56 protein-coding genes (2 of these 56 only partly in view) are annotated in these 55852 nt (G+C 70.1%); 18 read left to right on the plus strand and 38 right to left on the minus strand.

Annotated elements, in window-relative coordinates; genetic code table 11:
- From ACFO6S_RS14875 to ACFO6S_RS14930, 12 genes are all read right to left on the minus strand, one after another.
- Positions 1-162, minus strand: the 5' portion of a protein-coding gene (locus ACFO6S_RS14875; RefSeq protein ID WP_378418231.1) for an alpha/beta fold hydrolase. Its footprint begins 696 nt before the window's first position; only the first 162 of its 858 coding nucleotides appear in the window; its start codon is at positions 160-162; its stop codon lies off the left edge, out of view.
- 61 nt (positions 163-223) lie between these two features.
- Positions 224-1048: an ethanolamine ammonia-lyase subunit EutC gene (eutC, locus tag ACFO6S_RS14880; RefSeq protein ID WP_378418233.1), complete on the minus strand. Its 825-nt coding sequence runs from the start codon at positions 1046-1048 to the stop codon at positions 224-226.
- The gene (locus ACFO6S_RS14885; RefSeq protein WP_378418235.1) at positions 1049-2458 is read right to left on the minus strand and encodes an ethanolamine ammonia-lyase subunit EutB; all 1410 of its coding nucleotides are present in this window, start codon (positions 2456-2458) and stop codon (positions 1049-1051) included. It lies immediately after the preceding gene.
- Entirely contained in the window at positions 2455-3888 is a 1434-nt protein-coding gene (eat, locus tag ACFO6S_RS14890; protein ID WP_378418237.1) for an ethanolamine permease, read from the minus strand. The genes ACFO6S_RS14885 and eat overlap by 4 nt, the downstream gene beginning before the upstream one ends.
- Before the next feature lie 169 nt (positions 3889-4057).
- Positions 4058-4633 (minus strand): DUF779 domain-containing protein, encoded by a 576-nt coding sequence (locus ACFO6S_RS14895; protein ID WP_378418239.1) that lies wholly within the window; start codon positions 4631-4633, stop codon positions 4058-4060.
- Positions 4630-5655 carry an alcohol dehydrogenase AdhP gene (gene adhP, locus ACFO6S_RS14900; protein ID WP_378418241.1) on the minus strand — a complete coding sequence of 342 codons (1026 nt, stop codon included), beginning with the start codon at positions 5653-5655 and terminating at the stop codon, positions 4630-4632. Before adhP ends, ACFO6S_RS14895 begins: the two co-directional genes overlap by 4 nt.
- Before the next feature lie 91 nt (positions 5656-5746).
- Positions 5747-7270, minus strand: coding sequence for an aldehyde dehydrogenase (gene adh, locus ACFO6S_RS14905; protein WP_378418243.1), 1524 nt, complete (start codon positions 7268-7270; stop codon positions 5747-5749).
- Between the two features lie 143 nt (positions 7271-7413).
- Positions 7414-8745 carry a sigma-54-dependent transcriptional regulator family protein gene (locus tag ACFO6S_RS14910; RefSeq protein WP_378418245.1) on the minus strand — a complete coding sequence of 444 codons (1332 nt, stop codon included), beginning with the start codon at positions 8743-8745 and terminating at the stop codon, positions 7414-7416.
- A gap of 87 nt (positions 8746-8832) precedes the next feature.
- Entirely contained in the window at positions 8833-10299 is a 1467-nt protein-coding gene (mftG, locus tag ACFO6S_RS14915) for a mycofactocin dehydrogenase MftG (protein ID WP_378418247.1), read from the minus strand.
- 5 nt (positions 10300-10304) lie between these two features.
- Positions 10305-11702: a mycofactocin biosynthesis glycosyltransferase MftF gene (gene mftF, locus ACFO6S_RS14920; protein ID WP_378418249.1), complete on the minus strand. Its 1398-nt coding sequence runs from the start codon at positions 11700-11702 to the stop codon at positions 10305-10307.
- Between the two features lie 25 nt (positions 11703-11727).
- Positions 11728-12414 carry a mycofactocin biosynthesis peptidyl-dipeptidase MftE gene (gene mftE, locus ACFO6S_RS14925; protein ID WP_378418251.1) on the minus strand — a complete coding sequence of 229 codons (687 nt, stop codon included), beginning with the start codon at positions 12412-12414 and terminating at the stop codon, positions 11728-11730.
- 86 nt (positions 12415-12500) lie between these two features.
- The gene (locus tag ACFO6S_RS14930) at positions 12501-13682 is read right to left on the minus strand and encodes a thiolase family protein (protein ID WP_378418253.1); all 1182 of its coding nucleotides are present in this window, start codon (positions 13680-13682) and stop codon (positions 12501-12503) included.
- Between the two features lie 225 nt (positions 13683-13907).
- Here ACFO6S_RS14930 and ACFO6S_RS14935 point away from each other — a divergent pair, with 225 nt between their 5' ends.
- Both ACFO6S_RS14935 and ACFO6S_RS14940 read left to right on the plus strand, forming a co-directional pair.
- Positions 13908-14477, plus strand: coding sequence for a hypothetical protein (locus ACFO6S_RS14935; protein ID WP_378418255.1), 570 nt, complete (start codon positions 13908-13910; stop codon positions 14475-14477).
- An 85-nt stretch (positions 14478-14562) separates the two neighbouring features.
- Complete coding sequence (locus ACFO6S_RS14940; RefSeq protein ID WP_378418257.1) at positions 14563-15159, plus strand: hypothetical protein; 597 nt, start codon at positions 14563-14565, stop codon at positions 15157-15159.
- A gap of 24 nt (positions 15160-15183) precedes the next feature.
- Here the strand turns inward: ACFO6S_RS14940 and ACFO6S_RS14945 are convergent, their stop codons facing one another.
- The 6 genes from ACFO6S_RS14945 to mftA form a co-directional block, all read right to left on the minus strand.
- A complete protein-coding gene (locus ACFO6S_RS14945; protein WP_378418259.1) occupies positions 15184-17136 on the minus strand; it encodes a mycofactocin system FadH/OYE family oxidoreductase 2 in 1953 nt (650 codons plus the stop codon).
- The gene (locus ACFO6S_RS14950) at positions 17133-19049 is read right to left on the minus strand and encodes a mycofactocin system FadH/OYE family oxidoreductase 1 (RefSeq protein ID WP_378418260.1); all 1917 of its coding nucleotides are present in this window, start codon (positions 19047-19049) and stop codon (positions 17133-17135) included. The genes ACFO6S_RS14945 and ACFO6S_RS14950 overlap by 4 nt, the downstream gene beginning before the upstream one ends.
- 13 nt (positions 19050-19062) lie before the next feature.
- Positions 19063-20238, minus strand: coding sequence for a pre-mycofactocin synthase MftD (gene mftD, locus ACFO6S_RS14955; RefSeq protein WP_378418262.1), 1176 nt, complete (start codon positions 20236-20238; stop codon positions 19063-19065).
- 12 nt (positions 20239-20250) lie between these two features.
- The gene (gene mftC, locus ACFO6S_RS14960) at positions 20251-21474 is read right to left on the minus strand and encodes a mycofactocin radical SAM maturase (RefSeq protein ID WP_378418263.1); all 1224 of its coding nucleotides are present in this window, start codon (positions 21472-21474) and stop codon (positions 20251-20253) included.
- A 67-nt stretch (positions 21475-21541) separates the two neighbouring features.
- Positions 21542-21844, minus strand: coding sequence for a mycofactocin biosynthesis chaperone MftB (gene mftB, locus ACFO6S_RS14965; protein ID WP_378418265.1), 303 nt, complete (start codon positions 21842-21844; stop codon positions 21542-21544).
- Positions 21829-21927 (minus strand): mycofactocin precursor MftA, encoded by a 99-nt coding sequence (gene mftA, locus ACFO6S_RS14970; RefSeq protein WP_072842752.1) that lies wholly within the window; start codon positions 21925-21927, stop codon positions 21829-21831. The genes mftB and mftA overlap by 16 nt, the downstream gene beginning before the upstream one ends.
- 125 nt (positions 21928-22052) lie before the next feature.
- Here mftA and mftR point away from each other — a divergent pair, with 125 nt between their 5' ends.
- From mftR to ACFO6S_RS14985, 3 genes are all read left to right on the plus strand, one after another.
- Complete coding sequence (gene mftR, locus ACFO6S_RS14975; RefSeq protein WP_378418702.1) at positions 22053-22682, plus strand: mycofactocin system transcriptional regulator; 630 nt, start codon at positions 22053-22055, stop codon at positions 22680-22682.
- A 230-nt stretch (positions 22683-22912) separates the two neighbouring features.
- On the plus strand, positions 22913-23620 hold the full coding sequence (gene mftR2 / locus ACFO6S_RS14980; protein WP_378418267.1) for a mycofactocin system transcriptional regulator MftR2: 708 nt from the start codon (positions 22913-22915) through the stop codon (positions 23618-23620).
- A gap of 139 nt (positions 23621-23759) precedes the next feature.
- Complete coding sequence (locus ACFO6S_RS14985) at positions 23760-24815, plus strand: 2Fe-2S iron-sulfur cluster-binding protein (RefSeq protein WP_378418268.1); 1056 nt, start codon at positions 23760-23762, stop codon at positions 24813-24815.
- Positions 24816-24824: 9 nt separating this feature from the next.
- On the opposite strand, the gene ACFO6S_RS14990 is transcribed toward ACFO6S_RS14985, so the two are convergent.
- On the minus strand, positions 24825-25589 hold the full coding sequence (locus tag ACFO6S_RS14990; RefSeq protein WP_378418270.1) for a DNA alkylation repair protein: 765 nt from the start codon (positions 25587-25589) through the stop codon (positions 24825-24827).
- A 109-nt stretch (positions 25590-25698) separates the two neighbouring features.
- Here ACFO6S_RS14990 and ACFO6S_RS14995 point away from each other — a divergent pair, with 109 nt between their 5' ends.
- Both ACFO6S_RS14995 and ACFO6S_RS15000 read left to right on the plus strand, forming a co-directional pair.
- The gene (locus ACFO6S_RS14995) at positions 25699-26070 is read left to right on the plus strand and encodes an SPW repeat protein (RefSeq protein ID WP_378418272.1); all 372 of its coding nucleotides are present in this window, start codon (positions 25699-25701) and stop codon (positions 26068-26070) included.
- An 85-nt stretch (positions 26071-26155) separates the two neighbouring features.
- A complete protein-coding gene (locus ACFO6S_RS15000) occupies positions 26156-26806 on the plus strand; it encodes a TetR/AcrR family transcriptional regulator (RefSeq protein ID WP_378418274.1) in 651 nt (216 codons plus the stop codon).
- A gap of 36 nt (positions 26807-26842) precedes the next feature.
- Here the strand turns inward: ACFO6S_RS15000 and ACFO6S_RS15005 are convergent, their stop codons facing one another.
- The 5 genes from ACFO6S_RS15005 to ACFO6S_RS15025 all read right to left on the minus strand — a co-directional run bounded on the left by ACFO6S_RS15005 (position 26843) and on the right by ACFO6S_RS15025 (position 30647).
- Positions 26843-27610, minus strand: coding sequence for a glutamate racemase (locus ACFO6S_RS15005; protein WP_378418276.1), 768 nt, complete (start codon positions 27608-27610; stop codon positions 26843-26845).
- A complete protein-coding gene (locus ACFO6S_RS15010; protein ID WP_378418278.1) occupies positions 27607-28164 on the minus strand; it encodes a MarR family winged helix-turn-helix transcriptional regulator in 558 nt (185 codons plus the stop codon). Before ACFO6S_RS15010 ends, ACFO6S_RS15005 begins: the two co-directional genes overlap by 4 nt.
- Positions 28165-28256: 92 nt before the next feature.
- Positions 28257-29480: an NAD(P)/FAD-dependent oxidoreductase gene (locus tag ACFO6S_RS15015; protein WP_378418280.1), complete on the minus strand. Its 1224-nt coding sequence runs from the start codon at positions 29478-29480 to the stop codon at positions 28257-28259.
- A gap of 103 nt (positions 29481-29583) precedes the next feature.
- Positions 29584-30108, minus strand: coding sequence for a twin-arginine translocation pathway signal (locus ACFO6S_RS15020; protein ID WP_378418282.1), 525 nt, complete (start codon positions 30106-30108; stop codon positions 29584-29586).
- The gene (locus ACFO6S_RS15025; RefSeq protein WP_378418284.1) at positions 30105-30647 is read right to left on the minus strand and encodes a mammalian cell entry protein; all 543 of its coding nucleotides are present in this window, start codon (positions 30645-30647) and stop codon (positions 30105-30107) included. The genes ACFO6S_RS15020 and ACFO6S_RS15025 overlap by 4 nt, the downstream gene beginning before the upstream one ends.
- Positions 30648-30850: 203 nt before the next feature.
- Between ACFO6S_RS15025 and ACFO6S_RS15030 the strand changes: the two genes are divergently transcribed.
- The 5 genes from ACFO6S_RS15030 to ACFO6S_RS15050 are packed head-to-tail and all read left to right on the plus strand — an operon-like array spanning position 30851 to position 33356.
- Complete coding sequence (locus ACFO6S_RS15030) at positions 30851-31252, plus strand: Asp23/Gls24 family envelope stress response protein (RefSeq protein ID WP_378418704.1); 402 nt, start codon at positions 30851-30853, stop codon at positions 31250-31252.
- Complete coding sequence (locus ACFO6S_RS15035) at positions 31249-31566, plus strand: Asp23/Gls24 family envelope stress response protein (protein WP_378418285.1); 318 nt, start codon at positions 31249-31251, stop codon at positions 31564-31566. The genes ACFO6S_RS15030 and ACFO6S_RS15035 overlap by 4 nt, the downstream gene beginning before the upstream one ends.
- Positions 31563-31742 (plus strand): DUF2273 domain-containing protein, encoded by a 180-nt coding sequence (locus ACFO6S_RS15040; RefSeq protein ID WP_378418287.1) that lies wholly within the window; start codon positions 31563-31565, stop codon positions 31740-31742. The genes ACFO6S_RS15035 and ACFO6S_RS15040 overlap by 4 nt, the downstream gene beginning before the upstream one ends.
- Positions 31735-32790, plus strand: coding sequence for a DUF6286 domain-containing Asp23/Gls24 family envelope stress response protein (locus ACFO6S_RS15045; RefSeq protein WP_378418288.1), 1056 nt, complete (start codon positions 31735-31737; stop codon positions 32788-32790). The genes ACFO6S_RS15040 and ACFO6S_RS15045 overlap by 8 nt, the downstream gene beginning before the upstream one ends.
- Positions 32787-33356 carry a hypothetical protein gene (locus tag ACFO6S_RS15050; protein WP_378418290.1) on the plus strand — a complete coding sequence of 190 codons (570 nt, stop codon included), beginning with the start codon at positions 32787-32789 and terminating at the stop codon, positions 33354-33356. Before ACFO6S_RS15045 ends, ACFO6S_RS15050 begins: the two co-directional genes overlap by 4 nt.
- 127 nt (positions 33357-33483) lie before the next feature.
- On the opposite strand, the gene tuf is transcribed toward ACFO6S_RS15050, so the two are convergent.
- The 5 genes from tuf to ACFO6S_RS15075 all read right to left on the minus strand — a co-directional run bounded on the left by tuf (position 33484) and on the right by ACFO6S_RS15075 (position 39709).
- Positions 33484-34674, minus strand: a complete 1191-nt coding sequence (tuf, locus tag ACFO6S_RS15055) for an elongation factor Tu (protein ID WP_378418292.1) — start codon at positions 34672-34674, stop codon at positions 33484-33486.
- 111 nt (positions 34675-34785) lie between these two features.
- Positions 34786-36888 (minus strand): elongation factor G, encoded by a 2103-nt coding sequence (gene fusA, locus ACFO6S_RS15060; RefSeq protein ID WP_378418294.1) that lies wholly within the window; start codon positions 36886-36888, stop codon positions 34786-34788.
- Between the two features lie 134 nt (positions 36889-37022).
- Positions 37023-37493, minus strand: a complete 471-nt coding sequence (gene rpsG, locus ACFO6S_RS15065; protein WP_378418296.1) for a 30S ribosomal protein S7 — start codon at positions 37491-37493, stop codon at positions 37023-37025.
- A complete protein-coding gene (gene rpsL, locus ACFO6S_RS15070) occupies positions 37493-37867 on the minus strand; it encodes a 30S ribosomal protein S12 (protein ID WP_378418298.1) in 375 nt (124 codons plus the stop codon). The genes rpsG and rpsL overlap by 1 nt, the downstream gene beginning before the upstream one ends.
- A gap of 243 nt (positions 37868-38110) precedes the next feature.
- Positions 38111-39709 carry a sulfatase family protein gene (locus ACFO6S_RS15075; protein ID WP_378418300.1) on the minus strand — a complete coding sequence of 533 codons (1599 nt, stop codon included), beginning with the start codon at positions 39707-39709 and terminating at the stop codon, positions 38111-38113.
- 1438 nt (positions 39710-41147) lie between these two features.
- On the opposite strand from ACFO6S_RS15075, the gene ACFO6S_RS15080 reads away from it, so the two are divergent.
- Together ACFO6S_RS15080 and ACFO6S_RS15085 are read left to right on the plus strand one after the other, a co-directional pair.
- Positions 41148-41405, plus strand: a complete 258-nt coding sequence (locus tag ACFO6S_RS15080; protein ID WP_378418302.1) for a hypothetical protein — start codon at positions 41148-41150, stop codon at positions 41403-41405.
- Positions 41406-41517: 112 nt separating this feature from the next.
- Positions 41518-43146, plus strand: coding sequence for a DUF5615 family PIN-like protein (locus ACFO6S_RS15085; protein WP_378418303.1), 1629 nt, complete (start codon positions 41518-41520; stop codon positions 43144-43146).
- An 80-nt stretch (positions 43147-43226) separates the two neighbouring features.
- Here ACFO6S_RS15085 and ACFO6S_RS15090 read toward each other — a convergent pair whose 3' ends face one another.
- A complete protein-coding gene (locus ACFO6S_RS15090) occupies positions 43227-43838 on the minus strand; it encodes a TetR/AcrR family transcriptional regulator (RefSeq protein ID WP_378418304.1) in 612 nt (203 codons plus the stop codon).
- Between the two features lie 197 nt (positions 43839-44035).
- Between ACFO6S_RS15090 and ACFO6S_RS15095 the strand changes: the two genes are divergently transcribed.
- Entirely contained in the window at positions 44036-44164 is a 129-nt protein-coding gene (locus tag ACFO6S_RS15095; RefSeq protein ID WP_378418306.1) for a hypothetical protein, read from the plus strand.
- A 97-nt stretch (positions 44165-44261) separates the two neighbouring features.
- On the opposite strand, the gene ACFO6S_RS15100 is transcribed toward ACFO6S_RS15095, so the two are convergent.
- From ACFO6S_RS15100 to ACFO6S_RS15130, 7 genes are read right to left on the minus strand one after another with little or no spacing between them, the layout of a single operon-like run.
- Positions 44262-45062 (minus strand): enoyl-CoA hydratase family protein, encoded by an 801-nt coding sequence (locus ACFO6S_RS15100; RefSeq protein ID WP_378418308.1) that lies wholly within the window; start codon positions 45060-45062, stop codon positions 44262-44264.
- Positions 45063-45064: 2 nt separating this feature from the next.
- Complete coding sequence (locus tag ACFO6S_RS15105) at positions 45065-46240, minus strand: acyl-CoA dehydrogenase family protein (RefSeq protein ID WP_378418310.1); 1176 nt, start codon at positions 46238-46240, stop codon at positions 45065-45067.
- Complete coding sequence (locus ACFO6S_RS15110; protein WP_378418312.1) at positions 46241-48238, minus strand: acetyl/propionyl/methylcrotonyl-CoA carboxylase subunit alpha; 1998 nt, start codon at positions 48236-48238, stop codon at positions 46241-46243.
- Positions 48239-48247: 9 nt separating this feature from the next.
- The gene (locus ACFO6S_RS15115; protein WP_378418314.1) at positions 48248-49846 is read right to left on the minus strand and encodes an acyl-CoA carboxylase subunit beta; all 1599 of its coding nucleotides are present in this window, start codon (positions 49844-49846) and stop codon (positions 48248-48250) included.
- Between the two features lie 60 nt (positions 49847-49906).
- Entirely contained in the window at positions 49907-51055 is a 1149-nt protein-coding gene (locus ACFO6S_RS15120) for an acyl-CoA dehydrogenase family protein (RefSeq protein WP_378418316.1), read from the minus strand.
- Positions 51052-52776 (minus strand): acyclic terpene utilization AtuA family protein, encoded by a 1725-nt coding sequence (locus ACFO6S_RS15125; RefSeq protein ID WP_378418318.1) that lies wholly within the window; start codon positions 52774-52776, stop codon positions 51052-51054. The genes ACFO6S_RS15120 and ACFO6S_RS15125 overlap by 4 nt, the downstream gene beginning before the upstream one ends.
- Entirely contained in the window at positions 52773-53579 is an 807-nt protein-coding gene (locus ACFO6S_RS15130; protein WP_378418319.1) for a TIGR03084 family metal-binding protein, read from the minus strand. The genes ACFO6S_RS15125 and ACFO6S_RS15130 overlap by 4 nt, the downstream gene beginning before the upstream one ends.
- 712 nt (positions 53580-54291) lie before the next feature.
- On the opposite strand from ACFO6S_RS15130, the gene ACFO6S_RS15135 reads away from it, so the two are divergent.
- Both ACFO6S_RS15135 and ACFO6S_RS15140 read left to right on the plus strand, forming a co-directional pair.
- Entirely contained in the window at positions 54292-54429 is a 138-nt protein-coding gene (locus ACFO6S_RS15135) for a hypothetical protein (protein ID WP_378418321.1), read from the plus strand.
- 224 nt (positions 54430-54653) lie between these two features.
- Entirely contained in the window at positions 54654-54797 is a 144-nt protein-coding gene (locus ACFO6S_RS15140) for a hypothetical protein (protein ID WP_378418322.1), read from the plus strand.
- Between the two features lie 83 nt (positions 54798-54880).
- On the opposite strand, the gene ACFO6S_RS15145 is transcribed toward ACFO6S_RS15140, so the two are convergent.
- Complete coding sequence (locus tag ACFO6S_RS15145) at positions 54881-55354, minus strand: DUF309 domain-containing protein (RefSeq protein WP_378418324.1); 474 nt, start codon at positions 55352-55354, stop codon at positions 54881-54883.
- A 114-nt stretch (positions 55355-55468) separates the two neighbouring features.
- On the opposite strand from ACFO6S_RS15145, the gene ACFO6S_RS15150 reads away from it, so the two are divergent.
- Positions 55469-55852 carry the 5' portion of an SRPBCC family protein gene (locus tag ACFO6S_RS15150; protein WP_378418326.1) on the plus strand. It continues 75 nt past the right edge of the window, so the window shows 384 of its 459 coding nt (coding positions 1-384); its start codon is at positions 55469-55471; its stop codon lies off the right edge, out of view.

Below are 55852 nucleotides of genomic sequence, written 5' to 3' on the forward strand. Positions count from 1 at the left end.
CAGGTCCGCCGCGGCGCGATTCCAGGAGTGCCTGGTCTGGCCGCCGCCGTGCAGCATCAGCACGATGCCCCGGTCCGCGACACCGGCAGCCGGCAGCCACCGGTCGGCCGCGATTGACCCTGCGCCGCCGCGGAACTCGACGGCCTCTCGATTCACGCTCATGACGTACACCATATGAAGCGAGTGGGACGCCGCCCCCGCTGGCGGGTCCGCCGTACCTGGCTCACTCGATGGCGGGCCCCTCCCCCGAGGTCAACGCGCCGGAGCGGGAAGTGTCCTTCAGGTCGACGCCGGAACGGCCGAGACGCCGCGCCCCGGACACCAGGCCCGCAACCACCCGCGCAGCCTCGGCGTACCCGAGCCCCTCCGGCGGGTGGATGTTGGAGATGCAGTTGCGGTCGGCGTCGGCGCGGCCCGGTCGCGGCCGGTGGGTCAGGTAGACGCCGAGGCTGTCCGCCACCGACAGCCCGGGGCGCTCGCCGATCAGCACGATCACCGTCTGTACGCCCATCGCCTCGGCGATGTGGTCGCCGAGCGCCACCCGGGCCTGCGTCGCGATCACCGGCGGCGCGATCGAGTAACGCTCGGACAGCTCCGCGACCAGCGCGGCCAGCAGCGGCGCACCGTGCTCGCTCAACGCCAGTGGCGAAAGCCCGTCGCCCAGAACGAAACCCAGGTCCGCACCGCTGTGCGGTACGGCCGCGAGGTCGGCCGGGAGCCGCCCGAGGTCGGGCCGGCGCAGGTACTCCGCCCGGCTCGATGCCCGGCTGGTCACCCGCGCCGCGTCACCCAGGCCGATCGCCTCGATCCGTTCGGCCAGTCCGTCGACCTCCAGCGGCAGGTGCACCGCGTCGCGGGCGGCCGCATGCGCCGAACGCAGCTCGAGCACGCGGTTCGTCGGCAGCGAGTCACCGGTCCGGCCGAGACCGATCCGGGACTGGGTGCTGCGCCGCAACTGTTCCCAGAAATCGCCCGTCGGGTCGCCGGGCTGGACCCGGTCGCCCCGTTCGTGGTCCTGCGGTTCGTGGCCCCGCGCTTCGCTGTTCACCTATCCCCCCGTCAGTGCGCGCAGCGGCGAGGCGGCCGCTGCCACCGGCAGCACCCGCCCCGACTCGTCGGTCATGCCGAGGTGGGCGAGCCAGGCCTCGAACTCCGGGGCGGGGCGCAACCCGAGCACCCGGCGCACGTAGAGCGCATCGTGGAAGCTCAGCGACTGGTAGCCGAGCATCACGTCGTCCGCGCCCGGAACCGCGATCACGAAGGCCGCGCCCGCCACCCCCAGCAGGGTCAGCAGGTTGTCCATGTCGTCCTGGTCCGCCTCCGCATGGTTGGTGTAGCAGACGTCGACGCCCATCGGCAGGCCGAGCAGCTTGCCACAGAAGTGGTCCTCGAGGCCGGCCCGGACGATCTGCTTGCCGTCGTAGAGGTACTCCGGCCCGATGAAGCCGACGACCGTGTTCACCAGCAGCGGCTGCAGGTCGCGGGCCACCGCGTAGGCCCGGGTCTCGAGGGTCTGCTGGTCCACCGGCCGGCCCCCGGCGCCCAGGTGCGCGCCCGCGCTCAGCGCCGAACCCTGGCCCGTCTCGAGGTACATCACGTTGTCGCCGACGGTGCCGCGGCCGAGGGAACGGCCCGCGGCGTTCGCCTCCCGCAGCAGCGAGATGTTCACGCCGAAACCGGAATTGGCGCCCTCGGTACCCGCGATCGACTGGAAGACGAGGTCGACGGGGGCGCCCTCGGCGATCAGGTCCATCGTCGTGGTCACGTGCGAGAGCACGCAGGACTGGGTGGGGATGTCGAAGCGGGTGCGGATGTCGTCGAGCAGGTGCAGCAGGTCCGCGGTGGCGTGCGGCGAGTCGGTCGCCGGGTTGATCCCGATCACCGCGTCGCCGCAGCCGAGGAGCAGCCCGTCGAGGGTGGCGGCCGCGATGCCGCGCGGGTTGTCGGTGGGGTGGTTCGGCTGCAGCCGGGTGCTGAGCCGGCCGGGCAGTCCGACGGTGGTGCGGAACGCCGCGGTGACCTCCACCGCCCGCGCCACCGCGATCAGGTCCTGGTTCCGCATGATCTTGCTGACCGCGGCGACCATCTCCGGCGTCAGCCCCGGCGCGACGGCACGCAGGGTCGACGCGGCCCCGTCGGTGGCAGCCACCGACAGCAGCCAGTCCCGCAGGCCACCGACGGTCAGGTGTGAGATCGACTGATACGCAACACGATCGTGAGAGTCGATGATCAGCCGGGTGACCTCGTCGGTCTCGTACGGCACCAGCAGTTCCTGCAGGAACCGCTCGAGCGGGACCTCCGCGAGGGCCCACTGCGCCGCCGCCCGCTCCGCGTCCGAGGATGCCGCACACCCGGCGAGTTCGTCCCCGCTGCGCAGCGGCGTCGCCTTCGCCATCAGCTCGACGAGCCCGTCGAAGGCGTGGGTCACGCCCCGGATCTGCTGACGGTAGGTCGTCATTCGAGTTCCTCCTCGGCCTTCGCGAGCACCGCGAACTCCTCGTCCGGGGAGTTCGCCACCAGGTGGTGTCGACTGTAGAGGCCGAAGTAGGCCATGAAGGCCGCGAACGCCGCGACCGTCCACATCGCCGCGGTCACGTCGACCAGGAATGTCGCGATCACCGCGCCGACCGCGATCACCAGCGCGAAGGAGGTGGTGACGATGCCGCCGGGGGTGCGGTAGGGGCGCGGCATGTCGGGCTCACGCCGGCGCAACACGATGTGGCTGACCATCATCAGCACGTAGCTGACGGCCGCGCCGAGCACCGCCATGTTCAGCAACATGGCCCCCTCGCCGGTGAGTGAGAGCACGAAGCCGACGATTCCCGGCACGATCAACGCCAGGACCGGCGCCTTGCGCGAGTTGGTCACCGAGAGCCCGGTCGGCAGGTAGCCGGCACGCGAGAGCGCGAAGGTCTGCCGGGAGTACGCGTACATGATGGAGAAGAAGCTGGCGACCAGGCCGGCGAGGCCGATGTAGTTGACGGCCTTGGCAGCTCCCGCGTCGCCGAGAGCCTGGACCAGCGGGTTGCCCGAGGTGGACAGCGCCTCCGCCCCGAGCGCGCCGGTGGCCAGGAACAGCACGCCGGCACCGGTCACGATCAGCAGCAGCATGCTGATCCGGATGCCACGGGGCACGTTCTTCTCGGGCTCGCGGGCCTCTTCGGCGGCGAGCGGGACCCCCTCGACGGCCAGGAAGAACCAGATCGCGAACGGCACCGCGGCCCAGATACCGAAAACCCCGAACGGCAGGAAGGACGACGCGCCGACCGCCGAGGTGTCGACGGGGATGTCGGTGAGGTTGTCCGCGTCGAACAGGCCCCACGCGGACACCGCGAAGACCACCAGGCCGACCAGCGCGATCGCGGTGATCACGAACATCGCCTTGAGCGCCTCGCCGGCACCGGTGAGGTGGATGCCGATGAAGATCGCGTACACCGCCAGGTACACCCACCAGCCGTCGGTGATCCCGAACAGGCCCAGGGACTCCACGTAGCCGCCGATGAAGGTGGCGATTGCCGCGGGCGCGATCGAGTACTCGATGAGAATCGCTGTGCCGGTGGCGAATCCGCCCCAGGGCCCGAGGGCGCGCCGGGCGAAGGTGTAGCCGCCGCCCGCCGCCGGCAGCGCCGAGGACATCTCGGCCATGCCGAGCACCATGGCCAGGTACATCCCGGCGATCACGATGCCGGCGATGAGCAGTCCGCCGAAGCCACCGTGCGCCAGTCCGTTGTTCCAGCCGGCGTAGTCACCGGAGATCACATAGCTGACGCCGAGTCCGGCAAGCAGCAGCCAGCCCGCGGAACCGGACTTCAGCGTGCGTTTCGCGAGGTACTCGCTGTCCTCGTTGTGAAAGTCCTCGTGTGAGGGCTTGCTGACGGTGATCGCCATCGCGACCTCCTCCTTCGGGTAAATGGTCACACGACACGGGGAGGCACCACCAGTGGCAGCGGGGCTGCGGCACCGGCGGGGGTACGCGTCGAGGGAGAATGAGCGGGCTGGGACAAGGGGTTGGGACAAGGGGTGACCGGCGAGGTCGCGGGCGGTTCGACGCCTCGTCCTACGGCAGGCCGCCGGTGACGTGGGTCGACTCCGCGGCGCCGCCGCGGGTTCGCGCCGCAGGCACCGGGCAGGCTTCGACCGCCTCCGTCACCACCTGCGGCCCGGCGGGCAGGCCGGGGCGAGCGCCCCGCTCCCACTGCTCGCCGGTCAGCGGCGCGTCCGCCGCGAGCGCCGCGACCTCGTCCGGGGCGAAGGCCCGGGCCCGGCTGAGGAACCGCAGGCCCTCCGGCGCCTCCAGGCTGAACCCGGAGCCGCGGCCCGGGACCACGTCGAGCACCAGTTGGGTGTGCTGCCACACCTCGAACTGGGAACCCGAGATCCACACCGGCACGGCGTCGACGCCGTCGGGCAGCGAGTTCGCGTTCTCCCCCGCGCCGAGCCGGAGGTCGAGGAGCCCGACCAGTACGTCACGGTCACCGACGATGAATTCCCCTGCGGGGTAACACATCGGCGCCGAGCCGTCGCAGCATCCGCCGGACTGGTGCATCATCAACGGGCCGTGCGCATCGCGCAGCCGTCGGAGCAACTCGACCGCCCCGGCCGTGGCCACGATGCGGCCCGGCACCTCGCTCATGCAAAGTCCAGGACGATGCGGCCGTCGACCTTGCCCGCGCGCAACTCGTCGAAGACGTCGTTGATCTCCTCGAGTCGACGGACATGCACGGTCGGCTTGATCGCGCCGCGGGCGTAGAAGTCGAACGCCTCGGCCATGTCCTGCCGGGTGCCGACGATCGATCCGCGGAGGGTCAGTCCCTTGAGCACCGTGTCGAAGATCGGTGCCGGGAAGTCGCCGGGCGGCAGCCCGTTGAAGGTGATCGTCCCGCCGCGTCGGGCCATGCCGATGGCCTGCCCGAACGCCTCGGGATGCACCGCGGTCACCAGCACCGCGTCGGTGCCGCCGGTCGCCGCCTGGATCACCTCGACCGGATCCTCCTCGGCCGCGTTGACCAGCACCTCGGCGCCGAACTGGCGGGCGAGTTCGAGTTTGTCGGCCGACACGTCGACGGCCGCCACCCGCATTCCCATCGCCACCGCGTACTGGACCGCAACGTGGCCGAGGCCGCCGATACCCGAGATGGTCACCCACTGACCGGGTTCGAGGTCGCTGACCTTGAGTCCCTTGTAGACCGTGACGCCCGCGCACAGCACCGGCGCGGCCTCGACCAGGTCTGCCCCGTCCGGAATACGGGCGGCGAAGCGGGAGTCGACCAGCATGTACTCCGCGAACGAACCGTTGACCGAATAACCTCCGTTGACCTGCTTCTCGCAGAGGGTTTCCCAGCCGGTGCGGCAAAACCTGCATTCCAGGCACGCCGACCAGAGCCAGGCGTTGCCGACTCGCTGTCCGACCTCCAGTTCGGTGACTCCGTCGCCCAGCGCCACGACGGTGCCGGCCCCCTCGTGACCGGGCACGAACGGCGGACTCGGTCTGACCGGCCAGTCGCCGTTCGCGGCGTGCAGGTCGGTGTGGCAGACACCGCTGGTCGCGACCTTCACCAGCGCCTCGTTGCGGCCCGGTACCGGGATCGGCAGGTCCTCGATCACGAGGGGCTTGCCGAACTCGTGGACCACCGCAGCCTTCATCGTCTCGGTCATCGGATCCTCCGTCACCACTGGTAGGGAACCGGGGCGCCCGCCGCGGGGGCAGGGACGGCGGGCGCCCCGGTCGTTCACTGCGCCGCAGGGCTCAGAAGAAGCCCTGCGCCTTGGGCGCGTAGCTCACCAGCAGGTTCTTGGTCTGCTGGTAGTGGTCGAGCATCATGTGGTGGTTCTCGCGACCGATGCCGGACTGCTTGTAGCCGCCGAAGGCCGCGTGCGCGGGATACTGGTGGTACGTGTTGGTCCACACCCGGCCGGCCTGGATGTCGCGTCCCGCCCGGTAGGCAACGCCGCCGTCGCGCGACCACACTCCTGCGCCGAGACCGTAGAGCGTGTCGTTGGCGATCTCGATGGCCTCGTCGTAGTCCTTGAACGAGGTCACCGAGACGACGGGTCCGAAGATCTCCTCCTGGAAGATGCGCATCTTGTTGTTACCGGTGAACACGGTCGGCTGCACGTAGTAACCGCCTGCCAGGTCGCCGCCGAGGTCGGCCCGCTCGCCGCCGGTGATCAGCTGCGCGCCCTCCGCCTTGCCGATCTCGATGTACGAGAGAATCTTCTCGAGCTGGTCGTTGCTGGCCTGCGCGCCGATCATGGTGTCGGTGTCGAGCGGGTTGCCCTGGCGCACCGCCTTGGTCCGGATCGCGGCCATCGCGAGGAACTCGTCGAAGATGTCGGCCTGGATGATCGCGCGCGACGGGCAGGTGCAGACCTCGCCCTGGTTGAGCGCAAACATCGTGAAGCCCTCGAGCGCCTTGTCCTGGTAGTCGTCGTTGGCGGCGAGGACGTCGGAGAAGAAGATGTTGGGGCTCTTGCCGCCGAGTTCGAGGGTGACCGGGATCAGGTTCTGCGAGGCGTACTGCATGATCAGCCGGCCGGTGGTGGTCTCGCCGGTGAACGCGATCTTCTTGATCCGCGGGCTCGACGCCAGCGGCTTGCCCGCCTCGGTGCCGAAGCCGTTGACGATGTTGAGCACGCCGGCGGGCAGCAGGTCGCCGATGATGCCGATCAGGTGCAGGATCGACGCCGGGGTCTGTTCCGCGGGCTTGAGGACGATCGCGTTGCCTGCGGCCAGCGCGGGGGCCAGCTTCCACACGGCCATCAGGATCGGGAAGTTCCAGGGGATGATCTGGCCGACCACGCCGAGCGGCTCGTGGAAGTGGTACGCGACGGTGTCGCTGTTGATCTCCGACAGCGTGCCCTCCTGGGCGCGGATGGCGCCGGCGAAGTACCGGAAGTGGTCGATGGCCAGCGGGATGTCGGCGTTGAGGGTCTCGCGGATCGGCTTGCCGTTGTCCCAGGACTCGGCGAGTGCGATCGACTCGAGGTTCTGCTCCATCCGGTCGGCGATCTTGTTGAGGATGACCGCGCGCTCGGCGACCGAGGTCTTGCCCCAGGCGGGCGCCGCGGCGTGGGCGGCATCGAGGGCGAGCTCGATGTCCTCGGCGGTGCCGCGGGCGATCTCGCAGAAGTTCTCGCCGGTGACCGGCGTCGGGTTCTCGAAGTACTGGCCCTTCACGGGCGCTACCCACTGTCCGCCGATCCAGTTGTCGTAGCGGGACTGGAAGGACATCGCGGCATCCGGCGTGCCGGGGCGGGCGTACACAGTCATCGATGACTCCTCGTGTGTGTGCGGGGGCGCAGGCCCGGGCAGGTGCGCCGGGCCACGACCCTGGTGCTTGTGAAGCAAGAACAGGGGCTGTGATCCAGGACACTACGAGTCGGATGGTTGCAACTACGTTGCGTTCGTCGACGTCATCCGCCCAGTTTGCGGTCGAGCACCTCGACCCGGGCCCTGACCTGCGCGTACATCGGCGAGTCCGGCGCGATCGAGGACAGGTAGGCGGTCCACGAGGCGGCGTCCTCGCGGCCCTCGGGGGTCGACGTCCAGCGGGCCAGCTGCGCGGCGTCCCCGTCGCGCAGCAGTGCCGCCTGCATGCCGCTGCGCAGCTGCTCGCGGATGTCCTCGACGCCGGGCGCGACCGAACCCGGCAGCACCGGCCCACGGTAGGCGGCCAGGGCTGCCGCCGCGTCGCCCCGGTCGAGCGCGCGCCGCACCTCCCCGACGTCCGAGACCAGGTCCGCGAGCAGTCGGTACGGCCTCGACCCGAGGCCCTGCGCGCCGAACACCTTGCGCAGCCGGGACATCTCGGCCCGCACGGTCACCGAGTCCAGGTCCGACTCGTCGAGCAGCATCGCCAACTGGTCGGTGCTCAGGCCCTCCGGCCGGTCGGCGAGCAGCAGCAGGATCTCGGCGTGCCGCTGCGAGAGGGTCACCCGGTCGCCGTCTCGGACGAGGGTGGGCCGCTGCGACCCGAGAACCTGCAGACGAGGCGGTCCCGCGCCGAGCAGTCGGGGCGAGTTGAGCAGGTGCAGCCGCAACTCGGACTCCGCCGCTGCGACGGTGGCGCGGACCAGGGCCAGCACCTCCGGCACCGCGACCCGGGGGCCGCCGGTGATGTCGATCGCGCCGATGATCTGCCCGGTCATCGGGTCGTGCACCGGAGCCGCCGAACAACTCCAGTCGTGCACGGTGCGGCTGAAGTGCTCGGCCCCGAAGATCTGCACGGAGTGGTCGAGCGCGATCGCGGTGCCGGGCGCATTGGTCCCGACCCGCTCCTCGCTCCAGTCGGCGCCCTCCGCGAAGTTCATTGCCAGGGCGCGGTCCTTCGCCGCGGAGTCGCCCTCCACCCACAGCAGCCTGCCGCGGGCGTCGCTGATCGCCACCAGCAGTCCGGTGTCCGCGATGTCCTCGACCAGCAGCTTGCGCACCACCGGCCGGATCAAGGCCATCGGATGTGCGGACCGGTACCGCTCGAGTTCGTCGGCGCCGAGGTCGACGACGGCCTCGCGGCCGTCCGGGTCGACGCCCTTGCTCCGACTCCGCAGCCAGGAGTCGAGCACGACCGCGCGAACTCCGGGGCGGTCCGGGTCGCCGCCGCACGCTGTCCCGTCCACGATGGCCCCGTTCGCGAACGCGCCGTCCACGAACGAGCTGTGCGCATCCGAGTTCGTGCGGGCCAACTGCACGACATCGTCACCCGGTCGAACGGCCACCCAGGGGTTGCCGTGCGGCTGTCTGGTCACTCGGTCTCCTTCATGACGTCAGCCTTCACTGTAATCCCAATCACACGGCGATCGGCAAGGGAACACCTGGTCAGGCGTCCAGACTCGTCACATCTCGATAAAGCCGGCCACCCGCTCCGCGATCATCACGGCCGTGGCATGCGGCCCCCGGGAGGTGAGCTCCGGCATCACCGAGGTGTCGGCCAGCCAGAGCCCCTGCACCCCCAGCACCCGGCAGCGCTCGTCGACCACGTCACCGGGGTGCGCCCCACTGCCCATCCGGCAACTGCCCGACAGGTGCATCGACGTCCCGACTCCGGCGCGCATCGCCGCGGCGGCGGCGCCCGGTTCCGGCGGATCGAGCAACCCGGCGAACTCGTCCGATCGCAGCAGTCGCTCGGCGAGGTCGAGCCCGGCACGCAGCCCCGCGCGGTCCGCGGCCGTCCGCAGGTACCGGTACCGGACCAGCGGCGCGGCGGACGGGTCGGCCGAGCGCAGGACCACCTCGCCCCGACTGTCCGGGCGCATCAACGCCACCCCGAGCCGGCCGAGCGGATCCGACACACCGGGGATCGCCTCGCCGAAGGTGGCGGTGTACGGCCGCAACTCCACCGGCCCGGTGTCGAGTTCCGCCTCGAGCACCGCCTCCAGCAACGGTGTGGTGCTCCGATGCGGCAGCGGGCGGCGGCGATATCCGACGGTGACCTCCGGGTGGTCGGTGAATCCCCGGCCGACTCCCTGACGGTCCACCAGCACGTCGAGGCCGAGCTCCGAAAGCTCTTGCGCCGGACCGATACCCGAATGCATCAGCAGGTGCGGGGTGGCAACCGCGCCGCAGCACACCACCACCCGGTCCGCGTGCAGCGCCCACCCCCGCCCCTGCTCCTCCACCTCGACCCCCACCACCCGGGTACCGGCGAACAGCAGCCTGCGCGCGGTCGTTCCGGTGTGCACCCGCAGATTCGGCCGGGCCGGTCCGGCGCCGAGGTAGGCGTCGGCGGTGCTGACCCGCAGTCCCGACGCGGCATTGCGCGGCACCGGACCCACCCCGACGGCGTCGGGCTCGTTGAGGTCCGCCTGGTACCCGAACCCGGCCGAGGTGGCGGCCGCGACGAACGCGCGGCTGACCGGGTGCAGGTCCGCGGCGGGTGTTCGGGTGACGGGCATCGGTCCGTCGTCGCCGTGCCAGCGCCGCTCGCCCACCGGATCGGTCTCGAGTCGCCGGAAGTACGGCAGCACCGCCCGGTACGACCAGCTGGCGGGCCAGCGCTCGAAGTCGGCGGCCGTGCCCCGCACGAAGTACCCGCCGTTGACCGCGCCGGACCCCCCGAGCACCCGCCCCCGCGCCAGGGTCGCCGGGATACCCGGTTCGAGTTCCGCGGAGTAGGACCAGACAAGTTCGCTGCCGGGGCCCACCGGCAGCGTCCCGACCGGGCCCGGTGCCGGGGCGGGCGGACCGGCCTCCACCAGAACGACTGTGCAGTACGGGTTCTCGCTAAGCCTGGCCGCGACCACGCACCCTGCGGACCCGCCACCGACGACGATCACGTCGGCCACCGTCGCCGGGGCCGGCACGGGGGTCAGCCCTTCAGTCGCGGCGTCAGCGCGGCGAGGCTGCGGTCGCTGACCGCACCGCGCCAGAGCCCGGTTCCGTAGGCGACGTCGTCGAGTCGCTTGAACAGCACGTGCCGCACCGGTCCGAGGCCACCGGGCGCGCGATGCGTCCACCAGTCGGCCGCGCCCTCGGCGACGGCCACCGCGATCACCGCACGCCGAACCCGGGGCGACACCGCGGCGGCGAGCAGCGTCACCGGCCAGTAGTGCCTGCACATTGCCGACGCCAGCTGCCAGGCACCACCGACCAGACCCTGTGCCGCCATCACCGTCGCGACGCGGGTGGGCCGGTCCAGCTCACGGAAGGTGCGCCGGAGCCTGATCACGGTCACCGTCTGGGTGGCGACGGCGCCGAGCAGTCCCAGCCGGGTGCCGGTCGCCAGCAGGATCCAGGATCCCAGCGTCCACCAGGACATCGCGACCGGCGGCACCATCCCGGCATGCCGGGAGGCCAGCGGGGCGGCACTGGTTCCGTAGAACATCTTGCGGCCGAACCAATTTCGGAAAGAGACCCGGTGGTCGTGCGCGACCCGGGCGATCGGCTCGTAGCGCAGTCGCCAGCCGGCGTCGTGCAGGCGCCAGCACAGGTCCACGTCCTCGCCGACGTGCATCGCGGTGTCGAAACCACCGCAGTCGTCGAGTGCGACGCGCCGCACCACCATCGCGGCACTGGGCACGTAGGACACCGCGCCGCCGGCCCGCACCGGAGCCTCCTTGCCGCCCAGGTCCAGTGAGGACCGCGTGTGCTCGTACCGCGCGATGGCGCCGCCCTCCGGCGCCAGTGCGACGATCCGCGGGGCGACCATGGCCACCCCCGGGTCACTGAAGTGGCCGAGCATCGCGTCCAGCCACCCGGTCCGGGGCACCACGTCCGAGTCCAGCAGCGCGACGAACTCGGTCGTCACGGCGGCGATTCCGGTGTTGCGCGCCGCGGCCGGGCCGAGGGAGGTCTCGTGCCGGAGCACCTGGACACTGCCGCAGCCGTCGGTGACCGGCGGCGGCGTCACCGGGTGGTCGGAGCCGTCGTCGACGACGATGACCTCGAGGCCACGCAGCGCAGGCAGCAGCCGGTGGAGTCCCGCCGCGTTGTTCCGGAGCGGGATGACCACGGTGACGTCACGACTGGACGGCGAGCTCATCGGCCGGGGGTTGGCCACCCCGGAGTCGAGGAGGTGCCGCGCGACCGCCGCGGACTGCGGATCCACGACCTCGAGGTAACCGTCGCCGATCATCGCAGCGGCGTTGGGCGCAAGCTTGAGCATGCGGGTGGGCGTACCACCAATGAGGATCTTGCCCCCGGAGTAGGTGCGCACTCTCGGGTCGATCCGCACCCCGAATCCGTCGGGTAGTCGGGCTTGACGCATCAGGTGATCGTATTCGGATCTGCCCTCATCGCAACATCCCCTTGGCATCGGGTTCCCACCGGGCGACGGCGGCGCGGCACCGACCCACCAGCTCATCGAACAGACGTTCGCCTTCCGCCGCGCTGGACGCGGTCGGGTCACCGAGCACCCCGTTGGGGCTGACCGCGGCGACGCCACCGGCACGCAGCGCAGGCAGGATCTCCGCAATCGGCCGCAGGTCCCCCGGCTCGGCCCGGTCCAGGCGCACCTCGGAAGGCGAAAGATGCAGCAGTAGCGAGGTTTCGGTGCGCCCGGCGTGCGCGTCCGCCCCCGGTACCGCGCACGGCACCCAGGCCACGTCCCGGCCCTCGTAACGCAGCAGCGCGACGGCCTCGGCCAGCGCGGGCGCATTGCCGCCGTGCCCGTTGACGAGCAACACGCGCGGCGCCCAGCGACACGCCGACCGGCCGTACTCGGTCACCACCGCCCGCAACGCCTCGGCGCCGAGCGAGACCGTCCCGGCGAACGCCTCGTGCTCGCCACTGGCGCCGTACGCGATGGCCGGGGCGAGGGCGAACCCCGGCAGCGCCGCGGCGACGGCGGACGCGATCCGGGTGTCGGTGTCGAGCGGCAGGTGCGGGCCGTGCTGTTCGAGCGCGCCGACCGGCACCGCGAGCGCGGGCCGGCGCTCGCCGACCTCCGGCCAGGTGGCGTCGGCGAGGTGGTGGGGCATCAGCTGATGCTAGCGCCGATGCCCCACCTCCCTGTCGGGCCGTATGGCACCCGACGGGCATCCGTCCGTCGGGCGGGTCGGCTGTGTCAGACCCGCCGGAAGAGGGCCGCCAGGGCCTGACCGCCGCCGATGCACATCGTGACGACACCGAGTTCCAGGTCGCGGCGCACCATGTCCTTTGCCACCCGCAGGGTGAGGATCGCACCGGTGGCGCCGACCGCGTGGCCGAGCGCGATCGCACCGCCGTAGGGGTTGGTCTTCTCCGGGTCCAGGCCCGCGTCGCGGATGGTCGCGATCGCCTGCGAGGCGAAGGCCTCGTTGAGCTCCACCACTCCGATGTCGGCCGGGGTGGTTCCGGTCTGCTCGAACAGGTTCCGCAGCGCCAGCACCGGGGCGTAGCCCATCAGTTCCGGCTCCAGCGCGCCCGTCGCGACGGCCTCGATGGTCACCAGTCCGGACAGGCCCTTCGCCTCGGCCGCGGACGCGGTGGCCAGCACCAGCGCGCCTGCGCCGTCGTTGATGCCCGACGCGTTGCCTGCGGTGACGGTGCCACCGGAGACGAAGGCCGCGCGCAGCTTGCCGAGGGTCTCGACGGTGGTGCCCGGCTTGGGGTGCTCGTCGACCTCGACCGTGACCGGCTTGCGCCCGCCGATCTCGACCGGGGTGATCTCCTCGGCGAAGGCGGCCTTGGCGGCGGCGGTGGCGGCCCGGCGCTGCGACTCGGCGGCGAACTCGTCCTGCTCGAGGCGGCTGACGCCGTACTTGGTGGCAACGTTCTCGGCGGTCACGCCCATGTGCACGTTGTGGAACGGGTCGGTGAGCATGCCGACGGTGCCGTCCACCAGGGTGCGGTCACCCAGCTTGTAACCGCTGCGTGCGGCGAAGTCGTAGAACGGCATCCGGGACATGTTCTCGTCGCCGCCCGCGAGGGCGAAATCGACTCCGCCCCAGCGCATCTGCATCGCTGCCGACCACACGGCCTGCAGGCCCGAGCCGCACAGCCGGTTGACGGTATAGGCAGGCGCGGAGACCGGGAGTCCGGCGGCCAGCGCCACCCGCCGCGCGTTGTAGGCGTCGGGTCCGACCTGACCGATGCAGCCCATGACCACCTCGTCGATGTCCTCCGGAGCCACACCGGCGCGCGCGAGCGCGGCCCGCGCCGCCGTTGCGCCCAGCTCGTGCGCGGGTACGTCCTTGAACGCGCCGCCGAAGCTGCCGACCGGGGTACGGGCCCCGTCCACGATGACAATGGGCTCGGGAGAACTCATCACACACTCCATCCGTCGTCGGTGACCGGCGTCACCTTCAATCGCTGCGGACCCGGCGGCCGTCCGTCGGATCCCGGCCTGCTGGCCGGGCATAGCTTTACCCGGCGGCCCGGTGGCCCGCAAATGACCGTCCGCCTCTCCGCCCCGGCCGGACCGGACGCGACATTCGGTCGGCCCGAGGCGTGGCCCGGGCCGAACCCGTGGCCAGGGGTGAACAATGGGGCCGTGGCCAAGGACCAGAGCGATCCGACGACGATCATGCTCGTTCGGCATGCCGAACGCCCCGACGAGGACGGCGGTTCCGATCCCGGGGTCGACGCCGACGGCACCCGGTGCACCGAGTCCCTCACCGCGACCGGTTGGCGACGGGCCGCCGCGCTGGCCGACCTGTTGGCACCCGCCGACGGCGAACCGGACCCGCCGCTCGTGCGGCCGCGGGCGCTGTTCGCCTCGACACCCAGCCGGAAGAACGGCAGCAAGCGGTCCCTGCAGACGGTCACGCCGCTGGCGACCAGGCTCGCCGTCGAGGTGAACACGCTGTTCGGGCGCGCCGACGTGAAGGACCTCGCCAAGGAGGTTCGCCGAGCCCAGGGGCCCGTGCTGATCTCGTGGCAGCGCGAGTACCTGCCCGACATCGTCGCGGCGCTCGGTCTCGCGGACCGAGCAGTACCAGATCCGTGGCCCGAGCACCGGTACGACGTGGTGTGGGTGCTGACACCCACACCGGACGGCGAGTGGAACTTCGGCCAGGCGCCGCAGCGACTCCTGCCCGGGGACGCGGGCACCGGAATCTGACGCGACCCGTCGCATCCCACGACACCGCACCCTCGGCGCTTCACGGATTGCGTTGCTCCCGAATGTCACAGGAGGACAGATGGTCATGGCACGGATGCCCCTCGCGGGTTTCGGTCTGGTCAACTTCGAGCTGATGCTGCTGCGACGGATGGACGACCACCAGCCGACTCTCGTCTCGGGTGCGTTGAAGAACCTCGGCAAGAGCGGTACCGACGCCCGCGCCGCTCATGCGCAGTGGCAACGGGGACTGCGCAGCGGCTTCCCGGACGGCGCCGCCAGGTACCGAATGGCCCTCGGCCGCCCCGACTTCACCGGGACCCGGTCCACCGCCCTCGGCGGCGACCTGGCGGTGGAGGGCTGGACCATGCCGCTGTGGCCGGGCCTGCAGTTCCAGATCACCTTCGGCCCCGGCGGCGAGGTGATCGACGAACGACTGGTCCGCGCCGAAGACTCCCGCTCACTGACCGGCACCGCACCGACGATCACCGAACCCGCGGACCTGCGGCCGTGGCTGGTGACCATCGACGACCTCGAGCGCACCTGCGGCCCCGTCCGCTTCCGGATGTCGGCAGGCACGGTGCCCAGCCACGCCACCGCCGAGTTCACCGTCCCGGACGGCACCGCCTGCGAGGCCCAGTTCAGTTGGGGCCTGCTCCAGAAGGCCGCGGCCAAGGCCGAGTGAGAGTCCGAGGCCACGGGATCGGTCCTACAGGGCGACTGCGACCCGGTGGCCCTCGACCACCGCGGCATCGGCCCGCCGCGGCGCCAGCGCGTCACCGATCCGGTGGACCTCGATGTCGCCGCCTGCCAGTTCCCGCCACAGCTCGGTCACCGGATCCTGGTGCACCGAGCACACCACCGCGTCCACCACGACCTCTCGGGTGACTCCGGTCGGATGGTGCAGCAGGCTCACCCGCACGCCCCCGGCGTCGGCCGTCGCGGACATCGGGACCACGTCGGTCCACGAGTCGATGCCGAGCCGGTGGGCGCGTGCCCGCCAGCCCTCCAGGTCCAGGGTCAGGCCCAGGTCCTGCCCCACCACCATGGCGTTGGTCGCGACGGTGACCCGGCAGCCGCGCTCCGCCAGCAGTTCCGCCGTCGAGGTGCCCTGATGGAAACCGAGTTCGTCGACCAGCAGAATCCTGCCGGTGGGCGCGAACCGGCCCTCGAGCACGTCCCGGACGTCCACCACCGCGGTCAGGTCGCCCGCCCACGGGGGGCGTCGGGGCCGGGCACCGGTGGCAAGCAGCACCGCGTCGGGACGCTCCGCGCGCAGCATCTCCGCCGTCGCGGTGGTCCCGGTCCGGACGTCGACACCGGCCCGCGCGCCCTGCGCGGTCAGTACCCGCACCATCTCCAGCAGTTCCGCGCGGCCGGCCCCGACCGCGGCCGTGCGGACCTGACCGCCGAGCAGTTCGCCGCTCTCGAACAGCGTCACCCGGTGGCCGCGCTCGGCCGCGGTCGCCGCCGCCGCCAGCCCGGCCGGTCCGCCGCCGACCACGCACACCCGCAGGCCCCGCCGAGGCGGCATCGGCAGCGGCACCGATTCCCTTCCGGCCCGGGGGTTCTCGACGCAGCCGAGCCACCGGTTCAGCCCCACCCGTCCGACGCACTCCTGGTTGCAGGACAGGCAGGTCCGGATCTCCGCCGCCGCACCGGCCGCCGCCTTCGCCGCGAAGTCCGGGTCGGCGATCTGCCCGCGGACCACCCCGACCAGGTCGCAGTGCCCCTCGACGAGCGCCCGCTCCGCCTGCTCGGGGCCGGTGAACCTGCCGACGCCGACCACCGGGAGCCGCACTCGCCGCCGGATCGCGCTGGGGATGAACAACGAATAGCCCCGCGGTACCGCCATCGACGCCTCGATCAGGTGCAGGCTCTCGGTTGCCATGCCGATCGAGGTGTTGAGGTAGTCGACCAGCCCGGTGGCCTCGACCATCGCGGCGACCTCCACCGCCTCGTCGAGGTGGATCCCGCCGGCGATCCCCTCCTCGCCGGTCAGCCGGACGCCGAGCACCAGTTCCGGTCCGAGCGCGGCGCGCACCGCCGCCACCACCGCGAGCAGCATCCGCGCCCGGTTGGCCAGCGATCCGCCGTACCGGTCGGCTCGCCGGTTCGCATCCGGCGAGAGGAAGGCCCGCAGGATCGAGGACTGCGAGCACTGGATCTCGACGCCGTCGAAGCCGCCGAGCCTGCAGTGCTCGGCGACCCGCGCGTAGCCCGCGACCAGTTCGGCGATCTCGGCCTCGTCGACGGCCTTGGGCACCTCCCGGAACAGCGGGTCCGGGATCGGGCTGGGCGCCCAGACCGGCAGTCCGGTGTACATGCCGGTGCCCTGGCCGCCGTTGTGGTTGAGCTGGGCGAGCACGACCGCGCCGTGTTGGTGCACGGCCTCGGTGATCCGACGGTAGCCGTCCACGACCTCGGGCCGGTACCCGGCGATCAGCTTCTCGTAGGGCCGGTCGGTCGGGTGGACGCAGTGTTCCTCGGTGATGACGAGTCCGGCGCCGCCCCGGGCACGGGCCGCGTAGTAGGCGGCGTGCTGGGCGGTGGGCAGGCCGTCGACCGCGCTGTTGGTCAGGTGCGCGGCAAACACCACCCGGTTGCGCAGGGTCACCGGCCCCAACCGCAGCGGGCTCAGCAGCAGCGGATACCCGCTCATCGGGCGCCCAGCTCCACGGCCAGCGCCCGACCCTCGCGAACCGCCTCGGCGACCGTGCGCGGGGCGACGGCGTCGCCTGCCCGCAGGGTGACCTCCGGCCGGTGCAGTGCGTCGGCGGGCAGACCCGGCGAGCAGTCCACGACGACCGCGGCCGACACCGAGCGGCGGGCCCCCGTGTGCACGTCCTCGATCTCGGCGGCCGCCGCGCCGACGGAGCGGATCCGCGAGTACAGGTGCCGGGTCACGTCGGCGCGTTGCAGCCGGACATTGGCCGCGGCCAGGTCGCCGGTGCGACCGAGCCGGGTGCCCACCACCGGGTCTCCGGTGAGCAGCGAGACGCTGCGCCCCTGTGCGGCAAGCCATTCCGCCACCGCCACCGCCACCGGTCCGCCGATCGGGTCGAACACCAGCACCGGGCCGTCGGGTAGACGGCACCCGCCGAGCACCGCCGACGCCGGGACGATCGCCGCCTCGGCGTCGCAGTCGCCGTCCCAGGGTCGCGTGCTGCTGCCCGTCGCGAGCACCACCGCCTCGCCCGCGCGAACGGCCGCGTCCAGGTCCGCGGCCGACGCCTCCCTGCCGGTGGAGATTCCGACCCCGAGCCGTCGGCAGCGCGCCTCGAGCCAGTCGGTCAGCTCGGTGAACCGTTCCCGGCCTGCCCCGACCGCGGTTGCCGCGATCATGCCGCCGAGCCGTTCGGAGCGCTCGACCAGCCGCACCCGGTGGCCCCGCTCGGCCAGCGTCCGGGCCGCCTCCAGCCCCGCCGGGCCGCCGCCGACCACCAGCACCGATCTCGGGTCAGGTTGCGGCACAGCAGTTTCGATAACCTCGCGACCCGCCTCGGGATTGCCGATACAGCCCACCGGTGGATTCATCGGGTCCCGGACCAGACAGGCCTGGTTGCAGAGCACGCAGGGCCGCGGCCGGTCCCCCGCCCGGACCGTTGCCACCAGGTCCGGGTCGGCGATCTGGGCGCGGGTCATCTCGACGACGTCGGCCACGCCGTCGTCGAGTGCGAGCTGAGCGGCGTCCGGGTCGACGAGGCTGCCCTGCAGGACCACCGGAACCGCGCCACCGACCGCGGCCCGAATCCCGCCGCACAGCCCCGCATTGAACGCCTGCGCGGTGTGCGAGTCCGGTCGGTACTGTCCGGTCGACATCGGGCCGCCCCGCACCACCACCAGCAGATCCAGCGAATCCGCAAGAGCGCGTGCGTGCCCGGCGGCGACCTCTGGCGTCACGCCGGCCCACGGGGCCGCCTCGTCACAGCTCAGGCGCAGCGAGAGGACTCGGTCCGGACCGAGTTCGGCGCGGACCGCGGCGAGCACCTCCCGGGTCAGCAGCAGCCGATCGGCGCCGTACTCGTCGGACCGGGTGTTCGTCAGGCCGGAGTGGAACTGTCGCAGGAGCGCCCGCGGGCCCGCGTCGATCTCGACGCCGTCCACCCCCGCGGCGCGGGCGATGCGGGCGGCGGCAGCGAATCCCGCTACCACCGAATCGATCTCGGACCGCTCCATCTCCATCGGCATTTCCCGGGTCACCACGTCCGCGACGGGCGAGGGCGCCCACAGCGCCGACTGCGAGTAGGCGCTCGAGCCCTGTGCGCCGGTGTGGCCGAGCCCGGCGAGCACCAGCGTTCCGTGCGGGCGGCAGGCGTCGACGACGGCCCGCCAGCCCGGCCCGCAGTCGGCCGCCAGCGGGGCCCGCTCGTACGGCCAGTCGCCGCGATGCACGGACGCCGTCTCGGTGACCACGACGCCGGCACCGCCCCGGGCCCGACTGGCGTAGTACGCGACGTGTGCGGCGGACAGCGTGCGTCCGACAGCGAGGTTCGTCTCGTGCGGACCGAAGATCACCCTGGCCGGTGCGGTACGCCCAGCCAGGGTGATCGGTTCGGTGAGCCGTATCGTCACGGCCCGCGGCGTTCTAGACGCCGAGGTCGCGGCGGAAGTCGGCCGGGATCACCAGGTCGGACGGGGACAGGTCCGCGATCGACGAGTGCCCGAGACCCAGCACCGCGGAGTCGATGCCGCTGCGCAGGATGTCCAGGACGTTCTCGACGCCTGCCTGGCCGTTGGCCGCCAGGCCCCAGAGGTAGCCGCGACCGATCATCACGGCCTTGGCGCCGAGTGCGACGGCCTTGACGACGTCGCTGCCCCGGCGGATGCCGCCGTCGAGCAGCACCTCGAGGTCGTCGCCGACCGCCTCGGCGATCGCGGGCAGCGCCCGGATCGGCGCCGGGGTGCCGTCGAGGTTGTTGCCGCCGTGGTTGGAGACGGAGATCGCCGAGCAGCCGGCGTCGACGGCGCGCTTGGCGTCGTCGACCCGCATGACGCCCTTGAGCATGAACGGCCCGCCCCACTGCTCGCGCAGCCAGGCGACGTCCTCCCAGGTCGGCAGCGGGGTGCCCATCCACTCGCCGTACGCGCCGAAGAAGGTGGGCGCGGCCTGGCCGGGCTTGATCAGGTTCGGCGTGGTCAGGTCCGGGACCTTGCCGGTCTTGGCGAACTCCCACAGCCAGCTCGGCTTGGTGATGGCGCTGGGCGCGTTGTCGATCATCGCCTTGAGGCTCATCTTCTCGGGGATGGCGGGGCTGCCCCAGTCGCGGCCCATCGAGAAGGACCAGTCCAGGGTCATGATCAGCCCCGTGGCGCCGGCCGCGCGGGCCCGCTCCATCCGCTGAACCAGGGTGTCGCGGTCGCCCACCCAGTACATCTGGAAGAACGTCTGCGGGTTGGCCGCGGCGACCTCCTCGATGGACTTGCTGGCGAACGAGCTCAGCCCCATCGCAACCCCGCGGGCGGCGGCCGCACGCGCGACGGCCACCTCGCCGTCGGGGTGCACGGCCTGCACGCCGGTGGGCGAGATCAGCACGGGCATCGAGATGGGCTGCCCCATGACCTCGGTGGCCATCTCCCGCTTGTCGTGCAGCCCCGCCACGTGCGGCGCGAAGCCGAGCTCGCTGAAGGCCGCGATGTTGTCGTCGACCGTCAGCCCCTTCTCGGACCCGGCGACCAGCGCCATGTAGACGGGCTTCGGCAGCCGCTTCTTGGCGCGTCGCTGCGCCTCTGCCACCGTTTCGAACCAGGCGTTCTTAGCCATGAAGAGAATCCTCTATTCCATTCCCGCGAGCGGGTTTTCGTCACAGATCTTGGCCGGGGGACGCATCATCAGCGTCAGCGGGACCGAGGCCCGAGGGGTCTTTCGCTGTCCGGTACGCGAGTGGTCCACGTGCGACTTCGGCAGCTCGCCGCGGTCGGCGGCCAGCGCGGCCTCCCCGTTCCCGATGACGCACTCCGGGTCGGGGCCGTCCATCGGCAGGCCGGTGAAGAACTTCGCGGCCATGCAGCCGCCACGGCAGGCGTCGTAGTGGTTGCACTTGGTGCACGCGCCGCCGGTCTGCGGCGAGCGCAGGTCGGCGAACAGCTCCGAGTTCTGCCAGACGTGCTGGAAGCCGCCGTCGGACACGATGTTCCCGGCGAGGAACTGCTCGTGGATCGCGAACGGGCAGGCGTACACGTCACCGACGGGGTCGATCAGGCACACCACGCGGCCGGCGCCACACAGGTTGAGCCCGGGCAGTGCGTCGCCGTAGGCGGACAGGTGGAAGAACGAGTCGCCGGTCAGGACGCCCTCACCGTTGGCAACCAGCCAGTCGTAGAGCTCGCGCTGCTGACCGGCGGTCGGGTGCAGTTCGTCCCACACGTCGGCGCCGCGACCGGACGGCCGCAGCCGGGTGATCCGCAGCGTGGCGTCGTACCGGTCGGCGAGTGCCTTGAAGTCGTCGAGCTGGGAGACGTTGTGACGGGTGACGACGACCGAGATCTTCGCGTCCTTGAACCCGGCCTCCTTCAGGTTCTCCAGGGCACGCACGGCCATCGCGAACGAACCGGGCCCGCGGACCGCGTCGTTGACCTCCGCGGTGGCGCCGTCGAGGGAGATCTGCACGTCGACGTAGTCACTCGAGGCCAGTCGCTCGGCGACCTTCTTGTCGATCTTCACGCCGTTGGTGGAGAACTTCACGCCGACCTGGTGGTCGGTGGCGTAGTCGACCAGCTCCCAGAAGTCCGAGCGCACCGTCGGCTCGCCGCCGCCGATGTTCACGTAGAACACCTGCATGCGCTGCAGTTCGTCGATGATCGACTTGCACTGCTCGGTGGAGAGCTCGTTCGGGTCGCGGCGACCCGACGAGGAGAGGCAGTGCACGCACGAGAGGTTGCAGGCGTAGGTCAGTTCCCACGTCAGGCAGATGGGGGCGTCGAGTCCGAGTTCGAACTGGTCGACCAGTCGGCCGACGGGTGCGGGTCCGGTCGCGGGGCGATCGAGCGTGGAGGTCATGGGCTGGGTGTCCTCGCAAGGAGAGAAGAGTTTCGGTGACGCACGAAGGGCTGCGTCGGGGGCAGCATCAGGCTGCGGACGTCGCACCGGCCGGGGCCGGCACGATCATCTGCGACTCGACCAGGGTGGCCAGGGCGCGCGCGTAGGTGTCCACCTGGGCATCGTCGACCCCGGCGGCACGGATTGCGGTCCGCGCGTCGGGATGCTCCGCCAGCGAGGTGACGATGCCGACGATGGTGACGTTCTTCAGGAACGAGAGCTTCCTGGTGCCGAAGTGGTAGAGCAACGCCCCGAATGGCTCGGGGCGAAGCGCCACCTGCGGGTGGAGTGCCCACCCGGTGTCCAGATTCACGGTCAGTACACGCCGCACATGCCGTCGATCGAAACCTCTTCCACGAGCGACTCCTGGACGAGCTCCGTCTCGGCAACGGCGTTTTCGCGATGGTCGGCCATCTGGCTTACCTCCTGTGTCAGGGTGAGCGGCGGTCGCAGCGAGGATGCTGTGACTCGGCTCACCACACTAATGGCATCGAGTGCATAATGAAAGCCAGGAGGCGAAATTTGTGGCAGTGCCCAGCATGACAAGCGGCCGGACCGGCAGACGGCCGGCGACGACGCGCGCCCAGATCAGCGCCGTCGGGATCGAACTGTTCGCCAGCCACGGGTTCGAGGAGACCAGCGTGGACCAGGTGGCCGAGGCCGTCGGCATCGCCCGCCGGACCTTCTTCCGCTACTTCCCGTCCAAGAACGCCGTGCCGTGGGGCGACTTCGACCACCACCTGTCCGACATGCGCGCCCTGTTCGCCACCCTGCCCGACGACATCCCGCTGGCCGAGGGCCTGGTGACCGCACTGCTCGAGTTCAACAAGTTCCCCGCCGATGTCGCGCCCCTACATCGGAGCAGGATGGAGATAATCCTGAAAGCTCCTGCGCTACAGGCCTATTCGATGGTCATGTACAACGGCTGGCGCGAGGTCGTCGCCGAGTACGCGGCCGCCCGGCTCGGGCTTGCACCCTCGGACCACCTGCCGCGCACCATCGGCTGGATGGTGCTCGGCGTCGCCCTGTCCGCGTACGAGCAGTGGCTCACCGACGACTCCCTGATCCTGACCGACCTGCTACGGGACGGCGGCGCGACGCTCGCCGACGGCATCGGGTCGCTCACCACGTCGACGGCGGGCAAGATCGACCAACTTCCGCAGAGCTGACACTTCTTCACCCGCCAGGTCGTAAAATGGACATCGGGGCCGACGCCCGTCGACTCCTCGCGCACCAGACTCCATGCGCACCCATCTCGGGTCGCATCGTCGGGACCCGTGCCACAGTCGGCTCGGGCCGCAGCTGATGGGACCCGGACTCGAGACCCGGACTGCATGTCGCCGGACTACCTGCCTCCGAACTGCACGTCCGAGCCCCGGGTGAGATATCCGAGGGCGTGATGACGGACAAGTCCGTGATCCTGGGACGGCCTGCCGGCCGGAACACCGCCGGCAAGTCCCCGGTGTCCCGGAACTCCGACGGCAAGTCCCCCGCGGCCGGCCCCCCGCACGGCAACCTCTCCGAAGAGGAGATCGTCGCGGCGGCCCTGCGCGTGGTGCACGAGGACGGACTCGACAAGCTCTCCATGCGCAGGCTCTCCCGCGAGCTCGGCGTCTCGGCGATGGCTCCGTACTACTACGTCTCCGACAAGCGCGAGCTGCTCGACCTGGTCGCCACCGCCGCGCTCGCCGGTATCGCCGCCCCGGACCGCGACGGCGACTGGCAGACCCGGCTGCGGACCCTGATCGATCAGATCGACGACCGGCTCGCCCGGTACCCCGGCCTGGGCGAGGTACTGCTCGAGCAGATGCTGCGCACGCAGCGGCACCTGGTCGAGATGGTGATGGAGATCCTCTTCGACGCGGGGTTCTCCGAGCGGAACGTGCTCGTCGCCTACGGGGCGATCCACACCTACCTGTTCGGCCGCAGCGGCATCGCCAACCAGGAGCCCTCGATCCCCGACCGGTCGACACTGCCGGAGGTCATCGCCCGTGCCGTTCGGCACCTCGACAAGGTGCACGCCCGGGACTTCTACCGCTTCGGCGCCGAGACCCTGATCTCGGGACTGGGCGTGCAACTCGACCGACAGCGTTCCGTATCCTTGTGAGCTGATGTATCCCGCTCGCCGGGAACCGACCGGTGCGAATTACCATCCTGCTGGTTCGATGGTTCCTGCTACATTTGAGAACTAGAACACGTTTCAGATCGACCGCTGAGAATCAGATTCACCCTGAGAGGATCCACCGATGACCGCTGTTGACGTGCCGCACAGCTCCAGGTCCGTTGTGCTCACCGTGTCCGGGGTCGTCGAGGAGACCTCCGACGCGCGCTCGTTGGTCTTCGCGGTCCCGGAGGAACTGCGCAGCAAGTTCGAGTACAAGCCCGGACAGTTCCTGACGCTGCGCATCCCGAGCGAGCGGACCGGCTCGGTTGCCCGCTGCTACTCGCTGGCCAGCTCGCCGTTCACCGATGCCGAGCCCAAGGTCACCGTCAAGCGCACCCCCGAGGGCTACGGCTCCAACTGGCTCTGCGACAACGTCAAGGTCGGCGACACCATCGAGATGCTGGCGCCGTCCGGCGTCTTCACACCGAAGTCGCTCGACCACGACTTCCTGCTCTGGGGCGCAGGCAGTGGCATCACCCCGGTCATGTCGATCCTGAAGTCCGCGCTCACCGAGGGCTCCGGCAAGGTCGTGCTGGTCTACGCCAACCGTGACGAGAAGTCGGTGATCTTCCGCGACGAGCTGCGCGGCCTCGCCGCCGAGTACCCGACCCGCCTCACCGTCATCCACTGGCTGGAGAGCGTGCAGGGTCTGCCGACGCCGGACCAGCTCGCCACCCTGGCCACGCCCTTCGGCGGCTACGAGTCGTTCATGTGCGGCCCCGGCCCGTTCATGGACACCGTGCACAAGGCGCTGGCCGAGGCCGGCGTCCCGCGCACCCAGGTGCACGCCGAGGTGTTCAACTCCCTCGCGGGCGACCCGTTCCAGGACGTCGAGCTGGAGGAGGTCACCGAGGAGGAGGCCGCCGACGCCGCCACCGTCGAGGTGCAGCTGGACGGCGAGACCCACCAGATGAGCTGGCCGCGCAAGCAGACCCTCGTCGACATCATGCTGGCCAAGGGCCTGGACGTGCCGTACTCCTGCCAGGAGGGCGAGTGCGGGTCCTGCGCCTGCACCGTGCTCGAGGGCAACGTGGAGATGGGCAACAGCGAGATCCTCGACCCCGAGGACATCGCCGCCGGCTACATCCTCGGCTGCCAGGCCCGCCCGGTCTCCGACCACCTCAAGATCGAGTTCTGACCGGCGGCACTACCCGCCATTCGGGGCACTGCCCCTCGATGCACCCAGTCGACGCCCGCGCCGGTACCCGGCGCGGGCGTCCGCGTCGAGGTGTTCGGTGGCGTAGCTGAGCGCGGTGGCCCCCATCTGCGCGGCGTGGCGGTCCAGGAACCCGGTCAGCAGCGTCCGGTCCACCCGCTTGCCGACCTCGCGGAGCATCCAGCCCAGCGCCTTCTGGGTGAGGTCCCGACGGTCGCCGAGCAGCCGCGGCGCCAGCTCCAGCGTGGTCGACGCGTCGCCACGCCGGATGAACCCGAAGGTCGTCAGCAGCGACACCCGGCGCCGCCACAGGTCGTCATCGGCGCCCAGGGTGAAGACCAGGTCCCGGGGCCGGTCGTAGAGCCAGCCGCCGAGTATCCGCTCGGCGGAGCCGTCGACCAGGTCCCAGTTGTTCACCCGTCCGCGCAGCACCGCGGCCAGGTAGAAGTCGGCGATCCGCTCCCGTTCCGCCTCGTCTCGCGTGCGTACCGCGCCTGCGCGTTCGAAGCGACCGACCAGGATCAGCAGCGCGGCCAGTCGGTGCTCGTGCACCGGGCTGTCGAGCAGCGCGTCGACCTCCGGCAGTGGCAGGTCCGCGAACCGCGTGGCGACCTTCCGGGTGGCGGGCACCCGGACCCCGATGAACACATCGCCCTCGCCGTAGTCACCGGGACCGGTCTTGAAGAACCGCTGGAACTGCCGCGCGTCGCCCGCGTCCGCCACCTCGGCCAGGGCCCTGACCACCTCGTCGCGCATGCCCCACAGCGTCCCACGAGGACCAGGTCGGCGCATGGTTCCGGCCATTGACCGGCCGGTCAATCAGGGCTATACCGGAGTCAGGAGTTCCCTCGTCGAGGAGGCAGAGATGAAGGTCGAATGGTCTCGGTGGCAGGACTGGGCCGCCGTGGTGATCGGTGCGTTCGTGGCGCTCTCGCCGATCTGGGTCGACACCAACAGCGCCGCACGGTGGTCGATGATCGTGCTCGGCGTGCTGGTGGCCGTGGCCGGACTCGCCAACCTGGCATCGCCCGGCACCGAGATGGTCGTCTGGGCGATGGGCGTGCTCGGCGTGCTGATGTTCCTGAGCCCCTGGGTCACCGGCTTCTCGCACCTGGCGGGTGCCTCGTGGACCTCGTGGGTCGGTGGCGTACTGACCGTCGGGGTGGCGATGGCGGCGCTCCCGGAAAGCTCCCGGCTGCACATCGGACACGGTGGCGGACTGGCGGCGCACCACTGACCGAAGTACACCGCACCGCAATGGGAGGAACCACCCGGTGGGGCGAGCACCGCTGCTCGCCCCACCCCTACGTTCGGAGGTACCCATGCCGGGTCCGCGTCCGCGCCGCACGGCCAGCGTGGACGGCGACGCGAGGAAGCTGATCCTCGACGCCGCCGAGGAACTCTTCGCCGCGCGGGGCTTCGACGCCACCGCCACGGCAGCCATCGCCGCACGGGCCTGCGTGCCCAAGGGGCTGGTCTTCTACTACTTCCCCACCAAGGAGTCGCTGCTGACGACGCTGGTCACCGAGCGCCTGCCCGCCGACCCGCTCGCCGACGTCGCCGAACTGGTGGTCACCGGAGAACCGGAGTCGACGCTGGTGAACCTCGACGCCGCACTGAACCTGCGCGATCACCATTCCTCGGTGATGCGTGTGATCATCTGGCGCGAGGCCGACACCCATCCCGCGGTACGCGAGCACCTCCGGCGGCTGCGCAGCTACCTGCACGACGCCACGATCGAGGTGCTGCGGGCGAGCTCGCCGTTCACCGCGTCCAACCGGGCTCTCGACTCCAGCGCCACCGCCTGGGTGGCCGCGATGTTCGCCGCCGCCAGCGTCGAGAGGCTGCGCGACCTCGACGAGCTGGCCAAGGGCCGCGCCGAGGACCTGCGCGAGGTCGCGCGACTGGTGGTCGCGGGGCTGCGCCAGCTCAGCGGGGTCGGAGCTCCCGGGGCGCAGGCGGCCGGCGCGTAGCGGGCGGGGAGCCGGACCGCCCGGCCGGCGGATCGACTAGGTCCGGTGCGCGGCGCCGAGCAGGCGGCCCGCCTCGTAGTCGAGGGCACTCGCGGGCAGCTCGCCGGGAATGCCGCTGAGCAGGACCGACACCGCGCCGGTCCCCGCGCCGGTCCTGCCGAGCGCGTCGATCCGCCGCAGCGTCTGCGCCGCCACCGCCTCCGCGCTGTCGAACAGCCGGACACCGGCGGGCAGCGTGGCCACGATCTCCGTCTCGACGAGCGGGTAGTGCGTGCAGCCGAGCACGACGGCGTCGCAGTCCGCCGGGGTGCGCGCGACCGCGTCGGCGATCGCGGCACTGACCCGTGCGGGGTCGCCGAGGTCGATCGCGTCGGCCAGACCGTGACACGGCACCCCGACGACGGTGGCGCCGTTGCCGAATCGTGCGATCAGGTCGGCCTGGTAGTCGCTGGCGGTGGTGGCCGCCGTCGCCCAGATCGCCACCGACCTCGACGCGGCGGCCGCCGGCTTGATCGCGGGCACCGTGCCCACCACCGGGACGCCGGGCCCGAGTCGCTCGCGGACGTGCTCGAGCGCGGTGACGCTGGCGGTGTTGCAGGGCAGCACGACGACCTCGGCGCCGAGTCCGACCGCCCGCTCGGCGGCCTCGACGACCCGCGTGATCACCCAGTCCCGCGGCTTCGGCCCCCACGGCGCGCCCTCGGGGTCGAGGCAGAGCAGCAGGTCCAGGTCGGGACGGAGCCGCCGCAGCCACGCCGACGTGGGCAACATCCCCAGTCCGGAGTCGATGAGCGCAACGATCACTGCGCCAACCTGTCGCCGCGCCCGACCCGACGCTCCGCACGGTCCGGTTCCGCCGCCACGGCCGCACCGATCGCGCAGAGGAAGCGGTCCACCGTGGCGCGCTCGTCGGCGTCGAAGTCGGTCATCGCCGAGTCCACCCGCCCTACCAGCGGGGCGAAGTACGACCACCCGAGGTACCGGGCCTGTTCCTGCACCCGCAGCAGCACCCGGCGCCGGTCCCCCGGGTCGGCGGCCCGCACCAGGTGACCGGCTCGCTCGAGCCGGTCGAGCAGCGCGGTGGTCGCCGCCGAGCCCAGACCGAGCTGCGCGGCGAGCCAGCCCGGCGTCGCAGGCAGCTTCGCGCGGTCGGCGTCGAGGAGCACGACCAGCGCCCGGAGATCGGTGGCGTGCAGCGCATTTCGTTCGGCGAAGACGGCACCGAGCTGGTCCAGGTCCGCGGCGAGTGCGCGCAGCCGGTGCACGAGCGCGAGCGCGGCGGCGGCGCCCGCCGTGCTCTCGCCCTGTTGGCCGGGCCTGTCCACGCCCAGCCTGCCTGCGGCCCGTCTACCGGTCACCCAGTCACCCCAGAGATCTCTCGACAGAAACTTATTTCGACTGTCGAGATTATTGCATCCCGAGACAGGAGCCGAGGCGACGCTCCCCCGGATCAGACTCCGGCGGGCTCGAGCACGTCCGCGATCGGCACGCGGGCAACGATGTTCGCCCGCATCTTCATGACCCGACCGGCGAGACCGGCACCGACCACCGCGGACAGTGCCCCGTCGCGCTCGTAGTAGGCCAGGAACTTGCGCCCGTCGTCGCGGACCACGTGCACGGTGTCGGTCGCCAGCGGCTCGCCGAGGGCCTGCACCTTGATGTCGTACTGGTCGCTCCAGAAGTACGGCACCTGCTCGCCTGCCGGCGACTCGCCGCCGACCAGGGCGTAGGCCAGCACCTTGGCCTGCTCTCCCGCGTTGGTCCAGTGCTCGACTCGACGCTGGCTCCCGTCGTGATGGCGCCATGCCGCCACGTCGCCGACGGCCCACACGTTCGGGTCGCTGGTGCGGCCGAACTCGTCGGCGAGGACCCCGCCACCGGCCGCGCGGTCGGCCAGCGCCACCCCGGAATCCGTCAGCCACTCGGTGACCGGAACCGAACCGATGCCGATGACGACCAGGTCGGCAGCGACCTCGGTCCCGTCGCTGAGCACGGCCCCGCGCACCCGGCCCTCGCCGAGCAGGCCGGTCAGTCCGGTGCCGGTGCGCACGTCGACGCCCTCGGCGGTGTGCAGTCGACCGACCAGCGCGCCGACCTGCGGGCCGAGCACCGACGCGAGCGGAGCGGGCTGCGGCTCGACCAGGATCACCTCGAGCCCGGACTTGCGCATGCTGGCGGCGAGTTCGCAGCCGATGAATCCCGCGCCCACCACCAGCGCGGTGCGGCCCGGAGCGAACTCGGCGCGCAGCGCGAGGGCGTCGTCGAGGGTCCGCAGCACGTGGACGCCGTCGAGTTCGGGCAGTCCGGGGATGCGCCGCGGGACGAGCCCGGTGGCGATCACCAGATGGTCGTATCCGATGCTCGAGCCGTCGGCCAGCGCGACGCTGCGCGCGGCGGTGTCGAGCGCGACCGCCGGGGCGCCGAGGCGCAGTTCGATGCCGTGCTCGTCGAAGAACTCCGCGGGCTTGAGGCTGACGTCGTCGCGTTCCCCGCGGACCACCTCCTTGGAGAGCGGCGGCCGGTCGTAGGGCGGGTGCGACTCGGCACCGAGCAGCACCAACTCGCCGTCGTACCCGGCTTCCCGCAGTTCCTCCGCGGTCCGCAGCCCGGCCAACCCGGCACCCACGACGACGACGCGGGCGCCGCCCGTTCCACTGCCTCGCTCGACATTCATCCCGCTCAACCTCTCACGCCCGATACGTCCGTTACGTCCGCGACCGCACGCGGCCGTGCACCAGTAAACCAAACTGACACACGTTCTAGTAGTGCGACGCCCGTCAGCCTGCGTCGAATCGCGAGATGAGCCACTGGTCGTCGACCCAGCTCAGTTCCACCCGGGCCCCGACCGATGCCGTGACCGGTTCGGGGCGATCCGCCGACGTGCTGGTCTGAGTGAGGAACACCAGAGCCACCGCGGAGTCGGCGTCGAACGAGCCGATTCCGGTGTCGGTGACGCTCGCGTGGGTACTGATCTTCTGCTCCCGCGCGGCCGGCACGAGCACCGACTCCGCGACCCTCCCGTAGTAGTCCTTGAACTCGCCGGTGAGCCGCTGCCCGGCCGCGGCCAGATCGGCGGCAGTGGTCTCCGGCGTGTAGGTCAGCAGCGCCACGGCGCCGTCGGCGGCGGCCTCGGCGGCCTCGGCCCGGGCCCGGTCGTCGGTCCGTCGATCGGGCAGGTACACCGTCCGGTACAGCACCCCGGCGACGAGCGCGAGCACCAGCGCGGCCGCCAGGAGGATCGCCTGCCACGGCCTGCGCCTTTGCGTCGCCTCCGGATTGCCCCGCGTCGAACCGCCGCTCATGCCACGAACTCCAGACCCGACATCTTGAACCGGTCGCCCACCTTCTCCATCGTGACCCGCAACCGGAGCGTCCGGGCCTGGTCCTGGGCACCGGCACTGTTGGACACCTTCGAGGTCAGCTGCACGAGCACCGTCGAGGTGTCACCGTCCTGCGACTCGATACCCGCCTCGGCCTCCTGGCCGGTGGTGCTGACCTGCGCCCGCTTGACCACCTCGAGGTACCCCTGCGAGCGTTCCTCGAAATCGTCCCGGAACTGGCCGGTCGACGCGGCCAGCACCCGCTGCACGTCGTCCTCCGCATGCGCGTGGTCGACGGTGCTGACGGCAATCGCGCCGTCCCTGGCCGCACGGAGGATCTCCTCGCGTTCGGCCTGCCGCTGGGTCGCCGAGTGGTGCTGCCAGAGCATCACCCCGCTCAGGGACGCCAACACCAGGCAGGTCAACACGAGCAGCGCCGTCACGATCACCCGGACCCGACCACCGTGGTGGCCGGGCGCTGCGGCGCGATCGGGCTCCGCCTGGCCCTGGGTTTGCCCCATCTTCTTCAATCCTTACCTCTCGCCGGTCGGACCCCACGGTAGGTGATGCACCGCACGGACGTCGCCGGGCTCCGCGACTCACTAGAGTCACTGGTGTGACCACCGACTCCCACAACACCGCCTCGACGGCTCCGCCGACGCCCGCGCGTCCGGCACTCGCGAAGTTCGGCGCGGCGCAGTACGGCGCCGCGGCGTCGACCGATCTGGTCAGTTCCCAGGGCACCACGCTCATCGCGGATGCCGTGGTTGCCAAGATCGCGGGAATCGCGACCCGGGAGATCAGCGGGGTCTTCGACGTCGGCGGAGGCACCGCGCGAGCGGTCGGCGCGCTGCGCGACCGGATCCCCGGCGCCCGGGTCAACCACGGGCAGGGTGTGGCGGTCGAGGTCGGGTCCACCCAGGCAGCCATCGACATCGGCATCGTCGCCGAGTACGGCGTGGCGCTGCACGAACTGGCTGCGGGGATCCGACGGAATGTCATCGCCGCGGTCGAGCGGATGACCGGACTCGAAGTCACCGAGGTCAACATCACCGTCTACGACGTGGTGCTGTTCGACGAGGACGCCTCCGCCCCGGAGCCCGAGAGCCGGCCGAGGGTTCAGTGAGCGTCCCGACCGGACCCGAACCCGAACCCGCCGAGCGGATCGCCGCCCTGGTCCTGGGCGTTCCCGGCGTCGCGGGCCTGCACGGCGGCCAGTTCGGCGAGGTGGCGACCTACCTTCCCGGACGCCGGGTCTCCGGCGTCACGCTGACCGACACCGCATGCGCGATCCACATCGGCGTCAGCTACCCCGCCAACGTCGTCGACGTCGCCGCCCGGGTGCGGACCGCTCTCGCTGCGGAGGTGACCGTGCCCGTGCACGTCACGATCGAAGACGTCGAGCCGGCAGAGGTTCGCACCCAGGAGCCACGGACATGAACAACACGGTCATCGGGCTGATAACCGGCCTACTCCTTGCCCTGGCGGGGATCATCGGCGGCTTCGGCGGCTTCATCTTCGCGGTCCTGCTCGGCGGAATCGGGATGGCGATCGGCGCACACCGGGACGGCCACGTGGATCTCGGCGCCCTCCTGCGGGGTCGGGGACGTGGCTGACCCTCAGCACCCGGGCGAGACCGCGCTGGACGACCCCGGCGCCGAACCCGCGTCGACCGACTCCACGCCGGGCTACCCGACCGCTGTCGACCCCGGTGCGGAGGAGGACAGCGCACTCGATCGTGAGCGCGGTGCCCGCGGCCGGCTGGTCCTCAAGGACCGCGCGATCGCCAAGATCGCCGTCGCGGCCGCGTTGCAGGTACCGGGCGTCGTCCGACAGAGCGGCGGTCTCCTCCAGCTCAGTGGCCGCGAACTGCCGCGCGCCGAGGTCTCGATGGGAACCGACTCCGTCGCGATCGCGCTCTACCTCGCGGTGACCTGGCCGTGTCCCGTCGCGGCCCTCTCCCGTGAGGTGCACCGACAGGTCGGCGAGCAGATCGAGTCGCTCGGCGGACTGTCGATGGAGACCCTGCACGTTGTTGTCGCGGCGGCGGTCCCCGCCGACCCGACTGCACCCGCCGACCTCGATGCCCGCCAGCTGACCGCCGACGGCCCCGCCGGCACCCTCCCGTTCACCGCTCGCCCGCCGCTGGGGAGACCCGCGGCAGCGCTCGTCACGGTGCTCGTGGCGCTGGCCCTGCTGGCCCTGGCCGGGCTGACCGGCCGCGAGTTCCTGATCGCGCACGAGGTGATCGCGCCTGCCGCGTGGCTGCGCAATGCGGTCATCTGGGTGGCCGAGCTGCACTGGCAGGGCTGGATGCTGCCGGCCGGCATTGCCGCGGCGGTCCTCGGGCTGGTGCTGGTCTACACCGCCGTGGCGCCGACGTCCCGGACGCACCTCGCACTCGGCAGCGATGCCGGTCCGGTGGTGTGGCTGCGGCCCACCGACGTCGCGCGGATGTGCAGCGCGCACGCCGGCACCGTCGCGGGAGTGCAGTCGGTGCAGACCACGGTGGACCGGCGGCGCGCGACGGTGCACGTCGTACCGACCGGCGACGTGGCGGACGCGCCGCTGACCGCGGAGGTACACGACGCGGTGGCGCCGCGGCTGGCGGCGCTGGCCTCCAGACCGGAACTGCGGATCCGGATCGGACGGGCGCGACCGTGAGGCGACGGACCGTGGTCCTGGACCGGATCGTCGCGCTGGCCGCGGGGGCCGCGCTGCTGGCAGGCGGCCTGCTCGCGGTGACGTGGCGTGCGGGTCTCGACGTCTCCACCGAGCTGGTCCACCACCTCGACCGGGCCCGAATCGCTGCGCTGCCCGACGCGCACTGGTGGCCGACCGCCCTGGCCGTCACCTGCGCGGTGAGCCTGCTGGCGGGGCTGAGCCTGCTGGTGGTCAACCTGCGCCGCGGACGCACCGCCACGGTCCGGATCGGCGACACCCCGGACCCGGACCTGTCCGTCGACCTGGGGCCGATGGCCGTGGGCCTGGCCGCAGAACTGTCGGCGCTGCCGGGGGTACGTACGGTCCGCTCGGCCGCCGTCGACGACCGGGGCCGAGCCACCCTGCGGGTCACGGTCCTCGCGGACCCCACCGTCGACCTGCAGGAGTTCACCCGGGACGCGGGGGCGATCGCACTGTCGATGGCCGCCGCACTGCCCGGCGCACCGGTGGCGACCCAGGTGCTGCTGCACCTCGACCCCGCCGAGCACTCGTCCGAACCTGCCTGAACCCGACCGCGGGCAGGCGGACCGGGCGCGGCCGGCTCCGGGCCGCGCAGCAGCCGCCACACCCACCAAACGCCGAACGGCGCCCACCCCTTGCGGAGTGAGCGCCGTTCGGCGTTGTGGAGCTAGATCACTTGATGATCTTGGTGACGCGACCGGCGCCAACGGTGCGGCCACCCTCACGGATGGCGAAGCGCAGGCCCTCGTCCATCGCGATCGGCTGGATCAGCACGACGGACATCTCGGTGTTGTCACCGGGCATGACCATCTCGGTGCCCTCGGGCAGGGTCACGACGCCCGTAACGTCCGTGGTACGGAAGTAGAACTGCGGGCGGTAGTTGTTGAAGAACGGCGTGTGACGGCCGCCCTCGTCCTTGGACAGGATGTAGGCGTTGCCCTCGAACTCGGTGTGCGGGGTGGTGGTGCCGGGCTTGACCACAACCTGGCCACGCTCGACGTCCTCGCGCTTGATGCCACGGACCAGCAGACCAACGTTGTCGCCGGCCTGACCCTGGTCGAGCAGCTTGCGGAACATCTCGATGCCGGTGACCGTGGTCTTGGTGGAGGTCTCCTTGATGCCGACGATCTCCACCTCCTCGTTCACGTTCACGATGCCGCGCTCGATACGGCCGGTGACGACGGTGCCACGACCGGTGATCGTGAAGACGTCCTCGACGGGCATGAGGAACGGCTTGTCGGTCTCACGAACCGGGTCCGGGATGGACTCGTCGACGGCAGCCATCAGGTCCACGATGCTCTGGACCCACTTCGGGTCGCCCTCGAGCGCCTTGAGTGCCGAGATCGGGATGACCGGCGCGTCCTCGTCGAACTCCTGGGCGGCCAGCAGTTCGCGGACCTCCATCTCGACGAGCTCGAGGATTTCCTCGTCGTCGACCATGTCGGCCTTGTTCAGCGCAACCAGGATGTACGGCACGCCGACCTGGCGGGCGAGCAGCACGTGCTCACGCGTCTGGGGCATCGGGCCGTCGGTGGCCGCCACGACCAGGATCGCGCCGTCCATCTGCGCCGCACCCGTGATCATGTTCTTGATGTAGTCGGCGTGGCCGGGGGCATCGACGTGCGCGTAGTGGCGCTTCTCCGTCTGGTACTCAACATGCGAGATGTTGATCGTGATGCCGCGGGCCTTCTCCTCGGGAGCCTTGTCGATCTGATCGAAGGCCGAGGCCTCGTTCAGGTCGGGGTAGGCATCGGCAAGCACCTTGGTGATAGCTGCGGTGGTGGTGGTCTTGCCGTGGTCAACGTGACCGATGGTCCCGATGTTGACGTGCGGCTTCGTCCGCTCGAACTTCGCCTTCGCCACTTGATGGCCTCCTGTTGTGTTGCTTGCGATATGCAGCAGTGGTGGGTTGGTTTGTACTTCTGTCGTGCTCAGCTGGTGAAAACTCGCCAGCGGTCTTGCTCCCAGCTGGTGTTACTCGCCGGTTGCCTTGGCGATGATTTCCTTCGAGACGTTCGCGGGAACCTCTGCGTAGGAATCAAACACCATGGAGAAGTTCGCTCGACCCTGGGTCCTGGACCGCAGGTCACCGATGTAGCCGAACATCTCCGAGAGCGGAACCAGCGCCTTCACGACACGGGCACCACTGCGTTCCTCCATGGCCTGGATCTGGCCACGGCGGGAGTTGAGGTCGCCGATCACATCGCCCATGTACTCCTCGGGCGTGGTCACCTCGACAGCCATGATCGGCTCGAGGATGACCGGACCGGCCTTACGGGCGGCTTCCTTCAGTGCCTGCGAACCGGCAACCTTGAAGGCCATTTCGGACGAGTCAACGTCATGGTACGCGCCGTCGAGCAGCGTCAGCTTGAGGTTCACCAGCGGGTAGCCGGCGAGCACACCGTACTGCATCGCGTCCTGCGCACCGTGGTCGACGGAGGGGATGTACTCACGCGGAATACGGCCACCGGAGACCTTGTTCTCGAACGTGTACGGCTCGCCCTCTTCACCGATGTAGGGCTCGAGCGCGATGATCACCTTTGCGAACTGACCCGAACCACCGGTCTGCTTCTTGTGGGTGAACTCGTGCTTCTCGACCTTCTTGGTGATGGTCTCGCGGTACGCCACCTGCGGCTTGCCGACGTTGGCCTCGACCTTGAACTCGCGACGCATGCGGTCGACGAGGATGTCGAGGTGGAGCTCGCCCATGCCGCCGATGACGGTCTGGCCGGTCTCCTCGTCGAGCTCGACCGAGAAGGTCGGGTCCTCTTCGGCCAGCTTCTGGATCGCGGTGCCCAGCTTCTCCTGGTCGGACTTGGTCTTGGGCTCGATCGACACCTGGATGACCGGCGCCGGGAAGCTCATCGACTCGAGCACGATCGGGTTCGCCTGGTCGCACAGGGTGTCACCGGTGGTGGTGTCCTTCAGGCCGATCATCGCGTAGATGTGGCCGGCGACGGCCTCCTCGACCGGGTTCTCCTTGTTGGCGTGCATCTGGAAGAGCTTTCCGATGCGCTCCTTCTTGCCCTTGGTGGCGTTGAGCACCTGCTGGCCGGGATCGAGGCGTCCGGAGTAGACGCGCACGAAGGTCAGCTTGCCGAAGAACGGGTGCGCGGCGATCTTGAATGCCAGCGCGGAGAAGGGCTCGTCCTTGCTCGGCTTACGCGTGAGGATGGTCTCCTCGTCGTTCAGCTTGTGGCCGGTGACCTCGCCGATGTCCAGCGGGTTCGGCAGGTAGTCGATGACCGCGTCGAGCATGGGCTGAACGCCCTTGTTCTTGAACGCGGAACCACACAGCACCGGGTACAGCTCGGAGTTGACCGTCATCTTGCGGATGGCGCCCTTGATCTCCTCGACCGTGAGCTCCTCGCCGCCGAAGTACTTCTCCATCAGCGCGTCGTCGGACTCGGCGACCGTCTCGAGCAGCATGGTGCGGTACTCCGCAGCCTTCTCGACCAGATCCGCGGGGATCTCCTCGATGGTCGGCGCCGTACCGGTCGGCACCACGCCACGCCAGGTGATCGCACGCATCTCGACGAGGTCGACGACGCCGTCGAAGTCGTCCTCGGCACCGATCGGCAGCTGCAGGACCAGCGGCTTCGCACCGAGACGATCGATGATCGTCTGCACGGTGAAGTAGAAGTCCGCGCCCATCTTGTCCATCTTGTTGACGAAGCAGATGCGCGGGACGTCGTACTTGGCGGCCTGACGCCAGACCTGCTCCGACTGGGGCTCGACGCCCTCCTTGCCGTCGAACACCGCGACGGCGCCGTCGAGGACGCGCAGCGAGCGCTCGACCTCGACGGTGAAGTCGACGTGGCCCGGGGTGTCGATGATGTTGATCTGGTTGTTGTTCCAGAAGCAGGTCACGGCGGCAGACGTGATCGTGATGCCGCGCTCCTTCTCCTGCTCCATCCAGTCAGTCGTCGACGCGCCGTCGTGCGTCTCGCCGATCTTGTAGTTCACACCGGTGTAGAAGAGGATGCGCTCGGTGGTGGTGGTCTTGCCGGCATCGATGTGCGCCATGATGCCGATGTTGCGGACCTTGTTCAGGTCGGTCAGCACTTCCTGTGCCACAGGACTCTTCCCCGCTCGTTTGCTCGTGTCGGCCCCTACGGGACCAATGCTATTTGTGTTGTCAGCCGGCCCTGGAGGAACCGACACATAGTGGCAACGCCGGGACGGCACAGTGCGTGCCGCCCGGCGTCGATTCACCAGCGGTAGTGCGCGAACGCCTTGTTGGCCTCAGCCATCTTGTGAGTGTCCTCACGACGCTTCACGGCCGCACCCAGGCCATTGCTGGCATCCAGGAGCTCGTTGGCCAGACGCTCGACCATCGTCTTCTCACGACGGGCACGAGAGAAGGTCACCAGCCAGCGCAGGGCGAGGGTGGTGGAACGGCCGGGGCGAACCTCGACCGGGACCTGGTAGGTCGCGCCACCGACGCGGCGGCTGCGGACCTCGAGGGCCGGCTTGACGTTGTCGAGCGCACGCTTGAGGGTGACGACCGGATCGGTGCCGGACTTCTCACGTGCCTGCTCGAGCGCCTCGTAGACGATGCGCTCAGCGGTCGACTTCTTGCCGTCCATGAGGATCTTGTTGACCAGCTGCGTGACCAGGGGCGACCCGTAAACCGGGTCGTTGATCAGCGGACGCTTGGGTGCGGGGCCCTTGCGTGGCATTAGCTCTTCTCCTTCTTGGCGCCGTACTTGCTCCGGGCCTGCTTGCGGCTCTTGACGCCCTGGGTGTCGAGCGACCCACGGATGATCTTGTAACGGACACCCGGGAGGTCCTTCACTCGACCACCGCGGACGAGCACCATGGAGTGCTCCTGCAGGTTGTGGCCCTCACCGGGGATGTAGGCCGTGACCTCGACCGAGCTGGTCAGGCGAACACGCGCGACCTTACGCAGCGCGGAGTTCGGCTTCTTGGGCGTGGTGGTGTACACGCGGGTGCACACACCGCGACGCTGGGGGCTGCCCTTCAGGGCCGCGGTCTTCTGCTTCGCGGGCTTGTCGCGGCGACCCTTGCGGACCAGCTGGTTGATGGTTGGCATAGACCGGCTTTCGTCGTGTTGTCACTTGGAACGTCTTGTATGTGGAGCTCTGCGTCCCGCCTCTATGTCCAGAGGAGGGGCGTCACGCGCGCCAGTTTCGGCCATTTTCGAGGCACGCCGACTCACGTCGGCCGCTTTCGCTGGCCTTCATCCTGCACTCGTTCTGCCCGCATGCTCCGGGCACAGCGTTCCACGGTACCCGCCGCCGGGGTTCGCGGTCAAAGCGGGCCGCTGGTGGGCACCTCACGACGAGCCCGCGACCAGGGCGATTCCGGCAGGTGTGGTGCCCTTTTCGGCCATCACCCGCAGGAGCGTCGCGTGCATCCGCGCGACCTGCCCCGGATCGAAGTATCCGACGTTGAGCGGGTCTGCCCGATTGTGCACCTCGAGCGGGTCGGCGAGTAGGTCGTAGAGCTCGAACTGCGGGCCCGCGGCGCCTGCCGGGTCGAAGTACATCGTGTACTTCCAGCGCGCGTCCCGGACCGCGCGGATGTGGTTCGGCTGGGTGACGATGAACTGGCCGTCCGGCACGGCACAGTTCTGGTCGTCGTAGGTGAAGTGGACGAGATCCTGCACCTGTGTGTCCGGGGCCCGCACCACCGGCATCAGGTCGGTGCCGAGGAATCGCCACGCGGCGCGGTCGGGAACATCGGCGAGGGTGGCCAGCGTCGGCATCACGTCGATCAGCGACGCCAGGGCGTCCGTCTCGACCGGCCCCGGGAACAGCAGTGGATTGCTGATCACCAGCGGCACCCGGAGCGTCTCCTCGTATGCGTTGAACACCTTCTGGCGCAGCCCCCCGTGCGAGAGCCCCATCTCGCCGTGATCCGACATCCGGATGACGACCGTCTTCTCGCGGCGTCCCGGCACGGCCTCGAGCGCGTCGAGCACGGTGCCGATGTGCTCGTCGACGACCTTGTGCATGTAGGCGTAGAAGTTCACGTAGTTCTTCGGCGCCTGCGGCCCAAGCAGCGGTCCGAGCCCACCGGCCAGCAGCGCCTTGGACTGGATCTGCGCGGTCGGCTTGTGATTGAGCGCCAACTCCTCACCGGCGGTCGGCGGCAGTTCGATGCCCTGCTCGAAGGATCCGGGCGCGGCCGCGCCGTAGTTGTCGCAGTTCCCCTCGATGGCGTCCCAGGTCTGCGGGTACGCGAGGACGTCGTGGGGATTGACGAACGAGACGATCAACGCGAACGGGGTGGCGTCGTCCGTGCCGACCCCACCCAGGAACTCCGCGGCCTGCTCGGCGATGGACCGGTCGTGATCGGCACAGCCGCCGCCGAAGTTGTCGGGGTTGGTGTCCTGCCCCGCCTCCGGCGGGATCCAACCCCGGAACCCGAAGGCCGCAAGGTCGGCGCTGGACGGATCCCCGCCCGCCGCGCCCTTGCTCATGTGCCACTTGCCCCGGTAGTGGACGTTGTACCCGGCCGATTCCAGCAGCTTGGCCATGTTCTGCTCGCCGACCTGCAACTGCGGTTCCGACGGCGAGAGGGTGCCGCCCTCGGTCAGGGTGGCCGTCACGCCGTGCTGAGCGGGATAGAGGCCGGTGAAGAAGGTACTCCGGCTGGGTGAGCACATCGCGCTGTTGCAGAAGGCGTGATTGAAGCTCAGCCCCTGATTCGCCAGCCGCTGCCGGTTGGGCAGATTCTGCTCCGCCCAACCGGGCGGCCAGTGCATCGGCCGGCGCTCCTGGTCGGTGACGATCACCACGATGTTCGGGCGGGCAGGCAGCGCGGGAGCTGTCTCGGTGGGAGCGGCCCGCGTTGCCGTCGGCCCGGCGGCGGCCAACCCGGCCACGACCAGTGCGCCCGCGCCGCCGAGGAAGCTCCGGCGGCGGAACACCGGACTCCCCGGGTCCGGCGTACGCCCGACGGAAGACGAAGCTGCGAGCGTGGGTGACACCAGGTCTTCCGGGGCCATGTCTGGCCACCTCCCGAAGCGAGTCCGAGTGCAGGGGCGAGCTGACCTCGTTGATTCTCGCCCTCACAACGGGTTCCCACGCCGTTTTGACGCAACTCCACCACTGCGTCGATGACGCGCGTCGGAAATCGGGCATCGGTCCGGCGGCGGCACCACTGGCGACCGACACTCGGGCGTTTTTCCTTCGACCCCCTGCTCCGGACTCGCAACCTTCCCTTTCGCAATCAGTTGTCCGTTGTCAATTCCGCGAATTCGGTTGACGGCAATCGCTTGCTTTCGGCAGAAATCCGGGTTCCGGCAACCACCGATACCGGCGCCACAGGAAAACGGAAACAGACCAAAATTCGTCGACCGCGGCGACTGGGCAAAGACATCGGCCACTCTCCCACCGTCCGGAATTCACGATGAACCAATTTTCGAGTTGACCCAGTTCCAGCCTCGACCGCCCCGCACTCCCACCGGCCACCATTTTCGTACACACCCTGAATCACCGTCGCGACGGCCCGATGTCCTCGAAGCGGTACGACGCCCGTGCCGTCAATTCTTCGACCCGACCGACTTTCTCTCGCGCGGGCGGCGACGCATCCGATGCCGCCCCACTGGGGCCGCGGCGGTGTGCCGTCCTGCCGAGGGCCGACGCACGGATCTCGCGGCCCGGGACCCCGCCCCGAACCGACGGCGGGCCTGTTAGACGGCTCACTTTCGTTTGTTCCGGTAACTATCTGTCGGTTGAATGTGCGCAGACGGACACACACCGCGCTGCCCGTCGCACCACCAGACATCACCTCGACACAGGAGCAATCACATGGGTTCTTCGGACTTCTTCGACTTCGCAGCCGACTTCGCCGGCGCGGCGTCCGACATGTTCGGCGCACTGAGCTTCTTCGCAGGCTCCTCCGATGCCTTCGAGGATCTCTCTGCCTGACCTGCAGTCGATCCGAAGGCGGGGCCCACTCCATCCGGAGTGGGCCCCGCCTTCGTTCTGACCGGCGATGTCCACGCGCCAGGCGTTCGCTGCCGGTCCCCCGCGGCGCCCTCGGGACTGCGCACGCACCGATCCGTCTCCGCGACCGGGCTGACCGCACGGCGGCGCGCCGACGACGACGACGACTCGACAGCACTCGCGCACCGGCGAGTTCACGCCGGCGCGATGCTCCACACGGTCGATCTCACACGCGTCGGCCCACGCCTGACTGCCACTCCTGTCACGCGGCCGCGACACGCGAATTGAATGCCTGACGACCACGGCACGCATACGCCCGAATTCCACGACACGCGGCATTGTGGTGAATCTCAGCAGCGAAGCCGAGCCGCCCTACCATGTCGAATGCAATTGAGGTTACTTCGTCAGGAGGAAATCATGGAGTGGTTACTGGGTCTTCTCGGCGGCGCGGTCGGCGGCGGAATCGGCGGTGCCAAGAGCCCACTCGGCCCGCTCGTGAGCGGTGCCGCCGGAGCGGTCGGCGGCGGCATCACCGGCGTGATCATTCAGACAGTGACGAGCAGCGGTCTGGACTTCGGTCAGATCCTCGCCCAGGTGGCCGGCGGCGGAGCTGTCGGCGCCGCCATCACCGCCGTGATGGGGCTCGCCACGAAGGCGAAGGCAGAAACCCGCTAGATGCACGTCGTCGAAACGGCCGAATTCTGAGTTTGTTCTGTTCCACACCAATCTCGAAATGCGGCCGCCTGCCCGGATACCGGTCCGCTCGAATCCGACGAGGAGTCAATCGATGAAGAACCGGAAGCATTCGATGTCCGCAAGAATGACGGGCCTCGGCTTCGCTGCCGCCATCGGCGGCGCCGCACTGCTGGGCGCGCCCGCAACGGCGCAGTCCGCGGACGCAGACGCCGCAATCACCTCGCACTACCAGGAAGTCGGCGGCGCATCCTCCCCGCTGGGCGAGCCGGTCGGTGCGCCCTACGAGATCGGCCCGAACGGTACCGCTCAGGACTACCAGGGCGGCAAGATCGTGTACTCGCAGGCCGACGGCGCGAAGGTGATGTACGGCGTCATCCTCGACAAGTACCTCGTGCTCGGCGGGCCGGCCTCCGACATCGGCTACCCCACCAACGACGAGTCGGACTCGACCGTCGCGGGCGCGGCGCGTTTCAGCGAGTTCTCGGCACCGGACGGGGCGACCATCTACTGGAACCCCGAGAGCGGCGCGTGGCTCGTGCGCGGCCCCATCCGCACCGCCTGGTCGCACCTCGGCGCGACGGACGGCGTGCTCGGCAGTCCGATCACCGACACCACGGTCGTCGACGGCGTCTACACCCAGACCTTCAGCGGCAAGGACGGAACCCCGGTCGAGGTCAGCTGGACCAAGGACGGTGGCTTCGTCACTGTGCCTGCGGCAATCGCCGCGGAGCTGTCGGGCCTCGACGTGTCGGTTCCGGGTCTCGCGCCCGGCTCCGTCGTCTCCGGTGCCGCCAACGCTCCGACCGTCTCGGTCGACGCCGAGGCCTCCGACGCCGACAGCGACTCCAACTCGAAGTGGTGGGCACTGCCCATCGGCCTCGCCGTCGCCGCAGGCGCGGGCGGGCTCGCCATGCTGGCCGGGCGGGGCAACCGCTCCGGCGGTGTGGCCGCACCGAAGGTGGATGCTCCGACGCTGAAGACACCGTCGGCCGACCTCCACGCCCCGCGTGCGGCAGCGGACCTCGACGTCAAGGCCCCGCGCCTGACCTCCCCGAACGTGGACGTCACGGCGCCGAACGTCGAGGCGCCGAACGTCGACGTCAAGGCCCCGGACCTGACGGCCCCGAACGTCGGTGGGATTTCCGGCAAGGCTGCGGCAGCGGGCGTCGCCGGAGTCGCGGGAGCCGGAGTCGCCGGCGCGGCGGCACTGAGCTGGCTGCACGCGAAGGGCGGAGCCCCGGATGCCCAGCTCGATGCCGCCCTGGGCGGACTCGGCGGCGTCGATGCACAGAACGTCACCTACGTCGACGCGCTCGGGTCGGTGCCCGCAGGCTCCGGCGTCGACGGTCTCCGCTTCCTGATCGACGAGAACTTCAGCCCCCAGGTCGCCGAGGGTCTGCGGGCCCAGGGATACGACGCAGTCCACCTGCGTGACGTCGGAGCCGACGCCGGACACAACGGCCAGGCGCTGCTCGCGGCCAGCCGCGGCGGCCGGGTGCTGGTGACCAACGAGCTGAGCTACCTCGACGATCTGGTGGCCTCGGGATCGACCGCCCCGAGCCTGCTCGTGATGCGCAGGCCGGGCGCCAAGATCGCCGAACAGACCTCCGTGATCGCGGCCTGCGCACCGGTGATCACGAATGCACTCGAGAGTGGCTCGCTCGTCACGCTCGACACCGAGCGGATCCGGACCAGGGAGCTTCCGCTGCGCCGGAACTGACCGACCCGCGTAAAGAGTCGCTCGCGACATCGAAGGACCCGCGCTCTCCGAGTGCGGGTCCTTTCGCGTGTGCCCCTCGATCACTCCCCGGCGACCCGCACCCCGCCCTGCAGCGCCGCGTCCAGCGTCACCGACCACTGTCCGACAATCTGTGCGCGTCGGGCCGAGTCGTCGCTGAGGACGTCTGCAAGACCGAGGCCTCGCGCCAGGTCCAGGGTTGCCTGCACCAGTCGATGCGCCGCCGGGTCCGCGTCGTCGGCGCCGAGGAGTTCGACCGTGACCGCGTGCACGACCCGGCCGAACTTCGCCTCCAGCGGCACCACCCGCTGCCGTAGCGCCTCGTCGGCCGCGGCGGCCGCCCACACCTGCAACGCCGCCTTGAACAGCGGGCCGGTGAAGTACTCGACCATCCGGCCCACCACGGCCTCGGTGCGACCGGCACCGACCGGGAGCCCGACGGCCTCCTCCCGGATCGCCGCCATCCGACTGTCGAACATGAACTCCAGTGCGGCGGTGATCAGGTCCTCCCGCATCGGGAAGTGATGCTGCGCGGCGCCCCGCGAGACGCCCGCACGCTCGGCCACCACCGACACCGTCGTAGCGCCCCAGCCCTGCGTCGCGAGGCAGTCGATGGTCGACTCGAGCAGGTGCTGCCGGGTGGCGCGGCTGCGATCCTGTTTCGGCTCACGCATCGGGCCTCCCTCCGACCCCTTGGTTACGCGCTGCTACTTCCTGGTTACGTGCGTCTACTTCCGTGTAAATTTCAGCGCCCTCCGCGTTGCCTCCGCCACAATTCCATTGCGGCGGCGTCGAACCCCCCGGTACGAATACATCGGCGCAGCCAGTGCGCCCCGACGAGAAGTACCAATCACCAATCAAGGAGCACATCATGGGTTCTGCTGAATTCGCCACCGCATTCGACGCCATCAGCACCTTCGCAGGCGCGATCGGCGACCTCACCGGTGGACTGAGCGCCATCGTGGGTTCCGTCGACGGACTCGTCAACCCCGAGGCCTGATCGCCTCGTTGCAGCATCGAAGCAGGACCCGCGCCCGACTTCACCGGCGCGGGTCCTGTTTCGATGTGGCCACCACGGACGCTTCCCCGCCGCCCTGCTACCGGCCGGGCGCCCACGCCGGCGGGCGACGCTCGAAGAAGGCCGTCATGCCCTCAACCGCCTCCGGCGACCCGAACAGCCTCGCCGACTGCGCGGCAAGCTCCGCGCCGTAGCGGTCGAAGTCCGCAAGCATTCGAGCCGTGGTCAGTCGCTTGGACTCGGCCAGGCCCTGCGGCGACGCGAGGGCGAGTGCCGCGCACAGTTCCGCAACCGTCGCCGCCGCATCCTCGGCCGCGACCGTGATCAGGCCGAACAGTTCCGCCTCGGCGGGGCCGAACTTCTCCCCGGTCAGGAAGTAGCGACCGGCCGCCCGGGAGTTCATCCGGGGCAGCACCGTCAGCGAGATGATCGACGCCGCCAGGCCGAGCCGCGCCTCGGTGAGCGCGAAGGTGCTCGACGGACCGGCGACGGCCATGTCGCACGCGCCGACCAGCCCCATTCCGCCTGCCCGCACGTGCCCGTCGATGCGCGCGACGATCGGCTTCGGCAGTTCGAGGAACTCCCGCAGCAAACCGGCCATCTGGGCGGTACGCCGCGCCGCCAACTCGGCCGGATCGACGTCCTGTGCCTCGACTGCCTCGGCGAGATCCGCACCCGCGCAGAAGGTTCCGCCGGTATGGGTGAGTACCACCGCCCGGACCGAGTCGTCGGACCCCGCGTCGGCCAGGGCCTGCCGGAGCTCACCGACCAACCGCGAGGAGATCGCATTGCGGTTGTGCGGCGAGTCGAGGGTCACGGTGGCAAACCCGCCCGCGACCTCGTAGCGGACGTACGGCGCGCGCGTCTCCGGAGTCGTCATGGTCAGTACGACCTCGGCAGGCCGAGCGAGTGCTGGGAGACGAAGTTGAGGATCATCTCCCGGCTGACCGGCGCCACCCGCGCGATCCGCGCCGCGCCGAGCATCGCGGCGAGGCCGTACTCCTTGGTCAGTCCGGCGCCGCCGTGCGTCTGGATGGCCTGGTCGAGCGCCTTGATGCTGGCCTCCGCCGCCGCGTACTTGGCCATGTTCGCGGCCTCCGCGGCGCCGAAGTCGTCGCCGCTGTCGTAGAGGACCGCGGCCTTCTGCATCATCAGCTTGGCCAGTTCCAGCTCGATCTTCACCTGCGCGAGCGGGTGCGCGATGCCCTGGTGGGCGCCGATCGGCGTCTTCCACACCGTGCGTTCCTTCGCGTAGGCGACCGCGGCATTCACCGCGTAGCGGCCCATGCCGATCGCCATCGCCGCGCCGAGGATGCGTTCCGGGTTCAGACCGGAGAACAGCTGCATCAGTGCCGCGTCCTCGGAACCGACCAGCGCCTCGGCGGGGAGCCGCACGTCGTCGAGGAACAGCGTGAACTGGCGGTCCGGCTCGACGATGTCCATCTCCATCGGCGTCTTGACGAAGCCCTCCGCACTGGTGGGGACGATGAACAGCGCCGGCTTGAGCCGGCCGGTCTTGTGATCCTCGGTGCGCGCTACGACGAGCACCGCGTCCGCCTGGTCCACTCCCGAGATGAAGATCTTGTTGCCGCGCAGGATCCAGTCCGCACCGTCACGACGCGCGGTGGTGCCGATCTGGTGCGAGTTCGAACCTGCGTCCGCCTCGGTGATCCCGAACGCCATGATCCTGGAGCCGTCGGCCAGGCCGGGCATCCACTCGGCCTTCTGCTCCGCGGTGCCGTACTTGCCGATGATGGTGCCGCAGATGGCCGGTGAGACCACCACCAGCAGCAGGCCTGCACCCTGGGCCGCCAACTCCTCCTGGACCAGCGCCAGCTCGTAGATGCCTGCGCCGCCGCCGCCGTACTCCTCGGGCAGGTTGACCCCCAGGAAGCCGAGCTTGCCCGCCTCGTTCCACAGCTCGGTCAGCGGCTCGCCGCGGCGCGCCTTCGGCAGCACGTAGTCGACGTGGTTGTACCGCTCACCGAGCCGGGACACCGCTGCGCGCAGTTCCTTCTGCTCGTCGGTCTCGATGAAGCTGCTCGCGTTCACACTCATCTACTCTTCCTCGTCTGTGGTGTCTGCTGCGACGACTGCCAGGACCGATCCGACCTCCACCTGCTGGCCGAGCACGACCGGCAGTTCCACCAGCACCCCGGAGACGGGCGCGGTGACCGTGTGTTCCATCTTCATCGCCTCGAGCCACAGGATCGGCTGGCCCGCGACGACGCGTTCGCCCTGCGCCGCGCCGAGCCGGATCACCGCGCCGGGCATCGGGGCGAGCAGCGAGCCCGCGGCGACCTCCGTCGAGGGGTCGACGAAGCGCGCGGTCGCGGTCAGCGCGACCGGACCGAGCGCGGAGTCCACGAACACCTCGTCGCCGTAACGCGCGACCGCGAAGGTGCGCTGCAGACCTCCCCGCTCGAGCACCACCGTCTCCGGCGTAGCGGAGACCAGGGCGACGTCGTCGAAGCCGTCCGCGCGCAGGCCGCCGCGGGTGATCAGGTACCTGATGTCATGCTCCCCGGCAGCTCCGGTGAAGTGCTTGCGGTGCGGCTGCGACGGCAGGTTCCGCCAGCCGCTGGGCAGCCCGCCGAGCACCCGGGCCGCGGCCCGGTTCGCCGCGGCGTCGGCCAGTGCGGCCGCCAGCGCGGCGAGCGCCTCGGTGTCCGGATCCGCCAGCGGACGCGAGAGCGTGTCCAGTCCGTGGGTGGCGAAGAACGCGGTGTCCGTGTCCCCGGCCAGGAACGCCGGGTGCCGCAGGATCGTGACCAACAGGTCGCGGTTGGTGCGCAGTCCGTGGATCCTGGTGCGCGCCAACGTCGAGGCCAGCAGCTGCGCCGCCTGTCCGCGGGTCGGGGCGAACGAGATGACCTTGGCCAGCATCGGGTCGTAGTGCACCCCGACCACCGAACCGTCGACGACACCGGAGTCCAGCCGGACCCCCAGCCGGTCCAGGACCGTGAACTCCTCGACCACCCCGGGCAGTTCGAGCCGGTGCACCGTGCCGGACTGGGGCTGCCAGTCCTGCGCCGGGTCCTCCGCGTACAGCCGCACCTCGATCGAGTGCCCGCGCAGCGCCGGCGGCTCGTCCGGCAGCGCGACCCCGTTCGCCACCTGCAACTGCAGGTCCACCAGGTCCAGGCCGGTGGTGCACTCGGTGACCGGATGCTCCACCTGCAGCCGGGTGTTCATCTCCAGGAAGAAGAATTCGCCCGCCTCGTCGGCGAGAAACTCCACCGTGCCCGCGCCCTCGTAGCCGATGGCGTTCGCGGCGATCCTCGACGCCTCGAACAGCTTCTCGCGCATCCCCGGCAACCGCTGCACCAGCGGCGAGGGCGCCTCCTCGACCACCTTCTGGTGCCGCCGTTGGATGGAGCACTCGCGCTCCCCCACCGCCCACACGGTGCCGTGCCGGTCGGCCATCACCTGCACCTCGATGTGGCGGCCGGTCTCGAGGTACCGCTCACAGAACACCGTCGGGTCACCGAACGCCGACTGCGCCTCGCGGCGCGCGGCCTCGAGTTCCCCGTCGAGCGCCGACAGTTCACGGACCACGCGCATGCCGCGTCCGCCGCCGCCCGCCGACGCCTTGATCAGCACCGGCAGGTGCGCGACGGTCACCGCCTCGGGATCGAGCTCGGTCAGTACCGGAACCCCGGCCGCGTCCATGATCTTCTTGGACTCGACCTTCGAGCCCATCAGTTCGATTGCCTGCACCGGCGGGCCGATCCAGGTCAGCCCGGCTTCGACGACTGCGCGCGCGAAATCCGCATTCTCGGAAAGGAATCCGTACCCGGGGTGGACGGCATCCGCGCCGGCCGACTGGGCCGCGGCGATGATCAGCTCACCGCGCAGATACGTCTCGGCGGGGGTGTTGCCCGGCAACCGGATCGCGGCGTCGGCCTCGGCCACATGCGGGCTGTCGGCGTCGGCGTCGGAGAACACCGCGACCGTACCGATCCCGGCCCGCCGACAGGTGGCGAACACCCGCCGGGCTATCTCGCCCCGGTTGGCCACCAGAACGCTCGTGATGCTCGCGCTGTTGAACGTCACTTCCATGCCTCACATCCGGAAGACACCGAAGTTCGCGGTGCCTTCGATCGGGGCAGTGGCAATGGCCGACAGGCACATTCCCACCACGGTGCGGGTGTCTCGCGGGTCGATGACGCCGTCGTCGTACAACCGGCCGGAGAGGAACATCGGCAGCGACTCGGCCTCGATCTGGTTCTCGATCATGGCGCGCATCCCGGCGTCTGCGGCCTCGTCGAAGGCCTGCCCCCGCGCCTCCGCGGAGGCGCGGCCGACGATGGAGATGACGCCCGCCAGCTGGGCGCCGCCCATCACGGCGGACTTCGAACTCGGCCAGGCGAACAGGAAACGCGGGTCGAAGGCGCGACCGCACATGCCGTAGTGGCCGGCCCCGTACGACGCACCGAGCAGGATCGAGATGTGCGGAACCTTGGAGTTGGCAACGGCATTGATCATCATCGAGCCGTGCTTGATCATCCCGCCCTCCTCGTACTCCTTGCCCACCATGTACCCGGTGGTGTTGTGCAGGAACAGCAGCGGGGTGTTGGAGCGGTTGGCCAGCTGGATGAACTGGGTGGCCTTCTGCGACTCCTCACTGAAGAGCACGCCGCGGGCGTTGGCGAGGATGCCGATCGGGTAGCCGTGCAGTTCGGCCCAGCCGGTGACCAGGGAGGAGCCGTAGAGCGGCTTGAACTCGTCGAAGTCGGAGCCGTCGACGATGCGCGCGATGACCTCTCGGGGGTCGAACGGGATCTTCAGGTCGGCAGGCACGATGCCGAGCAGTTCCTCGGGATCCGCGAGCGGCTCGATCACCTCGGCCCGCGGCGCGGGCCCCTGCTTCGTCCAGTTGAGCCGCTTGACGATGCTGCGGCCGATCCGGATGGCGTCCTGCTCGTCGGCGGCGAAGTAGTCCGCCAGACCCGAGGTGCGGGCGTGCATCTCGGCGCCGCCGAGCGCCTCGTCGTCGGACTCCTCGCCGGTGGCCATCTTGACCAGCGGCGGCCCCGCGAGAAACACCTTGGAGCGTTCCTTGATCATCACCACGTGGTCGGACATGCCGGGGATGTACGCGCCGCCTGCGGTCGAATTGCCGAACACCAGCGCGATGGTGGGTATACCCGCCGCAGAGAGCTGGGTGAGGTCCCGGAACATCCGACCGCCGGGGATGAAGACCTCCTTCTGGGTGGGCAGGTCCGCGCCGCCGGACTCCACCAGCGAGATCACCGGGAGCCGGTTCTGCAGGGCGATGTCGTTGGCACGAAATCCCTTCCGCAGGGTCCACGGGTTCGAGGTTCCGCCGCGGACGGTGGGGTCGTTGGCGACGATCAGGCACTCGACGCCCTCCACGACGCCGATACCGACGACTGTGCTTGCACCGACCGGGAAGTCACTGCCCCACGCGGCCAGCGGGCACAGCTCCAGGAACGGCGAGTCGGGGTCCAGCAGCAACTCGATGCGTTCGCGGGCGAGCAGCTTGCCCCGCTCGTGGTGCCTCGCGACGTACTTCTCGCCGCCACCGCCGAGAGCCTTGGCGTGCTCGACGTCGAGCTCGGCGAGCTTGGCGTTCATCGTCTCGACCGCGGTGGTGTACACCTCCGACCGGGTGTCGAGCGTGGACCTGAGCTGTGTCACTTCCCTACCCCCTTCGTTCCCGCGCGTGTCATTTCCCTACGCCCCTTCTTCCTGCCCGTGTCATGACTGATACCCCAATCGTTTTGCCGCCAACCCGGTCAGGATCTCGGTGGTGCCGCCGCCGATGCCCAGGATCCGCATGTCGCGGTACTGCCGTTCGACTTCGCTCTCCTGCATGTAGCCCAGGCCGCCGAAGAGTTGCACTGCCTGGTGTGCCACCCACTCGCCCGCCTCGACGGCCGTGTTCTTGGCGAAGCAGACCTCGGCGATCAAGTCGCCGTCACCGGCCTGATGCCGCTCGACCACCGAGCGTGTGTACACCCGTGCCACGTCGACCTTCCGGGCCATCTCGGTGACGGTGTTCTGCACCGCCTGCCGGCTGATCAGTGGGCGACCGAAGGTCTCCCGGTCGCGGCACCACTGCACGGTGAGGTCGAGGCAGCGCTGAGCACTCGCGTAGGCCTGTGCGGCGAGTGCGACCCGCTCACTGACGAAGGCCTGGGCGATCTGCTGGAAGCCGGTGTTCTCGGCGCCGATCAGGTTCGCCGCCGGTACCCGGGCGTCGACGAACGACAACTCGGCGGTGTCCGAGGCTCGCCAGCCCATCTTCTCCAGCCGACGTGTCACCTCGAATCCCGTTGTGTCCTTCTCGATCACCAGCAGCGAGACGCCGCCTGCGCCGGGGCCTCCGGTGCGCACCGCCGTGACCACGTAGTCGGCGCGGACGCCGGAGGTGATGAAGGTCTTGGAACCGTTGACGATGTAGTGGTCACCGTCCCGGGTCGCGGTGGTGCGCAGGTGGCCGACGTCCGATCCGCCACCGGGTTCGGTGATCGCAAGCGAGCCGATCATGCTGCCGTGCAACGTCGGTCGAACCCACCGGTCGATCTGTTCCCGGTCACCGGCGGCGATCAGGTGCGGGACCGCGATGCCGCAGGTGAACAGCGAGGCGAACAGCCCGCCCGAGGCCCCCGCCTGATGCATCTCCTCGCAGATGACGATTGAGTCGACCGCGTCGCCGCCCTCGCCGCCCACGCTCGTCGGCGCACTGGCCCCGAGCAGGCCGAGCGCGCCCGCCTTGCGGTGCAGTTCCCGAGGAATCTGTCCCTCCCGCTCCCAGTCGTCGAGGTACGGCAGGACTTCCCTGTCCACGAATCCCCGGACGGTCGCGCGTAGTGCGAGCCGTTCCGGTGTGTTCCACACGCTCATTGCCTGGAACCGTCCTGTTCTTCGTCGGGGAGAAGCGAATTCGGGATTTCGAGGTGGCGCGAACGCAACCACTCCCCGAGACCCTTGGCCTGCGGGTCGAACCGGGCCTGCGAGGCCACCCCCTGGCCGAGGATGCCCTCGATCACGAAGTTGACGGCGCGTAGCTTCGGCAGCAGGTGCCGGGTGACCGTGAGGTTCTGCGTCTCGGGGAGCAGCCGCTTGAGCTCGTCGACGGTCAGTGCGTGCGCCAGCCAACGCCACTGCTCGTCGGTACGCACCCAGACGCCGACATTGGCATTGCCGCCCTTGTCACCGCTGCGGGCGCCTGCGACACGGCCCAGCGCCAGCCGAGTGGTCGGTTGCGGGGGCAGCGGTTGGGGCAGTTCCGGATCCGCGACCGCCGCCAGCTCTCGGGTGAGCTCGGACGGGGCCACCGCCACCCGGGTCCCGTCGGGCAGCACCGCGACGTGCGGAACCTGCCCGGCGTCGACGTAGCCGGGGGTGAAGACGCCGTAGGGCTGGCCGTTGCTCGGCGGTGCGGTGAGCGCGAACCCGGGGTAGCTGGCGAGCGCCATCTCGACGGCCACCGAGGAGAACGGGCGGCCGATCACCTTCGGATCCGGGTCGCGAACCACGCAGCGCAGCAGGGCCGTAGCGGTCTCCTCGGTGTCGGCGTCGGGATGGTCGGTGCGGGCCAACGTCCACTCCAGCTCGGCGGGCCTGCCCGTCAGCCAGGCCTCGAGCTGCCGCCTCGCCAGGTCCGCCTTGGCCTCGATGTCCAGGCCCGTGAGCAGGAAGGTGGCCTCGTTGCGGAAGCCGGCAAGCGTGTTGAGCGAGACCTTCAGCTGGGGCGGCGGGGCCTCCCCCTTCACACCGCTGATCAACACGCGATCGGGCCCCTGCTGGGTCAGCGTCGCGGTGTCGATGCGAGTGGTCACATCCGGGCCGGCGTACCGACCACCGGTGATCTCGTAGAGCAACTGTGCGGTGACGGTGCCGACGCCGACCTCACCGCCGGTCCCGTCGTGCTTGGTGATCACCGACGATCCGTCCGCGTGGATCTCCGCGATCGGGAATCCGGGGCGGTCCAGGTTCGCCACCTCGGTGAAGAACGCGTAGTTCCCGCCGGTGGCCTGGGTGCTGCACTCGATGACGTGTCCGGCGGCGACCGCGCCGGCGAGCTGATCGAAATCGTCTCGGCACCAGCCGAAGTGATGGGCCGCAGGCCCAACGATCACCGAAGCGTCGGTGACCCTGCCGGTGACGACCACGTCGGCGTCCGCCGCCAGGCACTCGACGATGCCCCAGGCCCCGAGGTAGGCGTTTGCGGTCAGTGGCGCCCCCAGGCCGAGTTCCGCGGCCCGGGCGATCAGGTCGTCGCCCTCGACGTGCGCGATTCTCGCCTTGAGTCCGAGCTTGTCGTTGACCTGCCGCAGCGCGTCGGCCAGTCCCGCCGGATTGAGCCCACCGGCGTTGGCGACGATCTTCACGCCCTTGTCCAGGGCGAGCCCGAGGGTGTCCTCGACCTGTCGCAGGAAGGTCTTGGCGTAGCCGAGAGTCGGATCCTTCATCCGGTCACGGCCGAGGATCAGCATGGTCAACTCGGCGAGGTAGTCGCCGGTGAGGTAGTCGAGTTCGCCGCCCTCGAGCATCTCGCGCATCGCCGAGGCGCGGTCTCCGTAGAAGCCGGAGCAGTTGCCGATCCGAACCGGGTTGCTCATGCGTCCGCCGCCTTCGCGCTCGTGCTCTCGCGTCCCGCGCCGGACGGACCCGCGAAGACCTGCGCGATGCCGATCCAGGTGGCGGCGTCGGGGCCCACCACGGTCAGGGCCAGGTCGTCCGGGTGTGCCCGCTGGGTCACCAGCAGGCAGAAGTCGTGCGCCGGGCCCGTGATCCGCTGGGCGGCGTCCTCCGGTCCCCAGCTCCACAGCTCCGCCCCGACCGGCGCGGTCAGCTCGAACCGGAACTCGTCGGCTGGCGGGGTCAGGTTGTTCACGGCGTAGGCGAAGTCGCGCGTGCGAACCCCGAGGTGGGCGATCGCACGGAGCCGGTTGGTGGGCGCGGGCTCGGCGCCAAGCGCCCGGGCAACGTCCTGCCCGTGCGCCCAAGTCTCCATCAGCCGCGCGGTGGCCATCGACATCGCACTCATCGGCGGCCCGTACCAGGGCAGCTTGGTGCCGGCCGGGACCGCGGCGAGCACCTCGGCAAGCCTGGACCGGCCGGCCCGCCAGCCCGCGAGCAGTTCGGCCGGTGGACCGACCGCCGCCGCGTCGGCAGCGGTGTCGACGAATCCGACCGGGTCCTTCCATGCCTCCACCAGGCCGTCCGCGAAGGCGTCCGGGTCGGTTGCGGCCAACAGTGCGGCGTGATCGGTCCAGGCCAGGTGCCCGATCTGGTGCGCGACGGTCCATCGGTCGGCCGGGGTGGGCCGGGACCACTGCTCCGGCGCCAGGTCCGCGACCAGTGAGTCCAGGGCATCGCCCTCGGCACGCAGGTCATCGATGACGGTGCTCAGATCGGCCACAAGTTCTCCCTCGACGTCGAATGAGAGCAGCATCACACCGGCCGCGGACAAAAGCAAGCATGGATGCTTGTTATTGCCGGACCGCCCGTTCCGGACCTCGACAGCACCCCGATCCCGGCGCCCCCGACAACCCGGATGACAGCCCCGCGCAGTGCGAAGGAATTCCGCAATTTCGGACTCGCCGGAATCCGGACCGTGATTGCCTAACCCCTGCGCCGCCCACCCGCTGCCGTCACAGACGCGGCCCCGCTTCGGTTTCGCGCGCCCAAGAAGTCCCCACATCGTTTATCGCTACGTGTGCGAATTATGCTGGACTACAACATTTCCGAACGATCGACCGAGTTCACAGATTTCGCCCCTCCGTACGTGTAGAACTGGACCGGCGCCCACCCCTGAGCGCCACGCCCCCAACACCCCAGGAGTGCACATGCCCTCGCTTGACACGCTGATCGCCCAGTTCACCTCGATCTTCGGCGGCTTCCAGTCCACCCCCTCCGTCGGCAGCAGCCTCGGCAGCACCGGCCTGAGCATCGGCCTCGGCAGCTGACCGAGGCGACCCCGGCCCTGGCGGGCGTCGGCCGTCACGTCACTCGGACGTGTGACCAACGTCACCATCCGAAGGGTTCAATGAGGGCTACCGATCGGGTAGAACTAGCCGAACGCTAGTCCAGGCGTGTCAATGAAGATCTTTGAGTTACCAACAGGAGTGCACATGTCGTCTGACCTCTCTGACCTGTTCGGCGGGCTGAGCACCGTCTTCACCGCCCTCGACGGTCTGTCTTCGGGCAGCAGCGACGGCGGCAGCAGCAGCGGCGGCAGCGGCTCGCTGTCCTCGCTGTCGGCCGGCTAGTAGCCGAACACCGAACACCCTGTGGGGGCCACCGACATTGTCGGTGGCCCCCACAGTCGTTTGCGGGCGACGGCGGCCGGCTTTGTACCAGAGCATCATTCGCATCATCCGATGACCTGGACGGGTGATCCGAACAGCCACAGCAAGGACGTACTGTGCGGTAGAACGGGACCGCGCCCCATCCGCCGGGCGCCATCGTGGCATCACATCCAGGAGTGAACTGCATGGAACTCATCGAGCTCTTGCTCGGCCTCGTCGGCAACTCGACCGTCAGCCCCGAAATCACGCTCGGGAGCGTCTCGTTCGGGCGTTCGGGCATCAACCTGATCCCCGGCTTCGGTCTGGGACTCGGCAGCTCCCTCGGGTGATTCGAGACGACGGGTGCTCGTGTGCCGCACGCGGACCCGTCGTGCCCTCGTCGTAGCCGGCCACGGCGTATCTGCGACAGCCGTCACCGAGGCCGGGCGGTGAGCCTCGGCACCCGCGGCGCCTCGGGGCCCCCGTCGAGCTCACCGAGCAGTCCGGCGGCCCATCCCAGCAGGCCGTCCACCTCGAGTTCGTACGGCGGATCCGCCGCATAGGGCCGAATCCGTGCCGCGCCGCGTTCGAGCAACGACCGCGCCCCCACCGCATTACCCCGCAGCAGATGCGTCAGCCCGACCGCCAACTGCGCAAGCCCCTGCCACAGGTCCCGCTCGGCCTCGGGCGCCGTCTTCCATGCCTCCTCGAGCACTTCGTGCGCGTGGAAGGGCATGCCGGCGTCGAGTAGCTCCTGAGCCCGCGCGACGGTCTCCGCCGGCGTCAGCCCCAGCCCCTCGGGGACCCGCGGGACCCCGGTCTCGCCGCGCGGCAACAACCTGCCCAGGCCGTCACGAGGCCGTGCGTTCAGCGGCCGTCCACTCGCGTCCCGCTCCCGACCGACCATGGATCGACTGTAGCGGTTGACAATTCATACCCTGTCCTCTGCCGAACTTCGGTCCCGGCGCACTACCGTCAGGTCGAGGCGGCAACGGACGTCGTCGCGACACCGAGGAGAACAATGGGCAAGATCCACCGCACCGCGATTGCTCGAGTGCCCGTCGAGGCGGGGTTCGCCTACGTCGACGACTACCGCAACGTGCCTGCCTGGATGTTCGGAGTCACCCGGTTCACGCCCATCGGGGCGCAGATCCAGGGACTCGGCGCCACCTTCGACGCCACCATGCAGCTCGGCCCCAAGGCCCTGCACTCGAAGGTCCGGATCACCGAGTGGGAGGCGAACCGGCTGATCACGCTCGAGTCGGTCGACGGCATCAGCAACAGCTCGTCCTGGCGATTCGCCCCGACCACCGACGGCCAGACCGAACTGACCGTCGACTTCGAGTACACCCTCCCCGGAGGCCTGATCGGCAAGGCCCTGTCACGGATCGTCGAGCCGATCGTC

The sequence above is a fragment of the Rhodococcus kronopolitis genome (genome assembly GCF_042654025.1).
GTDB classification, from domain to species: domain Bacteria; phylum Actinomycetota; class Actinomycetes; order Mycobacteriales; family Mycobacteriaceae; genus Rhodococcus_G; species Rhodococcus_G kronopolitis.

Bases quoted from the DNA above. Each gene is read 5' to 3' on its own strand.
- adh (WP_378418243.1), bottom strand. From the start codon at position 7,270: ATGACTGTGTACGCCCGCCCCGGCACGCCGGATGCCGCGATGTCCTTC.
- adhP (WP_378418241.1), bottom strand. From the start codon at position 5,655: ATGACCGAGACGATGAAGGCTGCGGTGGTCCACGAGTTCGGCAAGCCC.
- ACFO6S_RS15100 (WP_378418308.1), bottom strand. From the start codon at position 45,062: ATGACGACTCCGGAGACGCGCGCGCCGTACGTCCGCTACGAGGTCGCG.
- ACFO6S_RS14885 (WP_378418235.1), bottom strand. From the start codon at position 2,458: ATGACGACCTACCGTCAGCAGATCCGGGGCGTGACCCACGCCTTCGAC.
- ACFO6S_RS15125 (WP_378418318.1), bottom strand. From the start codon at position 52,776: ATGAGCAACCCGGTTCGGATCGGCAACTGCTCCGGCTTCTACGGAGAC.
- ACFO6S_RS15095 (WP_378418306.1), top strand. From the start codon at position 44,036: ATGGGTTCTGCTGAATTCGCCACCGCATTCGACGCCATCAGCACCTTC.
- ACFO6S_RS15025 (WP_378418284.1), bottom strand. From the start codon at position 30,647: ATGGGGCAAACCCAGGGCCAGGCGGAGCCCGATCGCGCCGCAGCGCCC.
- rpsL (WP_378418298.1), bottom strand. From the start codon at position 37,867: ATGCCAACCATCAACCAGCTGGTCCGCAAGGGTCGCCGCGACAAGCCC.
- mftR2 (WP_378418267.1), top strand. From the start codon at position 22,913: ATGACGGACAAGTCCGTGATCCTGGGACGGCCTGCCGGCCGGAACACC.
- ACFO6S_RS15090 (WP_378418304.1), bottom strand. From the start codon at position 43,838: ATGCGTGAGCCGAAACAGGATCGCAGCCGCGCCACCCGGCAGCACCTG.
- ACFO6S_RS14940 (WP_378418257.1), top strand. From the start codon at position 14,563: ATGGCACGGATGCCCCTCGCGGGTTTCGGTCTGGTCAACTTCGAGCTG.
- ACFO6S_RS14945 (WP_378418259.1), bottom strand. From the start codon at position 17,136: ATGAGCGGGTATCCGCTGCTGCTGAGCCCGCTGCGGTTGGGGCCGGTG.
- rpsG (WP_378418296.1), bottom strand. From the start codon at position 37,493: ATGCCACGCAAGGGCCCCGCACCCAAGCGTCCGCTGATCAACGACCCG.
- mftC (WP_378418263.1), bottom strand. From the start codon at position 21,474: ATGACCTCCACGCTCGATCGCCCCGCGACCGGACCCGCACCCGTCGGC.
- ACFO6S_RS14895 (WP_378418239.1), bottom strand. From the start codon at position 4,633: ATGAGCGAGGTGCCGGGCCGCATCGTGGCCACGGCCGGGGCGGTCGAG.
- ACFO6S_RS15120 (WP_378418316.1), bottom strand. From the start codon at position 51,055: ATGAGCGTGTGGAACACACCGGAACGGCTCGCACTACGCGCGACCGTC.
- ACFO6S_RS14995 (WP_378418272.1), top strand. From the start codon at position 25,699: ATGAAGGTCGAATGGTCTCGGTGGCAGGACTGGGCCGCCGTGGTGATC.
- ACFO6S_RS15085 (WP_378418303.1), top strand. From the start codon at position 41,518: ATGAAGAACCGGAAGCATTCGATGTCCGCAAGAATGACGGGCCTCGGC.
- ACFO6S_RS15140 (WP_378418322.1), top strand. From the start codon at position 54,654: ATGGAACTCATCGAGCTCTTGCTCGGCCTCGTCGGCAACTCGACCGTC.
- ACFO6S_RS15040 (WP_378418287.1), top strand. From the start codon at position 31,563: ATGAACAACACGGTCATCGGGCTGATAACCGGCCTACTCCTTGCCCTG.
- ACFO6S_RS15145 (WP_378418324.1), bottom strand. From the start codon at position 55,354: ATGGTCGGTCGGGAGCGGGACGCGAGTGGACGGCCGCTGAACGCACGG.
- ACFO6S_RS15105 (WP_378418310.1), bottom strand. From the start codon at position 46,240: ATGAGTGTGAACGCGAGCAGCTTCATCGAGACCGACGAGCAGAAGGAA.
- ACFO6S_RS14985 (WP_378418268.1), top strand. From the start codon at position 23,760: ATGACCGCTGTTGACGTGCCGCACAGCTCCAGGTCCGTTGTGCTCACC.
- ACFO6S_RS14930 (WP_378418253.1), bottom strand. From the start codon at position 13,682: ATGAGTTCTCCCGAGCCCATTGTCATCGTGGACGGGGCCCGTACCCCG.
- ACFO6S_RS15135 (WP_378418321.1), top strand. From the start codon at position 54,292: ATGTCGTCTGACCTCTCTGACCTGTTCGGCGGGCTGAGCACCGTCTTC.
- eat (WP_378418237.1), bottom strand. From the start codon at position 3,888: ATGGCGATCACCGTCAGCAAGCCCTCACACGAGGACTTTCACAACGAG.
- mftR (WP_378418702.1), top strand. From the start codon at position 22,053: ATGACAAGCGGCCGGACCGGCAGACGGCCGGCGACGACGCGCGCCCAG.
- mftE (WP_378418251.1), bottom strand. From the start codon at position 12,414: ATGCCCCACCACCTCGCCGACGCCACCTGGCCGGAGGTCGGCGAGCGC.
- ACFO6S_RS15015 (WP_378418280.1), bottom strand. From the start codon at position 29,480: ATGAATGTCGAGCGAGGCAGTGGAACGGGCGGCGCCCGCGTCGTCGTC.
- mftA (WP_072842752.1), bottom strand. From the start codon at position 21,927: ATGGCCGACCATCGCGAAAACGCCGTTGCCGAGACGGAGCTCGTCCAG.
- mftF (WP_378418249.1), bottom strand. From the start codon at position 11,702: ATGCGTCAAGCCCGACTACCCGACGGATTCGGGGTGCGGATCGACCCG.
- ACFO6S_RS15080 (WP_378418302.1), top strand. From the start codon at position 41,148: ATGGAGTGGTTACTGGGTCTTCTCGGCGGCGCGGTCGGCGGCGGAATC.
- ACFO6S_RS15000 (WP_378418274.1), top strand. From the start codon at position 26,156: ATGCCGGGTCCGCGTCCGCGCCGCACGGCCAGCGTGGACGGCGACGCG.
- ACFO6S_RS15020 (WP_378418282.1), bottom strand. From the start codon at position 30,108: ATGAGCGGCGGTTCGACGCGGGGCAATCCGGAGGCGACGCAAAGGCGC.
- mftD (WP_378418262.1), bottom strand. From the start codon at position 20,238: ATGGCTAAGAACGCCTGGTTCGAAACGGTGGCAGAGGCGCAGCGACGC.
- ACFO6S_RS14990 (WP_378418270.1), bottom strand. From the start codon at position 25,589: ATGCGCGACGAGGTGGTCAGGGCCCTGGCCGAGGTGGCGGACGCGGGC.